Origin of the sequence: Sphingobacterium griseoflavum (assembly GCF_014653155.1) — a bacterium.
Classification (GTDB): domain Bacteria; phylum Bacteroidota; class Bacteroidia; order Sphingobacteriales; family Sphingobacteriaceae; genus Sphingobacterium; species Sphingobacterium griseoflavum.
In genome coordinates this window covers 1-57,671 of record NZ_BNAF01000002.1, presented here as the reverse complement: position 1 = coordinate 57,671, position 57,671 = coordinate 1, and the positions used below count along the sequence as shown (strand labels likewise).

Annotated in this window: 55 protein-coding genes (1 of these 55 running past the window's edge); 30 read left to right on the top strand and 25 right to left on the bottom strand. The window is 43.5% G+C overall.

Annotated features, from left to right (window positions below):
- A protein-coding gene (locus IE165_RS02330; protein ID WP_189625000.1) for a PASTA domain-containing protein crosses the window boundary here: on the bottom strand, positions 1-192 show its beginning. The gene continues 564 nt to the left of window position 1, outside the view; the window shows 192 of its 756 coding nt (coding positions 1-192); its start codon is at positions 190-192; the stop codon falls past the left edge of the window.
- Positions 193-405: 213 nt separating this feature from the next.
- Here IE165_RS02330 and IE165_RS02325 point away from each other — a divergent pair, with 213 nt between their 5' ends.
- Complete coding sequence (locus IE165_RS02325) at positions 406-1,410, top strand: D-alanine--D-alanine ligase family protein (protein ID WP_189624999.1); 1,005 nt, start codon at positions 406-408, stop codon at positions 1,408-1,410.
- Positions 1,411-1,509: 99 nt separating this feature from the next.
- On the opposite strand, the gene IE165_RS02320 is transcribed toward IE165_RS02325, so the two are convergent.
- Together IE165_RS02320 and IE165_RS02315 are read right to left on the bottom strand one after the other, a co-directional pair.
- Positions 1,510-2,007, bottom strand: a complete 498-nt coding sequence (locus tag IE165_RS02320) for a dihydrofolate reductase (protein WP_189624998.1) — start codon at positions 2,005-2,007, stop codon at positions 1,510-1,512.
- Between the two features lie 49 nt (positions 2,008-2,056).
- On the bottom strand, positions 2,057-2,878 hold the full coding sequence (locus tag IE165_RS02315) for a thymidylate synthase (RefSeq protein WP_189624997.1): 822 nt from the start codon (positions 2,876-2,878) through the stop codon (positions 2,057-2,059).
- A 113-nt stretch (positions 2,879-2,991) separates the two neighbouring features.
- On the opposite strand from IE165_RS02315, the gene mtaB reads away from it, so the two are divergent.
- A complete protein-coding gene (gene mtaB, locus IE165_RS02310; RefSeq protein WP_189624996.1) occupies positions 2,992-4,314 on the top strand; it encodes a tRNA (N(6)-L-threonylcarbamoyladenosine(37)-C(2))-methylthiotransferase MtaB in 1,323 nt (440 codons plus the stop codon).
- Positions 4,315-4,393: 79 nt separating this feature from the next.
- On the opposite strand, the gene IE165_RS02305 is transcribed toward mtaB, so the two are convergent.
- Positions 4,394-5,302, bottom strand: coding sequence for an EamA family transporter (locus tag IE165_RS02305; protein ID WP_189624995.1), 909 nt, complete (start codon positions 5,300-5,302; stop codon positions 4,394-4,396).
- 195 nt (positions 5,303-5,497) lie between these two features.
- Between IE165_RS02305 and IE165_RS02300 the strand changes: the two genes are divergently transcribed.
- The 3 genes from IE165_RS02300 to IE165_RS02290 all read left to right on the top strand — a co-directional run bounded on the left by IE165_RS02300 (position 5,498) and on the right by IE165_RS02290 (position 8,440).
- On the top strand, positions 5,498-6,103 hold the full coding sequence (locus IE165_RS02300) for a C40 family peptidase (RefSeq protein WP_189624994.1): 606 nt from the start codon (positions 5,498-5,500) through the stop codon (positions 6,101-6,103).
- Positions 6,104-6,279: 176 nt separating this feature from the next.
- Entirely contained in the window at positions 6,280-6,696 is a 417-nt protein-coding gene (locus tag IE165_RS02295) for a hypothetical protein (protein ID WP_189624993.1), read from the top strand.
- A 181-nt stretch (positions 6,697-6,877) separates the two neighbouring features.
- Positions 6,878-8,440 carry a calcineurin-like phosphoesterase C-terminal domain-containing protein gene (locus tag IE165_RS02290; RefSeq protein WP_189624992.1) on the top strand — a complete coding sequence of 521 codons (1,563 nt, stop codon included), beginning with the start codon at positions 6,878-6,880 and terminating at the stop codon, positions 8,438-8,440.
- 214 nt (positions 8,441-8,654) lie between these two features.
- Here IE165_RS02290 and IE165_RS02285 read toward each other — a convergent pair whose 3' ends face one another.
- The 5 genes from IE165_RS02285 to IE165_RS02265 form a co-directional block, all read right to left on the bottom strand.
- A complete protein-coding gene (locus tag IE165_RS02285) occupies positions 8,655-9,974 on the bottom strand; it encodes a mechanosensitive ion channel family protein (RefSeq protein ID WP_189624991.1) in 1,320 nt (439 codons plus the stop codon).
- Between the two features lie 39 nt (positions 9,975-10,013).
- On the bottom strand, positions 10,014-11,384 hold the full coding sequence (locus tag IE165_RS02280) for a nucleoside permease (protein ID WP_189624990.1): 1,371 nt from the start codon (positions 11,382-11,384) through the stop codon (positions 10,014-10,016).
- 18 nt (positions 11,385-11,402) lie between these two features.
- A complete protein-coding gene (locus IE165_RS02275; RefSeq protein ID WP_189624989.1) occupies positions 11,403-12,032 on the bottom strand; it encodes a bifunctional nuclease family protein in 630 nt (209 codons plus the stop codon).
- Positions 12,033-12,139: 107 nt separating this feature from the next.
- On the bottom strand, positions 12,140-13,114 hold the full coding sequence (locus IE165_RS02270) for an electron transfer flavoprotein subunit alpha/FixB family protein (RefSeq protein ID WP_189624988.1): 975 nt from the start codon (positions 13,112-13,114) through the stop codon (positions 12,140-12,142).
- Between the two features lie 28 nt (positions 13,115-13,142).
- Positions 13,143-13,880 (bottom strand): electron transfer flavoprotein subunit beta/FixA family protein, encoded by a 738-nt coding sequence (locus tag IE165_RS02265; protein ID WP_189624987.1) that lies wholly within the window; start codon positions 13,878-13,880, stop codon positions 13,143-13,145.
- 401 nt (positions 13,881-14,281) lie between these two features.
- Here IE165_RS02265 and IE165_RS02260 point away from each other — a divergent pair, with 401 nt between their 5' ends.
- Together IE165_RS02260 and IE165_RS02255 are read left to right on the top strand one after the other, a co-directional pair.
- Positions 14,282-14,620, top strand: coding sequence for a tetratricopeptide repeat protein (locus IE165_RS02260; RefSeq protein WP_189624986.1), 339 nt, complete (start codon positions 14,282-14,284; stop codon positions 14,618-14,620).
- Positions 14,621-14,689: 69 nt separating this feature from the next.
- Positions 14,690-15,103 (top strand): copper resistance protein NlpE, encoded by a 414-nt coding sequence (locus tag IE165_RS02255; RefSeq protein WP_189624985.1) that lies wholly within the window; start codon positions 14,690-14,692, stop codon positions 15,101-15,103.
- Between the two features lie 90 nt (positions 15,104-15,193).
- On the opposite strand, the gene IE165_RS02250 is transcribed toward IE165_RS02255, so the two are convergent.
- The 4 genes from IE165_RS02250 to rsmI all read right to left on the bottom strand — a co-directional run bounded on the left by IE165_RS02250 (position 15,194) and on the right by rsmI (position 19,487).
- Positions 15,194-16,330: a cysteine desulfurase family protein gene (locus IE165_RS02250; protein ID WP_189624984.1), complete on the bottom strand. Its 1,137-nt coding sequence runs from the start codon at positions 16,328-16,330 to the stop codon at positions 15,194-15,196.
- Positions 16,331-16,446: 116 nt separating this feature from the next.
- Positions 16,447-18,054 (bottom strand): apolipoprotein N-acyltransferase, encoded by a 1,608-nt coding sequence (lnt, locus tag IE165_RS02245; protein ID WP_189624983.1) that lies wholly within the window; start codon positions 18,052-18,054, stop codon positions 16,447-16,449.
- Positions 18,055-18,057: 3 nt separating this feature from the next.
- Entirely contained in the window at positions 18,058-18,777 is a 720-nt protein-coding gene (locus IE165_RS02240) for a PH domain-containing protein (protein WP_189624982.1), read from the bottom strand.
- 41 nt (positions 18,778-18,818) lie between these two features.
- Entirely contained in the window at positions 18,819-19,487 is a 669-nt protein-coding gene (rsmI, locus tag IE165_RS02235) for a 16S rRNA (cytidine(1402)-2'-O)-methyltransferase (protein WP_189624981.1), read from the bottom strand.
- A gap of 590 nt (positions 19,488-20,077) precedes the next feature.
- Between rsmI and serS the strand changes: the two genes are divergently transcribed.
- On the top strand, positions 20,078-21,349 hold the full coding sequence (gene serS / locus IE165_RS02230) for a serine--tRNA ligase (RefSeq protein ID WP_189624980.1): 1,272 nt from the start codon (positions 20,078-20,080) through the stop codon (positions 21,347-21,349).
- A 94-nt stretch (positions 21,350-21,443) separates the two neighbouring features.
- Here the strand turns inward: serS and IE165_RS02225 are convergent, their stop codons facing one another.
- From IE165_RS02225 to IE165_RS02215, 3 genes are all read right to left on the bottom strand, one after another.
- Complete coding sequence (locus IE165_RS02225; protein ID WP_189624979.1) at positions 21,444-22,175, bottom strand: class I SAM-dependent methyltransferase; 732 nt, start codon at positions 22,173-22,175, stop codon at positions 21,444-21,446.
- Positions 22,175-23,347 carry a nicotinate phosphoribosyltransferase gene (pncB, locus tag IE165_RS02220; protein WP_189624978.1) on the bottom strand — a complete coding sequence of 391 codons (1,173 nt, stop codon included), beginning with the start codon at positions 23,345-23,347 and terminating at the stop codon, positions 22,175-22,177. The genes IE165_RS02225 and pncB overlap by 1 nt, the downstream gene beginning before the upstream one ends.
- A gap of 314 nt (positions 23,348-23,661) precedes the next feature.
- Complete coding sequence (locus IE165_RS02215) at positions 23,662-24,996, bottom strand: DUF6600 domain-containing protein (RefSeq protein ID WP_229826295.1); 1,335 nt, start codon at positions 24,994-24,996, stop codon at positions 23,662-23,664.
- A 223-nt stretch (positions 24,997-25,219) separates the two neighbouring features.
- On the opposite strand from IE165_RS02215, the gene IE165_RS02210 reads away from it, so the two are divergent.
- The 6 genes from IE165_RS02210 to IE165_RS02185 are packed head-to-tail and all read left to right on the top strand — an operon-like array spanning position 25,220 to position 29,228.
- Positions 25,220-25,978 carry an MlaE family ABC transporter permease gene (locus IE165_RS02210; RefSeq protein WP_189624977.1) on the top strand — a complete coding sequence of 253 codons (759 nt, stop codon included), beginning with the start codon at positions 25,220-25,222 and terminating at the stop codon, positions 25,976-25,978.
- Between the two features lie 6 nt (positions 25,979-25,984).
- Positions 25,985-26,758, top strand: a complete 774-nt coding sequence (locus IE165_RS02205) for an ABC transporter ATP-binding protein (protein ID WP_189624976.1) — start codon at positions 25,985-25,987, stop codon at positions 26,756-26,758.
- A gap of 6 nt (positions 26,759-26,764) precedes the next feature.
- Positions 26,765-27,757 (top strand): MlaD family protein, encoded by a 993-nt coding sequence (locus IE165_RS02200; RefSeq protein WP_189624975.1) that lies wholly within the window; start codon positions 26,765-26,767, stop codon positions 27,755-27,757.
- A gap of 56 nt (positions 27,758-27,813) precedes the next feature.
- Positions 27,814-28,512 carry an RluA family pseudouridine synthase gene (locus tag IE165_RS02195; RefSeq protein ID WP_189624974.1) on the top strand — a complete coding sequence of 233 codons (699 nt, stop codon included), beginning with the start codon at positions 27,814-27,816 and terminating at the stop codon, positions 28,510-28,512.
- A 47-nt stretch (positions 28,513-28,559) separates the two neighbouring features.
- Positions 28,560-28,826 carry a CAMCR motif-containing small membrane protein gene (locus IE165_RS02190; RefSeq protein WP_189624973.1) on the top strand — a complete coding sequence of 89 codons (267 nt, stop codon included), beginning with the start codon at positions 28,560-28,562 and terminating at the stop codon, positions 28,824-28,826.
- Positions 28,827-28,835: 9 nt separating this feature from the next.
- The gene (locus tag IE165_RS02185) at positions 28,836-29,228 is read left to right on the top strand and encodes a DUF983 domain-containing protein (RefSeq protein ID WP_189624972.1); all 393 of its coding nucleotides are present in this window, start codon (positions 28,836-28,838) and stop codon (positions 29,226-29,228) included.
- Between the two features lie 53 nt (positions 29,229-29,281).
- Here IE165_RS02185 and IE165_RS02180 read toward each other — a convergent pair whose 3' ends face one another.
- Positions 29,282-29,572, bottom strand: a complete 291-nt coding sequence (locus IE165_RS02180) for a DUF4286 family protein (RefSeq protein ID WP_189624971.1) — start codon at positions 29,570-29,572, stop codon at positions 29,282-29,284.
- A 106-nt stretch (positions 29,573-29,678) separates the two neighbouring features.
- On the opposite strand from IE165_RS02180, the gene IE165_RS02175 reads away from it, so the two are divergent.
- The 9 genes from IE165_RS02175 (at position 29,679) to IE165_RS02135 (ending at position 38,559) form a co-directional block, all read left to right on the top strand.
- Positions 29,679-31,568, top strand: coding sequence for a S9 family peptidase (locus IE165_RS02175; RefSeq protein WP_189624970.1), 1,890 nt, complete (start codon positions 29,679-29,681; stop codon positions 31,566-31,568).
- A gap of 6 nt (positions 31,569-31,574) precedes the next feature.
- Complete coding sequence (locus IE165_RS02170; protein ID WP_189624969.1) at positions 31,575-33,248, top strand: sensor histidine kinase; 1,674 nt, start codon at positions 31,575-31,577, stop codon at positions 33,246-33,248.
- Between the two features lie 9 nt (positions 33,249-33,257).
- The gene (locus IE165_RS02165) at positions 33,258-33,956 is read left to right on the top strand and encodes a response regulator transcription factor (protein ID WP_189624968.1); all 699 of its coding nucleotides are present in this window, start codon (positions 33,258-33,260) and stop codon (positions 33,954-33,956) included.
- Positions 33,957-34,075: 119 nt separating this feature from the next.
- Positions 34,076-34,549: a transcription elongation factor GreA gene (gene greA / locus IE165_RS02160; RefSeq protein ID WP_189624967.1), complete on the top strand. Its 474-nt coding sequence runs from the start codon at positions 34,076-34,078 to the stop codon at positions 34,547-34,549.
- Positions 34,550-34,839: 290 nt separating this feature from the next.
- The gene (locus tag IE165_RS02155; RefSeq protein WP_189624966.1) at positions 34,840-35,262 is read left to right on the top strand and encodes an HIT family protein; all 423 of its coding nucleotides are present in this window, start codon (positions 34,840-34,842) and stop codon (positions 35,260-35,262) included.
- A 52-nt stretch (positions 35,263-35,314) separates the two neighbouring features.
- Positions 35,315-35,962 (top strand): DedA family protein, encoded by a 648-nt coding sequence (locus IE165_RS02150; RefSeq protein WP_189624965.1) that lies wholly within the window; start codon positions 35,315-35,317, stop codon positions 35,960-35,962.
- 6 nt (positions 35,963-35,968) lie between these two features.
- Positions 35,969-36,511: an inorganic diphosphatase gene (locus IE165_RS02145; RefSeq protein ID WP_189624964.1), complete on the top strand. Its 543-nt coding sequence runs from the start codon at positions 35,969-35,971 to the stop codon at positions 36,509-36,511.
- Between the two features lie 8 nt (positions 36,512-36,519).
- Positions 36,520-37,836: a hemolysin family protein gene (locus tag IE165_RS02140; RefSeq protein WP_189624963.1), complete on the top strand. Its 1,317-nt coding sequence runs from the start codon at positions 36,520-36,522 to the stop codon at positions 37,834-37,836.
- 3 nt (positions 37,837-37,839) lie between these two features.
- Positions 37,840-38,559, top strand: coding sequence for a 16S rRNA (uracil(1498)-N(3))-methyltransferase (locus IE165_RS02135; RefSeq protein WP_189624962.1), 720 nt, complete (start codon positions 37,840-37,842; stop codon positions 38,557-38,559).
- 35 nt (positions 38,560-38,594) lie between these two features.
- Here IE165_RS02135 and IE165_RS02130 read toward each other — a convergent pair whose 3' ends face one another.
- The 5 genes from IE165_RS02130 to IE165_RS02110 all read right to left on the bottom strand — a co-directional run bounded on the left by IE165_RS02130 (position 38,595) and on the right by IE165_RS02110 (position 43,921).
- Positions 38,595-39,077 (bottom strand): hypothetical protein, encoded by a 483-nt coding sequence (locus IE165_RS02130; RefSeq protein ID WP_189624961.1) that lies wholly within the window; start codon positions 39,075-39,077, stop codon positions 38,595-38,597.
- Position 39,078: 1 nt separating this feature from the next.
- Positions 39,079-40,449 (bottom strand): FtsX-like permease family protein, encoded by a 1,371-nt coding sequence (locus IE165_RS02125; RefSeq protein ID WP_189624960.1) that lies wholly within the window; start codon positions 40,447-40,449, stop codon positions 39,079-39,081.
- A gap of 59 nt (positions 40,450-40,508) precedes the next feature.
- Positions 40,509-41,147 carry an ABC transporter ATP-binding protein gene (locus IE165_RS02120; protein ID WP_189624959.1) on the bottom strand — a complete coding sequence of 213 codons (639 nt, stop codon included), beginning with the start codon at positions 41,145-41,147 and terminating at the stop codon, positions 40,509-40,511.
- Between the two features lie 353 nt (positions 41,148-41,500).
- Positions 41,501-42,559 carry a hypothetical protein gene (locus tag IE165_RS02115; RefSeq protein ID WP_229826294.1) on the bottom strand — a complete coding sequence of 353 codons (1,059 nt, stop codon included), beginning with the start codon at positions 42,557-42,559 and terminating at the stop codon, positions 41,501-41,503.
- Between the two features lie 531 nt (positions 42,560-43,090).
- Positions 43,091-43,921, bottom strand: a complete 831-nt coding sequence (locus tag IE165_RS02110) for an alpha/beta fold hydrolase (RefSeq protein ID WP_189624957.1) — start codon at positions 43,919-43,921, stop codon at positions 43,091-43,093.
- A 169-nt stretch (positions 43,922-44,090) separates the two neighbouring features.
- On the opposite strand from IE165_RS02110, the gene IE165_RS02105 reads away from it, so the two are divergent.
- From IE165_RS02105 to IE165_RS02090, 4 genes are all read left to right on the top strand, one after another.
- The gene (locus tag IE165_RS02105; protein WP_189624956.1) at positions 44,091-45,905 is read left to right on the top strand and encodes a DNA polymerase III subunit gamma/tau; all 1,815 of its coding nucleotides are present in this window, start codon (positions 44,091-44,093) and stop codon (positions 45,903-45,905) included.
- Between the two features lie 264 nt (positions 45,906-46,169).
- Complete coding sequence (gene rlmB / locus IE165_RS02100; RefSeq protein WP_189624955.1) at positions 46,170-46,946, top strand: 23S rRNA (guanosine(2251)-2'-O)-methyltransferase RlmB; 777 nt, start codon at positions 46,170-46,172, stop codon at positions 46,944-46,946.
- A 6-nt stretch (positions 46,947-46,952) separates the two neighbouring features.
- On the top strand, positions 46,953-47,540 hold the full coding sequence (locus IE165_RS02095; protein WP_189624954.1) for an HPP family protein: 588 nt from the start codon (positions 46,953-46,955) through the stop codon (positions 47,538-47,540).
- Between the two features lie 137 nt (positions 47,541-47,677).
- Positions 47,678-49,483: a DEAD/DEAH box helicase gene (locus tag IE165_RS02090; protein WP_189624953.1), complete on the top strand. Its 1,806-nt coding sequence runs from the start codon at positions 47,678-47,680 to the stop codon at positions 49,481-49,483.
- A 110-nt stretch (positions 49,484-49,593) separates the two neighbouring features.
- Here IE165_RS02090 and IE165_RS02085 read toward each other — a convergent pair whose 3' ends face one another.
- The 3 genes from IE165_RS02085 to IE165_RS02075 form a co-directional block, all read right to left on the bottom strand.
- Positions 49,594-50,889, bottom strand: coding sequence for an OmpA family protein (locus tag IE165_RS02085; protein WP_373297906.1), 1,296 nt, complete (start codon positions 50,887-50,889; stop codon positions 49,594-49,596).
- Positions 50,890-51,175: 286 nt separating this feature from the next.
- Complete coding sequence (locus IE165_RS02080; RefSeq protein WP_189624951.1) at positions 51,176-52,042, bottom strand: universal stress protein; 867 nt, start codon at positions 52,040-52,042, stop codon at positions 51,176-51,178.
- An 11-nt stretch (positions 52,043-52,053) separates the two neighbouring features.
- Positions 52,054-52,905 carry a universal stress protein gene (locus IE165_RS02075; protein WP_189624950.1) on the bottom strand — a complete coding sequence of 284 codons (852 nt, stop codon included), beginning with the start codon at positions 52,903-52,905 and terminating at the stop codon, positions 52,054-52,056.
- 170 nt (positions 52,906-53,075) lie between these two features.
- On the opposite strand from IE165_RS02075, the gene alaS reads away from it, so the two are divergent.
- The 3 genes from alaS to IE165_RS02060 all read left to right on the top strand — a co-directional run bounded on the left by alaS (position 53,076) and on the right by IE165_RS02060 (position 57,580).
- Entirely contained in the window at positions 53,076-55,688 is a 2,613-nt protein-coding gene (gene alaS, locus IE165_RS02070; protein ID WP_189624949.1) for an alanine--tRNA ligase, read from the top strand.
- Positions 55,689-55,700: 12 nt separating this feature from the next.
- The gene (locus IE165_RS02065) at positions 55,701-56,795 is read left to right on the top strand and encodes a TlpA disulfide reductase family protein (RefSeq protein WP_229826292.1); all 1,095 of its coding nucleotides are present in this window, start codon (positions 55,701-55,703) and stop codon (positions 56,793-56,795) included.
- A gap of 95 nt (positions 56,796-56,890) precedes the next feature.
- A complete protein-coding gene (locus IE165_RS02060; RefSeq protein WP_189624947.1) occupies positions 56,891-57,580 on the top strand; it encodes a response regulator transcription factor in 690 nt (229 codons plus the stop codon).
- Positions 57,581-57,671 lie beyond the last annotated feature (91 nt).

The following is a 57,671-nucleotide window of genomic DNA, read 5'->3' as shown; positions in this document are numbered from 1 at the left end:
TTTTTCCAAAGCTTGGATAGCTTGGTCAATCTGCATACCTTTCACCTGCGGTACTTCGATGGCCACGCCATGTTTGGTATAGGCCTTCAAGCCGAAATAGATGACCAAAAATAACAGGACAATAACAACTAATGCTGCTATAAGATTTTTTCGAAAAGCATCTGTCTTCAGATACAACAATAGTTTTGACATGAATTCTTTGATATTATGCGAGCAATAGTTGCGCCAATTTGCGTCGTTTTGCCCGCACACGTTATATTAATATAATAAGCAAAAATATTCGTTTTTCCGTGGAACGCAAATTATATTTGCCTAGGTTTGACATTATTTGTGAAACTGGGTAGGTGTGCCAGATGATTTGATCGTTAAGATACCACCCCGCCTACTATCGAAGAAAATTAATACATGAAAAGAAAAGTAGCTTTAGTGACCGGTGGATATACCGGCGAAGCAGCGGTGTCTTTCAAAAGCGCCGAATTTGTGCATTCCCAATTGGATAAGGATCGCTACGATATCTATACCATAACTATTGCGGAGGATGCGTGGTTCCACGTAGATGATGCGGGTATAAAAATTCGGGTGAATAGAGAAGATTTTTCATTAACGATCGATGGACATCTAATTAAATTTGATATCGCATGCATAATTTTGCATGGTACGCCTGGTGAGGATGGGCGCCTGCAGGGTTATTTTGACATGGTCGGTCTTCCGTATACATCCTGTAGTGCATTGACCTCGGCGCTTACGATGAACAAAGGCTATACCAAAGCAATTTTAGCCGATATTCCAGACCTTTTTCTTGCAAAATCTGTTCTGCTCTTTGACACGGATCGACATACGGGAGCTGATAAAATTAAAGAACAGTTGCAGTTGCCTTATTTCGTCAAGCCCAACGCAGGCGGGAGCAGTATAGGTATGACCAAGGTTAAGGAGCTTTCAGAATTATCAGGCGCTTTAGATAAAGCATTCCACGCGGAGAACACCGGGAAGCAGGTGTTGATCGAGGAATTTGTGACCGGTAGAGAGTTTTCGCAAGGCATCTTCCGCGACGCAACGGGTAACTTGGTCGTATTGCCGGCGACGGAGGTAAAAACAACTCGTGAATTTTTCGATTTCGAAGCTAAATATATTCCGGGACTTACAGAGGAAATCACACCTGCCGACCTTTCGGACGAACAGCAAGCGAGAGCGTCACGCATCCTGCAGGATATTTACGTCCGCCTTAACTGCCGGGGTATGGTGCGGATAGATTATTTTCTGGAACAGGAAACTGATCGCTTCTATTTTATTGAAATTAACACCATCCCAGGGCAGACGCCGCAAAGCTTTATCCCACAACAAGTAAGGGCATTCGGCATGAAAGAGGGTGATTTTTATGCAGCGCTTATTGAGGCGGCATTAAAAAATTAAGGTTACAGATACCGCTGCTTGTGGCTCTTCCAAGCCGGTAGCCAATAGAAAAGGGGATAGCTTGATTAAAATCTATCCCCTTTACCATAACGACCTTCTCTAAGAAATGCGTTTCCATGTCTCAAATGTAAACGCATACTGGTGCCGCTCATCAGACTCGTGATGCACGCTGTCTATTTTTTTCCATTCGGAGGTAGGCAATTCTGGAAAATATGCGTCTCCTTCTATTGTGGTATGCACGCGTGTCAACAGCACCTCCTGTGCATGTGGCAACCACTGCTTGTAAATATGACCACCGCCAATAATAAAAATTTCCCGTTCATCACGACAGTAGGTCAGCACCTCATTCATGGAGTTTGCTACGTCAATCTCCTCGGCAAACCATTCCTCATTCCGTGTCAATACAATATTTCTTCTGTCGGGCAAAGCCTTGCCCATCGATTCGTAGGTTTTTCTGCCCATAACAACGGAGTGGGCAATAGTTTTATTTTTAAAATACTTGAAGTCGTCCGGCAAATGCCATAACATTTGGTTGTCTTTTCCAATCGCATTGTTCTCGGCGGCGGCTACAATCAATATGATCTTCAGGTTGCTCATACTTACAAAAGAGGATAAATAATTTTTTTCTTTGTCTTATAATAGTCGGCTACACAGCTACTGGAGCTTTGATATGTGGATGAAACGTATAGTTTTCCAATTCGAAATCCGTGAAGGTAAAATCAAATATATTTTTTACGGCGGGGTTGATCTTGATCGTGGGAAGAGGCTTCGGTTCACGTGTTAATTGCAGCGCGGTCTGTTCGAAGTGGTTACTGTAGATGTGTGCATCGCCCAATGTGTGCACAAAATCTCCGGCTTCCATGTCGCACACCTGTGCGACCATCATTGTCAATAGCGCATACGAAGCGATATTGAAGGGTACGCCCAAGAAAATATCCGCACTGCGCTGATACAGTTGGCAAGACAGCCGGGGCTTTGGTAATCCGTTCTCCGGGTCGGCTGGAGCAACGTAAAACTGAAAGAAGGCGTGGCAGGGAGGTAAGGCCATGTTTTCTATTTCTGCAACATTCCAAGCAGAAACGATTATTCTCCTCGAATCTGGAGATTTTTTCAGTTGTTGAACAACTTGCGCTATCTGGTCGATATGTCGTCCATCTGGTGTAGGCCAAGAGCGCCATTGAGAACCGTAAACCGGACCGAGATTACCATCGGCATCCGCCCACTCGTCCCAAATGCTAACGCCATTTTCCTTCAGGTATTTAATATTGGTGTCACCTTTTAAAAACCAAATGAGTTCATGAATGATAGAGCGCAGGTGAAGCTTTTTTGTGGTGACAAGCGGAAAGCCCGCCTGTAGATCGAAGCGCATCTGGTAACCAAATACACTGCGTGTTCCGGTGCCTGTTCTGTCCGTTTTATTTACGCCGTTTTCGTAAACGTGTTTAAGTAAATCGAGGTATTGTTTCATCCTGAAAAGTCCCAAAGGTGTGACCACGAAGATACTTGTTTTTACATCATTACAATATCACAATTTATCAACAACTCACATTTTAGTACTTTTTATGTATTTTTGCCAAAATCATGAGTAAAAAAGTCGCATTTTATACGTTAGGTTGCAAGCTGAATTTTTCGGAAACGTCGTCTATCGGCCGAATCTTTAAAGATGCTGGTTATGAAACCACGGCATTCAATAGTCCTGCGGACGTATATGTCATCAATACCTGTTCGGTAACGGACCACGCCGATAAAAAATGCCGTAAGGTCGTTAAAGAGGCTTTAAAGCATTCCCCCAACGCTTATGTGACTATCGTGGGATGTTATGCCCAGCTCAAACCGAAGGAAATTGCTGAAATTCCAGGAGTAGATATGGTTTTGGGGGCTGCCGAGAAATTTAACATCATCGAGCATATCAATGATTTGACCAAAACAGAGAAGGCAATAATCCACAACGCACCAATCGATGAAACAAACCAGTTTGTTTCTGCTTTTTCCATTGGCGATCGCACGCGAACGTTTCTGAAAGTCCAGGATGGCTGTGATTATTCGTGTACGTTCTGCACAATTCCGTTGGCACGCGGTGCCAGCCGGTCAGGAGGAATTGAAGATATTGTACATCAGGCGACGGAGATTGCATCTTCAGGTGTTAAAGAAATTGTGCTTACCGGCGTTAATATCGGCGATTTTGGTATCCGTGATGGTAAACGTCAGGATAAATTTCTCGATTTAGTAAAAGCGTTGGACGAAGTCGACGGTATAGATCGCATTCGCATATCTTCGATTGAGCCTAATTTGCTTGCCAATGAAATTATTGAGTTTGTCGCGCAATCCAAGCGTTTTGTTCCTCATTTTCATATGCCGTTGCAAGCTGGAAACAATAAGGTATTGGCCATGATGCGTAGACGGTATAAACGCGAACTTTATGCCGAACGTGTCGCAAAGATTAAATCGTTGATGCCAGATTGTTGTATTGGTGTTGATGTAATCGTGGGATTCCCCGGCGAAACCCGCGAAGACTTCATTGATACCTACAACTTCCTGAATGACATGGATATCTCGTATTTGCATGTGTTTACCTACTCAGAGCGTGAAAACACGATCGCCGCGCAGATGGAAGGTGCAGTGCCAGGCGTCCAGCGAAGTGACCGCTCCAAGATGCTACACATCTTGTCCGAAAAGAAACGCCGTGCTTTCTATGAAGGCCAGCTAGGTAAAGTTGGCGAGGTGTTATTTGAAGGTGATGTGAAAAATGGCTATATGCATGGCTTTTCGAAAAATTATGTGAAAGTTCGAGCTCTCTATGATCCTTTGCTTGTTAACGAGATTGTTCCTGTGAAGTTTTTGTCAATAACTGAACAAGGAGAGGTTGACATCGAGGAACTTCCCGAACTTCTCGTACATCCCTAAGGTTTCTTCATTGCATACTATCCTTTTTCGTGGGCGAATGCACCACGATATCCATCGATAGGCCGGCCTTTCAATGGCGCTATCGCTGCGTAGGGCGATTAGCTCCCCGCGGCATATTCAATACGACAACCACAATTAACATACAGACCACGCCCACAAATTGTAGCGTAGATACCGATTCATGCAAGACGAAATAGGACATGCAAACAGCAACCGGCAATTCCACCGAACTTAAGATGCTACCCAATGATATGCCGACTTTTGGCATGCCATAGGCAAACATAACGGGAGGAAGTACGGTACCAAAGACGGAGAGGAGCAGGCCGTAAGGTCCGATCTGCAAGAAGGTGTCTATCTGGAACAGGCTAAAAGGTTGCAATAAGATGAAGATAAAGATGCAAGCACCGGTTACCATGAATGCGCTTTTTTGCAGGGGAGGATGATCGTTGCCGACCCGTCCATTCACAATGATGAACATAGCATAGGCACTCGCTGCAAGCATGCCATAAAAAATACCCATCATATCTAAAGCATGAAAGTCTTGTTCCAGTAAGCCCGTAGCCAATACTGTCGCCAGTAATATCATACAAATACCAACGATGTTCCGTCGCGTCGGACTTTCCTTAAACACCAAAAATTCGATCAGCTGGCCAATCCAGATGTACTGCATCAGTAAGACAATGGCTAAAGATGCGGGAACAAGCTGTACGCATTTATAATACAGCAAACTTACGGCGCCTGTCGAAATACCACTTGCAAAAACTACCCACAGATTACTTTTCTTTGTATAGTTGCGGAAATATTTCCGATAGCTGGTGTACAGGATGAGTAAGGTCATCCATAGTAGCATCATACCAAATAACGCTTGCACACCTGTAACCTCACCCAAAGTGAAGCCCCTGGCGTAGGCTTTCTTCACAAAAGTCGACAGTATGCCAAAACTCGCTGCTCCGACTAATACGGCAGTAATCCCTTTGATCTTTTCCATGTTAATTCTTGCAAGTTACGAAAAGCTTGTTGGTTATAGTTTCTGTAAGTTGATTATTGATGATAGGAAGCCATTCGCTATTTTGCGGCTAGATCTAAGCGCGGATCTTTATAGTGTCTTAATAGGCTTGTTTTTTACGTCAGTAAATTTTCGCACGTTTATTGCTACTTGCAACATGGTTGATTACATTTGTTTATGGCTTCGAACTTGCATCGGTACGTATTTCACTTCCTGTATCTTGTTTTTATTATCGCTTTTCTCACCTCCTGTGGAGCTCGTCGGAAGGGTACGTCCTCTGTTCGCCCAAGAACGGAAAGTGGCGCATATGGGAAAAAAATTCCAACGGATGCGAGCGATGCAAGAGATAGACCGCTAACGAGATCAAAAATCGAAAATTATGCAGATATTCTTGGTGTTCCGGTTAGCGAACTGGAGAACAGGGAACTCTATCAATTTATAGACAAGTGGATGGGAAGTCCGCACCGACTTGGTGGGACCCAAAAATCTGGTATTGATTGCTCCGGGTTTGTCGGAATACTGTATCAGGAAGTCTACCGGAAGAATCTGCCCCGATCGTCCCGCGAAATGGGCGAACACGTAAAACGCAAATATGAAGATAAGCTTCGGGAAGGTGATCTGATTTTTTTCTCTTTTGGAGGTAAAAATATTGATCATGTGGGTGTTTATTTGCATAACAATAAATTCGTTCATGTATCTACCCGCAAAGGCGTCATCATTTCCAATATGAAGGATAGTTGGTATTATAAGTATTTTGTGCGTTGCGGCACCCCCAAAATCTAACATTTAAATTACATATCTAACGGTTTTCTACAAGTGACGGCGATCTAAGTTCGACCTTATTGTTTATTTTTGCGACATATCTCATCAATGTCATGACTAAAAGAACAAAGGCGATTTTCCTTGGATTGTGTATTATAGGTTCATTTTTTATCTATTGCGTTTTTTATTATTCCAATATGCTCAAAAATGCTCCCTATCGGTTTTCGGATTTTGAGTATATAGAGATTGCATATGGTACCAGAGACTCTATGCTGAACCGCTACAATTCCGCCACGCAAGATTATCAGTACCTCAACCGAAGCAATCAACTGCTGAAACAAAAACTGAAACTGACTGATGACGATTTGCTTTACTTGCACCGTAAAGCTATGGAGATGGGATTTTGGAATGTCGATGATGATATGACCACGCCGCGCAACAACGAAAACGAAGGTAGGGAAGTCCCACGTTATACCTTGGAATACAAATATAAAGAGAAGCGAAAAAAAGTGACGCTAGATGCCGATTATGGGGGCAACCAAAAAATGAAAGATGCGGCAAAAACTACGATCGAAAAGGTTCTTGAGATGATCAATATCGCGAATGCACGGTAATATCTTCAGCCTGTAATTGGCCTATATCAAGAAGAGCATGCGTAAGGATGCTCTTTTGTTTTTTCTAAGCCTAGGTATAAAATCGGTTTGTTTGTTTCAGAGATAACAACAACTTAATTTTATATTTACGATTTCTTTATTTCATTAGGCTATGTTTGCGAGCAAACAAATCATTCACTTTATGAAGAATATGTGTTGGGCATTATTAGCATATGCTCTATCAGGGACAGCGTTGGCGCAGGATGTTGCCCAAGGCATAGTTTACATCGATGCGAACGCTAATGGCGTACGGGATAAAAAAGAAGTAGGCCTGTCGGGCGTGGGTGTCAGCAATGGTGTACAAGTAGTACAGACTGATGCCAAGGGATACTACCAGCTACCCATTCAGGAGGATCAAATCATTTTTGTGATCAAGCCTGCAGGTTATCGGTTGCCGTTGGATGAGACAAATCATTCCAAATTCTATTACATTCATAAACCAAAAGGATCGCCGTCATTGAAGTTTGAAGGAGTTGCGCCGACGGGGAGGCTGCCCAAGTCGGTAGACTTTGGTCTACAGACCGTCGTAGAGCCCACGAAATTTTCTGCATTTGTCTTTGGCGATCCGCAAGCTTATGACGATGCGGAAATGACCTATTTTAAAAGCGCGGTTGTCGATGAAGCGAAAAAAATAAAGGGACCTTTGTTCGGAATTAGCTTAGGTGATCTTGTCGGAAACGATCTAAGCTTGCACCCTAGTTATAAACAAACGATCGGCGAAATGGGGATTCCTTGGTATAATGTGATCGGAAATCATGATTTAAATTTTGACGTAAAGAGCGATTCCTTATCGGACGAATCTTTCGAAAAACTTTTCGGCCCCGCAAATTATGCTTTTAATGTAGGCAATACACATGTTATTGTGCTGGATAATGTACTTTATCCACATCCGACCACAGGGAAAGGTTATCAAGGTGGATTTCGTAAGGACCAACTGGACTTTGTGGCCAACGACCTCCGTTTTGTGCCCACGGAAAAACTTATTGTGTTGGCCTTCCATATTCCTCTTAACCCCGATAATGAAGCATGGTTCAGGAATGAAGACAGGCAGCGCCTTTTCGATATTTTATCAGCCTACCCGTACACCCTTTCACTTTCCGCGCACACACACTTTCAACAACAGAATTTCTATAGCGATATACATGGATGGAAAGGGGAGAAACCTCACCATGAATACAATGTGGGCACGACTTCAGGCGACTGGTATTCCGGACTATTAAATGCACAGGGAGTTCCCGTGTCGACCATGCGCGATGGTACGCCAAAGGGATATGCCATTTTGCATATCGATGGCAATCAGTATACGTTTGACTACAAAGTTGTAGGGAAAGATACTGCGCACAGTATAGGTTTGTTTGGCCCTGCGGTCGTCGCCGAAAAATATGTCAGGAGATATGCGCTTTATGCGAACTTCTATATCGGTGCGAAAGGAGATAAGCTGCGCTATCAAGTAGATGGTGGAAAATGGAAAGAGATGGAACGAGTGGACGATCACGATCCTGCCTATACCCAAGAGGTTTTAAGATTTAATGGAACATCTGAACTGGTTCAAGGTCGGAGGCCCTCAGACGTCGTACCGTCCACACACCTTTGGAAAACCTCGCTACCGAAGTTGGCGATAGGTAGACACCTTATTCGCATTGAGGCACGCGATACCTTTGGACGCCTACACCATGCAGAGAAGGATATTACGGTAGTCGAATGATAAATCGGTAGGCCACTACGTTATTTAACTAACTGTTCATGTGGAATTAATATGAAATGTCCACCTTTGAATCACAGTAATTTTTGTTCATAGTGTTATGGTTATGTTGGCCTGTTGAGAAATATGCTTAAACAAAATTTGTTTTTATACAAATGGGAAAGGTTGCTTGCGCAACCTTTTTTTTGTGAAAAAATAATACCGGTATGATAGCCGATTACGCCAGTGCAGAATGGCGTGAATCATTATGTAACATCTCCCGCAAATCGTCGGAAGCTGGCAATTCGAAAACTTCAAGATCAAAGTATTTGATCGCTGCAAAAAGATGGTCAAAGATATTGGCCATCGTGTTTTCATAAAAGGTCCATTCCGTACTCGCTGCAAACATATAAAGCTCTAAGGGGAGTCCGTGTTCTGTCGGGGCAAGTTGTCTTATCATGAGCATGCGGTCTTGATGTATGCTCGGGTTGTTTTGAGCATAACGTTCGATATATTCCCTGAACAAACCAATGTTTGTCATCCTTCTCCCATTAATAGGCATAGACGCATCCGCTTGCACATCGATGTTATATTGCGCAATTTCCTCTTGCCTTTCTTTGATATAGGGCGCGAGCAGATGGATGCGGCTTAAACTACGGATTTCATCCTCATCAAGGTACCTTATCGAAGAGATTTTAATGTTGATCGCACGTTTTATCCGTCGTCCGCCAAATTGCCGCATGCCTCGGTAATTTTTGAACGAATCCGTGAGTAGGGTATGGGTAGGAATGGAAACGATGGTCTTATCAAAATTTTGAACCTTAACATTGTTCAGGTTGATTTGTATGACGTCGCCGTCCGCGCCGTATTTGGCCATTTCTACCCAATCTCCCACCCGCACCGAGTCGTTCGCAGAAACTTGTATACTAGCAACGAAACCTAGTATAGTGTCTTTAAAGACAAGCATCAATATAGCCGATGCTGCACCAAGCGAAACCAAGAACGACCAAGGTGAATTGCCGGTCACAACGGAAAAGATGATTGTGCCACAGATAAATAGCAAGATTATCTGTGCAACCTGTAGGTAGCTATCCAACGGCTTGTCGACAAAAACCTTAGAGGTTCTTAAAATATCTCTTGTGGTTTTTAGCAGCGCGCCGAATAACTGAAAAACCAAAATAATCATGAGAATGGACAAAAACTTTATTAACGCGGCGGTGAAAGTGGGAAAACCGACAAAAATTGCTGGAAGAAGCTGCTGTGCAAGGAAAACGGGGACTAAATGACTGAGGTGATTCAATACATTATTCTCCAGGAGTTTATCATCCCATGTGGCCGAAGTTTTGTGAATGAGTTTAACAAATAAACTTTTGAAAATCTTGCGGACAATAAAATCTGTCAGGAGTAATACAATAAGTGTGGCAATGAGTAATGAAATGGAGGTCATCAGGTGGCCAACTTGCTCTGGGAGACCTATGCTCACCATCATGCTGTATGTCCAATCGTAAATAAAGCTTTTCTGTAGGGTGGAAATGTCAATAAAATTTGTATTCTTCATATCAATGGACAAAGATACGAAAAATGAAAAAGATGGTTTTTAGGCCATCTCTTTATGTTGTGTTTCATGTCTATGCTTGAAAAGTACGGCAAATAAGATGGCTATAACAAAGGTGTATGCTGCAAATGCAAGCCAGATATGCTGCCAATCCTTCAAAAGAAGATTCTTACTCAAAGTGCCATCCTGAAGCACGGAGATACCTCGCCCCTTGACAAATCCAATTAAGTTTTCGTTCGACATCTCCGTTTTGAGGTAGCTGGCTAATCTAGACAGATCAGAAAAGTGTAAGGTAAAATAGTTGTCAATAATCCATCCAGATAGCAGGCTCCCCAATACGGCACCAAAGCCATTTGTCATCATCATAAACAAACCCTGCGCAGAGCTTCGTATGCGCGCAGTTGTTGATGTTTCTACAAACAGCGAACCAGAGATGTTAAAAAAGTCAAAAGCCATCCCATAAACAATACAGGATAGTACGATCATCCATAGTCCCGCGGACGGATCACCGTACGCAAATAGCCCAAAGCGCAGTACCCAGGCGAACATAGACAATAGCATGACTTTTTTAATACCAAACCGTTTTAAAAAAAAGGGGATCGCCAATATAAACAAGGTTTCTGACACTTGGGAGATGGACATGATGATGGTAGAATACTCCACGACAAAAGAATCCGCGTATTTTGGATAAAATTTAAATTCATCGAGGAACACGTCTCCATAAGCATTCGTTAATTGCAGCGCCCCGCCTAAAAACATAGAAAAAATAAAGAAAAGCGCCATTTTGTAATTGCCAAAAAGTTTAAATGCCTCTAAACCGAATGTCTGTATTAACGATTGATTCTCGCCCTTTACATTTCTTGGTGGACACTTGGGAAGGCTCCAAGCAAATAAACTCAATCCGAATGCAGCAGCACCTGCAATATGGAACTGGTGGGCAGTGGCCTTGTTGCCCGTCAAGTTGACTAACCACATCGCACCGATGAAACCCACAGTACCCCAGACTCTAATGGGTGGGAAAGCTTTAACGAGATCATATTTTCCGGTGGTTAATGCTGTGTAGGAGATGGAATTGGATAAGGCAAGTGTCGGCATATAAAAGCACATCGCCAACAGCATGATATAAAAAAATAACTGCGGATCGTCAACCTGTGGTAAGTAAAATAAGGTAGCAGCATACAGAAAATGCATGAGGCTATAAAGCCTTTCCGCATGAACCCATCGGTCGGCAATAATCCCCATTAGCGTTGGCATAAAAAGGGATGCGATACCCATCGTGGCAAATATGGCCCCAAACTGGGTGCCATCCCATTGTTTGGTGCCAAACCAATAGTTAGCGATTGTAATTAACCAAGCTCCCCACACAAAAAATTGAAAGAAGCTCATGATGGTTAATCGTAATTTAATGGACATAGTGTGGTTTTAGGATAATTATGATTTTCTACGTTCAATCTCGTCCCGTATTTTCGCAGCTGTTTCGTACTGTTCGGCTTCAATTGCTTTGCTCAACGTAGCTTCGAGTTGTTCGTCGTTTAGGTTGGCGTAAGGAGAGGCTGCCTGATTGCTCTTCTCGGATGTTGTCTCCTCTTTTTGGAGTGTATTCTCCTTAGGGGGGATATTTTCAATGTTTTCTAAGAAAGCGAAATCGTTGCTCTCGATAATGATGCCGGCAGCATCCATAATAAAATCATAGGTGTATATAGGGGATCCAAAACGTACGGCCAAGGCTACCGCGTCGGACGTACGGGAATCAAGTTCCACGGCTTTTCCCCCATTGGAGCAAATGAGCTTGGCAAAAAAAATACCATCTATCAAATTATAGATCAGGATTTCCTGGATTTTAATGTCGAAGTTGTCGGCGAATGATTTGAAAAGATCATGGGTAAGTGGCCGCGATGGCTGCATTTTTTCAATTTCGACAGCAATTGCCTGAGCTTCAAAACCACCAATAATAATAGGTAACCGGCGATTGCCGCCAATCTCGCCAAGTACCAATGCATATGCTCCTGATTGTGTCTGACTGTAGGATAACCCAACTATATCTAATTTGATTTTCTTCATTCTTAAAGCCTTACCTTGCTACAAAGATGTAAATATTCACGTCAAAATAAAAATGGCCAAACACAATTTCTTGATGTCTAGCCACTTACTTTGTTTCAATATGTTGTTTAGTTATTTTTATACGCTTTAATCGCTTCGATTAGCTGGGGTATCACTTCAAATGCGTCGCCCACAATGCCGTAGTCAGCAACTTTAAAAAAGGGAGCTTCTGGATCCTTATTGATCACGACAATCGTTTTCGAAGCACTGACCCCTGCCAGATGCTGAATGGCACCCGAAATCCCAATCGCTATGTACAGATTGGGTGTTACGGCCAAGCCTGTTTGGCCAACGTGCTCCTCATGCGGGCGCCAACCCGCATCCGAAACAGGTTTGGAGCAAGCCGTCGCCGCTCCCAAAACCTGCGCCAGTTCCTCGATCATAGCCCAATTTTCAGGTCCCTTCATTCCACGTCCCGCAGAAACAACAATATCTGCCTCCGGTAGCGATATTTTATCCGTCGCCCGCACGATATCCTTGATGATCGTAGATAAATCTGCAGGCAGCACCTGTGGCTCATACTTTTCCACAGTAACCTCGACAGGGGACACTTTTGCCTCTAAGCTATTTGGCGTTATGGCGATGACCTTTTTCTGCTCATGTAGCTCCTCCGTTGCAATGGCTTTGTTCGAAAACACCGCCTTTTTGATTGTCCAAGCCGCTCCAGAAATCTCCGGAAGGGAAATCGCGCCATCCGCTAAGGCTGCGCTCAGTTTTGCGGCCACCCGAGGGGCAAGGCCTTTTCCACTGAAAGAGTTGGCCAGCACCACCGTATTCGTATGCAGATTTTTCGCGACCTCCGAAATAACCGAAGCATAGGCTTGGTTAAGGAAGTGGCTCAGATCTTTTGTATTGACTTCAATGACCTTTTTTACCCCGTATTTGCCAACTTTTTCGAGTTGTTCCCCTGAAACATTTCCTATACTCAACGCCGTAACTTCCTCGCCTGTCATATCGCCAAGCGCTTTGCCATAAGATAACGTCTCATATGCTGATTTCTTTAGCTCGCCTTCAACGTTTTCTATATATACTAATATGGACATAATTATTTTTTCAAAAACATGGTTAACATTAAATTACTTTCGCTTCGCTATGTAGCAGTTGTACAAGCTGCTCGACATTGGCTTTATCAATAAGTTTGACCTCGCCACGCGGCGCAGGGGTATCGTAATGCGTAATCTTGGAAAGTACCGGAACAGCAATAGGATCTAAAACCTGTAAAGACTTCGTTCTCGCTGTCATGATGCCACGCATGTTCGGTATCTTAGGCTCCGCTACGCCCTCCGCTGTTCCAACAACGATGGGCAACGAAACGATCATCACCTCTTTTCCGCCTTCAATTTCTCTTTCTACACTTGCTTCCATACTGTTGATGTCCAGTTTTTTTGCAATGGAAATCGAAGGTATTTCCAATAGTTCACCCAGAAAACCCTGTACTTGCGCGCCGTTGTAGTCAATGGATTCGCGACCTGTCAAAATAAGATCAAAGGCATGTGCTTTCGCATAGTGGGCAATCTGGTTCGCCACAAACCAAGCGTCACGGGCAACCGAATCGATGCGAACAGCATCATCGGCTCCAACAGCCAAAGCTTTTCTAATCGTTGCGTCTGACGATGATTCGCCGACATGAATAACGGTTACAGTTCCTTGCGCCTCCGCTGCAAGCTCGACCGCTCTCGAAAGCGCAATCTCATCGTAAGGGTTGATTATGTATTGAACACCCGCGCTGTTGAACGAGGTATTATTATCTGTAAAGGTAATTTTGGATGTGGTATCCGGAACGTTACTGAGGCATACAAGTATTTTCATCAATTTATAAGTTTATTATTTTAAAAAGATCGAGGAGCGGGTAGTAGCCTTCTGTCTTCAAGCATAAAAACACGCCCTGTTACTAGCTGTCTTCACAAACCTATTGATTTTTGACACGAAAACCAAGCAATGCTATGCAAAGAAAATATCAATTAACAACGCTCTGATTTTATGAATATTTTAGTAAATCTGTGTTTGTATTAATATATTTATAAATATTATCGCGTTAACACATGCATAATTTTAATTTTTTTAAAATAAAGATTCATTGTTGTTATCGTCAATCAATTGTCATTTTTATATGCTAGCATAGTATTTTTTCTATTAAAATGTCAAGCCGTGTTCGGGATTAAACGCTACTATTTTATTAATTTTGTATTTTAAACAAGCCATAACGATCTATGTCGAACAGAATCGAAGAACTACAGGCATTTCTTGCGGAAACACCAAACGATCCCTTCTTAAAATATGCATTGACGCTAGAGTATAAAAAGCTGGGCGATCAAGATAAAACTTTATCTGGATTTAAAGATTTAGTCATGCACCATCCAGATTATGTAGGAACCTATTACCACTATGCAAAATACTTGGAGGAAATACAAGATAGAGAGCAGGCTTTCTTAATCTATCAGAACGGTCTTCAGGTAGCACAACGTGTAAAAAATAGGCATGCCTATAGTGAACTGCTTGCCGCATATAATCTCGCTCGTGGCATTGAGGAAGACGATTGGGATAATTAGACGGGGAGAACTTGCATAGTTAACATTTTGTGGTATCCTTTTTGTTGTTGATACCCAAAATCTTATGTGATGCGCTTCTTTGTATATTTAACTGGACTTGTAATTGTAGTTTTAACGACCTTTGGTTGCATAAACACTCGTACAAATGCGAGCATAGACAATAATAAGTTTGGAAAGATTACAGAGGGCAGGCTTGTCGGAACATATGGTGGCGATTTGCCCTGCACGGATTGCGAGGCTATTGCTACGGTGCTAACGATAGCAAGCGATAAGGCGTATACATTAGAATATGTATACGTTGGCAAAAGCACAGAGGCGTTTTCAAAAACTGGTAAGTGGGAACTGCAAGAGGGCGAGCTCAACTTGGAAGGCCTTGATTTTAAGTATAAGGTCGAACCAAACCAGTTGCGTCAACTGGATTTGTCTGGTAATGAAATTACAGGCGATTTAGCGGAGCGTTATATTTTACGCTCCTTAGAATAACCGGACGGCTGACTTGCAGCGTGATTGATCACCAATTATATCGATTAAGATTTTGCAATCCGCTTACTCGTAAAAAGTGCTGACTGTTCGTCAATGGTGGTTCTCTGTAAGATCTTTTAGCGTTTTCACTACAAAGTCTACCTCTTCCACAGTGTTGTACTTGCTGAAAGAGAAGCGAACGGAAGGACGTTCGCGATCACAATTCAGCGCCTGTAATACGTGGCTTCCGATTTCAGAACCCGAGCTGCAAGCGCTACCACCCGACGCGGAAATGCCCGCGATGTCCAAACTAAATAGTAACATATCCGCTATTTCGGTCTTTGGGAGTGCAATGTTCAATACGGTATAAAGTGATCTTGAAGCTTCTTCATTCCCATTTATGGTAATGCCCGGTAAAGCTTTCGCAAGTTCGCGTCGCATATAGTCTTTAAGGCCTTGGATATACTGCTGGTGATCCGCCATTTCCCGATAACTGATCTCAAGCGCTTTGGCCAACCCCACAATGCCGTAAACGTTTTCCGTACCACCACGCATGTTACGCTCCTGTGCACCGCCGTAAATGAGAGGTTTGATTTTGTTACGTCCATTGATGTAGAGAAAGCCTACTCCCTTGGGGCCATGAAACTTATGTGCTGCACCAGTTAGGAAGTCGATATGCAAGTCGGAGAGGTCGTGTGCATAATGCCCCATAGTTTGCACGGTATCGGAATGAAAAATGGCATTAAATTCTTGACATAGTTCGGATACCGCTTTGATGTCAGTCAAATTCCCAATTTCATTGTTCGCATGCATCAAAGAAACAAATGTCTTCGGATTGTTCGACAATAGTTCTCGCAAATGTGTAAGATCTACGTTCCCATGATCGTCAATGCGGACAAAATCCAACCGGATGTTTCCCCTTTTTTCTTGTTCTTCTAAGGTATGTAGAACAGCATGGTGTTCTAAGGGTGATGTCACGGCGTGCGTGATGCCTAGATCTACAATGGAACGAACGATCGCCATATTATCGGCTTCCGTTCCACCGGAGGTAAAAAATATTTCGGAGGGTGAAGCCTTTAATAAGCTCGCAATTGTTTTTCTAGCCTTTTCAACAATGGTTTTAACTTGTCTGCCATGTGCGTGGATGGAAGATGGGTTGCCGAAATTCTCGTGCATCGTTGTTGTCATCACCTCGATCACTTCAGGGTCTAGCGGGGTCGTTGCGGCATTATCGAAATATACTTGCATACTGCAAAAGTAATCAAAGGAAATGTAATTAAGAACAATAAATTCGTTAAGGAGTTAACAAATCTTTCGTTAAAAGCATAGGATAGCTTCTTTCTTCAGTCGATTCGGCTGTTTACTCATCCTTTTTTTTGAAAAAATGTATAGATAGAAAACAGTCCGCCGAATAAAGCTAAGTATAATATGAGGTCACCGTTACGCGTATAAAACGTCAGCTCTTCATTTAGGTTTATTTCTTGCGTCAGCGCACTAGGAACCCACCATTTTGTTTTTTGGACAATATCCCCGCGTTGATTGATAAAGCCGGAAATACCTGTATTTGCCGACCGAGCTACCCAACGCCGGTTCTCGATAGCGCGAAGTTTCGCGTATTGAAGATGCTGGTCTTTCCCAGAGGTGTCGCCCCACCAACCGTCATTGGTTACGATGGCTATAAACTGTGCACCTTGCTTGATATATTCGGCCACGTAGTTTCCCCAAATCGACTCGTAGCAGATTACGGGAGCTACGCCGATACCGCTTTGAGCATACAAGACCGAAGGTTCGGTTTGGCTGCCATAGCCGCCTGTAGAACCGCCGAAGTGCGCAAACAGTGGTTTCATAAACGCCAATACCCCTCCGAAAGGCAGCTGTTCTACGCCAGGTACGAGTTTGGACTTGTGGTAAAATTGTAGCTTGCTCGATTGGTCCACCAAAACAGCCGCATTAAATGGATCCAAAAAAACATGGTCGCCATATGGACGCGCTGTCATCGTTTTTTGGTAGTTATAGATTTGGTAACTCTCGATTCCGGAAAGGATGCTCCCGTTTTTGTAGCGATCAAGAAATACTTGAAGGCTATCAAATGCCGGCTGCCTCCTGAATTCTTCTTCATTTATGCCGCGGGTCGACGAGATGGCGGTTTCTGGCCAGATGAAAAATTCGGTATTTGGCTTCCCAACTGTGGCGGAAAGCTGTAGGAGGTTCCGCAGCTGTGCTTCCGGCGTAACCACATTAAACTTTTCGTAGGGATCGATATTAGGCTGTACAACAACAACCTCCGATGGACTGACATGCTCCTCGTAGTTCGTATACTGTAAAACTGATAGCCCAGCCGGGAACACAATCAGCGCTGCCAAAGTCAAAGCTATTTTTGTATTGTTTAGAACCGCTACGCGCTCAATCTTTTGCCAAATGAACAGAAAAATAAGTGCATTGCAAAGCCAGATCCAAAGTGTACCGCCATACACTCCCGTGATACTGTACCATTGCACTAGCTGATGGAAATTGGCAAAACCATTTCCTAAAGTCATCCAAGGAAAAGCCAAATCCCACCATTGGTGCAAGAATTCATAGCCCATCCATAACGATATAAGGCCGATAAAACCGAGGCCTATGCCCAGCTTCTTGCGCAATTCATAATACAGACGAAATGCCGTAGCCATCAGCAGTGGCGCAAGGCCGAAGGGTATCAGTGAAATCGGTAGCGCTACATAGCTGGGTAAGTAGGCACTCATGGCGTTGTATACCCAATAGATGGAGGCCGTATTCCAGACGAATCCTGTGAGGAAAGCTAGGGAGAATACCTTTCTGCCTTTGTTCGCTCTATCGCTACGGATAGTTCGCTCGATCGCAATGAGCAATGGAACAAATGCAAACAGTAACAGCGGACTGCTGTATGGGATAGGGGGCCATGCCAACCACAGTAGCATAGCGCTGGAAAGCGCAAGTAGATAATTGTTTTTCACGTGCTACAATTGTGATAAAAGCTCTGTCTTCTTTGTTTCGTACTCTGCCTGCGTAATCAACTGCCTATCGTATAGCGTTTTGAGTTTCTTTAGCTTCTGCGTCAGCTCATCATCTTCTTCCGAATGGAGGGTGGAAGATTCATCCCGCTCGCCAGAAAAAACTGCGGGTACAGGTAGTTGCCCGTCCAGCTCATCTATTTTTCGTGTGTGGGTATCCCCAATTTGCTGCTGGCTACTTGCCGCTTGATGATCTTTCTCGGGTTCGACGTTTGTCGCTGCAGGTTCTGTTTCTATGTGTTGGAAACTGCGGTCTACCGGAGGCCTTTCAACAGGTGCTTTTGTGCCTTCTAAAGCTTCTTTGATCAGTTGGTAGAGTTTTCGAGCCTGAACTTTAGGAATGTAATCAATTGTTAGATTTTCGCCAGCTTGTGGGATTACCGTCACTTTAGAGCCAAATATCTCTTCTTTGAATGCAATGTCTTTGATGTCATTCCAAGAAAATATCTCGAAATTGGTAGCCAAACCAAGCTTCGTGAATTCACATAGGAAAATTCGTTTGTTGCTGACCGTGATGCTATCGGGTAGCAACGTGACAGCAGGTTTCTTTTGCAGGGATATATATTGGATAAATTCGCCTGCCGTAAGCATGTCGATAATTTTATCGTGAATCTTTTCGACCACCTTAGGATCCTGTCCATCTTGAAGAAACTTTTCTATAGCCATTTTAAAATTTAATTAATGTTAATGCGCAAGGAACTAAACCATTACTGTGCAGCGCCGGCTACACAAAATACGAATTCTCCCTTTATGGGATTGTTCTCAAAATGTAATTTTAACATCGCTAAGGTTCCACGTGCGGTTTCCTCGTAAAGCTTGCTCAGCTCCCGGGAGATTGATGCCTCGCGTTCCTCGCCAAAATAGTGAATAAATTCATCGATCGTTTTTAAGATGCGGTGAGGAGATTCATAAAAAATCATCGTGCGTGTTTCTGCCACAAGTTGCTTCATACGTGTCTGTCTGCCTTTTTTAACCGGTAAAAAACCCTCAAAACAAAACCGATCGTTCGGAAGCCCCGAGTTGACCAGCGCAGGCACAAATGCCGTAGCACCGGGTAAACACTGTACTTCTAGACCTTCCTTGATAGCTTCGCGCACTAAAAGAAATCCAGGATCGGAAATGGCAGGGGTGCCAGCATCGGATATTAACGCTATTTGTTTTCCTTCTTTCAAAAATTTGAGGATTTCTGATACGGCTTTGTGTTCATTGTGCTGATGGTGAGCAAATACCCTTTTTTCAATACCGAAATGCTTGAGAAGCGGTGCACTGGTGCGCGTGTCTTCCGCCAGAATTAAATCCGCCTCCTTTAATAGGCGAATAGCCCTAAAGGTCATATCTTCCAAATTGCCTATTGGCGTGGGTACTAAATATAGCATAAACAAAGTTAAGAAAAATTACAGCTTATTTGCGTATGCGGGATCGTGCTATGTAGGGCCAAGCAACTGATGATACCTAAAATACGATGTGATGAACAATGTACAGGTATCTTAACCTAATCATTATAGTTGCTGTATGAAATCTAGGGAAAGCACGCTCAATAATTGTCGGGGCAATGACTATTTTTCCGCGAACCGTCTAAAACTACCGACAGGGGCTTGTCGATAGGAACGGAAGAGATAGCGAGCTAGTCTTCCAAATCAACAAAATCATCGCCATCGTAGGCAAATTCCTGAAGTTCAATGGAAGCTTCCTGTTCGAAAATATCTAAATCTTTCAACATAATCTAATTCTTTTTAATCAAGTATACACAAAGGTATCATCCTTAGGTAAATCGGAAGTTACCTTTAAATCAATTAATTGTTAATTCCTTTGTGATGCAATCAAATTTATGATATTTCTTTAAGACGAGCAAAGTTTTGATGTGAAATTTATAACAAATATGTCGTAGATTTGGAATATTGGCGATTCTGGGGGGAATTCGTTCTCACTTCTTATCTTTGTCCAAGTAAAAACGTTATTCTACATTATGCTACAAATAAATTTTATCCGTGAGAACAGGGATACGGTGATCGAGCGATTGGCCGTCAAGAATTTTAAAGACATCGATTTGATTGATCAATTGATTGAGCTGGATGAATCGCGTCGTAAAATTCAAAACGAGTCCGATTCCATCGCTGCGGAAGCCAATACTGCAGCAAAGCAGATTGGAGATTTGATGCGCCAAGGTAAGCGAGAGGAAGCTGAAGCGATCAAGTCCAAATCCTCCGGGTATAAGGAACAGGTGAAGCAACTCGCGGATAAGTTGGCAGAAGTGGAAAAAGAATTGCACGATAAGCTGGTGCAATTGCCTAATTTGCCGCATGCTTCAGTGCCGAATGGACATTCGGCAGAGGATAATGAGGTGGTTTTGGAACACGGGGAGGTCCCCGCATTATCTGCATCTGCCCAAGCACACTGGGAACTGCTAACGAAATATAATATTGTGGACCTAGAGCTGGGGGTGAAGGTAACGGGTGCTGGTTTTCCCGTATATAAAGATAAGGGAGCACGCTTGCAGCGAGCGCTGATCAATTTTTTCTTGGACCAAGCCGCCGAGGCTGGTTATAGCGAAGTCCAGGTTCCGATTTTCGTCAACGAAGCTTCTGCTTTCGCAACGGGGCAACTTCCGGATAAGGAAGGGCAGATGTACCATGTCACCGGAGACGACTTTTATTTGATTCCAACGGCAGAGGTGCCTGTAACAAATCTTTATCGGGACGTTATCGTCAAGGAAGAAGAGTTTCCGATCAAACACGCAGCATATACGCCGTGTTTTCGCCGTGAAGCGGGGTCCTACGGCGCACACGTACGCGGACTGAACAGATTGCACCAGTTTGATAAAGTAGAGACTGTTCAGATTGTGCACCCTGATCAATCTTATGCCGTTATTGAAGAGATGAGCCTATATATCCAAGGTTTGTTGCAAAAATTGGAACTGCCTTATCGTGTGTTGCGTCTCTGTGGTGGAGATATGAGCTTCACGTCTGCGTTGACCTATGACATGGAGGTTTTCAGTGCCGCACAACAGCGTTGGCTAGAAGTGTCTTCGGTTTCCAACTTTGAAACGTATCAATCTAACCGCCTGAAAGTGCGTTTTAAAAACGCAGAGGGAAAAATGCAGCTCGCCCATACATTGAACGGATCTGCATTGGCCTTGCCACGCATCGTTGCATCTATATTAGAGAATAATCAATCTGAAAAAGGAATTCGTATTCCAGCAGTACTGGTGCCGTATACAGGTTTTGAATGGATCGACTAAACACCCGTTTTGGGTGTCCTAAAGAAGCGTAGACGGTTATTTTCGTCTACGCTTTTTTTGCACAGCAACACGGTTTTATATCGCAGAAGGTCATTTACGGGGCTGATTCTTGCTCTGTTTGCTGCGGAGTTCTTGGTTCCATCCTGACCAAATATTGGTCATTGTCATCTTCAAAGAGTATTTGTACAACCCAGTTTTCTTCCCGAGCGATTTTGATCAGCTCGTCTTGGTCTATGTATAGCCAAGCAAATGGCTGTCCCGTATGACCTTTGTAGGCGTATTGAAATCGAATCTCTCCAAAGTAATGTTTTGGTTTTTCGATCTTGTACTCATCATACAAATAAGCAATGTTTGAAGAGTCAAATAGCAGCTGCCCATTTTTTCGAAGTAGTGTTTTTGCATGGCGTAAAAATGATCGAAAACCTTCCAGTGTCCCTGCTAAGCCAATGCCGTTCATGAGAAGGAGAAGGGTGTCGTACTGCTTGTTTTCCAATTTAAAGAAGTCGCCTTCCAAGATGGTTTGCACTCCGCGTTGGGCCATGATGCTGCAGGCGATGGCCGATTGCTCTATCGCATCCACTAGAAAGCCCTTTTGTTGCAGGTGTAAGGCATGGCCGCCGACACCTGCACCTACATCCAAAACATGCCCGTCACACAAAGCTAAAGCAATGTGTTCCAGCTCCGGAAAATCTTCTTCATCCCGGAAGAAAACCTCAATAGGCATCTCCTCGATGTCGCCGTAACTACTGTGCAAAAATAGTGGTTCTTTAAGCTCTCCCAGTGTATGGAAGTCATTTAGTGCTTCACCGTAAACATCTCTCTCCATTACACGCTTATCTTTAAAATTTCTTTTGCAATCGCTATTTCCTGCTGCGTGCCGGTATGTTTATTGGGCTCATCTGATAGTTTAATTACTTGCGTCCATTCACCATCCTCGGGCTTAGCCTCGGTCATTTTTAGAACAATATTCATGCGAGGAACACCTACATCGTTGGTAAAATCCGTTCCTATACCAAAAGAATGTCCGATTTTACCCTTGCAGAATGCCGCTATGCTTTCTACCTTGTCATAGTCCAAGCCGTCCGAGAAAATGATCGTTTTCGATCTAGGGTCTATACCTTTTTGCTGATAATGCGCTATCGTCATTTGGGCAAATTTCAAGGGGTCGCCACTGTCATGTCGTACGCCGTCGAAAAGTTTAGTCAGCTTCTTATCAAATTGGGTGAAAAACACTTTTGTGGTGTATGTGTCGGAGAGGGCAATGCCTAAATCCCCGCGATACACATCCGACCAATGTTCGAGACCGAGCAGGTTGGCCATTTTGTAGCCATACTTCGCAGCATGAAACATAAACCATTCGTGTGCATGCGTGCCGATTGGCGTCGTCTCGTACTTCATGGCCAAATGTACATTAGATGTGCCGATGAAGGTGTTGGACGGATGTCTTTTTAATGTGCGGATCACAAGGTCATGCACGGAATAGGAATGCCGGCGACGGGTTCCAAAGTCTGCCAAGGTAACGGGCAGCTTGTCGTACTTCAGCATTTTGCTGTATGCAATGTCGCAAACTTCTTCATCAGAAACTCTACTTAGGCCGGTTACTTCGTAGTAAAGCTCACATATCAAAGACATTATAGGGACTTCCCATAAAATCGTACGGTACCAATACCCTTCGATACCCACGGTTAATTCGCCGCCCCGCTGCTCGATATGAACCTCTTCTGGATCGTAGCGATACCCTTGTAGGAAGTCGAGATATGTAGGGTCTATGTAAGGACACTTTTCTCGTAAAAACTGCTTCTCTAATTTGGTCAGCCGTAGTTGTGCCATTTCGCTGATCGCCTCTCGCAGCTTTTTGTCAAAACCGTCTGGAAATTGATGATTCCCGCGATTGATGAATTGATAGCGTGCCCTCGCCCTGGGGAACAATTTGCTAACTGCAAATTGCATGGTGAATTTATAGAAGTCGTTATCGAGTATCGATGATAATGCCGCCATGAAAGGAACTTAAAATTTAAAACACGTGAAGTTAACAATAAAAACACGAAACTTACTTTGTATGCTTTTAAGCTTTTGTCTATAAGTTGTTTATTTATTAAGGTAGCATGCAGCCGTCTGGCTTCCATCGGCCAAGGAGGGTATGAGCACTAGACTACATCGATGGGTTACCTTGTGCTTGCTTGGGGAGCAAGGTGGTGTTAGCGTTGCATTTGTGGGGTACAGGACACGATTCGGTTATAACGTGGTCACGAAACAAGAACGGAGGGCATAAAACCCTCCGAACTAAGTGTTCAATTAAAATAGTTCTTTATCTAACGTGTACTGCGGCCACTGGAACGCTCGCTATTGCTACTTTTCGAGGCTCGGCTGCTCCCTCCTGCACTACTCCGTTCTGTTCGGGATGAGGCGGAGCGGCTTGCCTGTGCATTGGAAGTGCTGCTACGTTGACTTGCCTGCTGCACCGGCGCGCTTTGGCGTTGCGGTGCACGGCTCTCGCTGCGATTTGGTGCGCTCCGTTGCTGAGGAGCCGCTTGCGGGCGCTCAGTCGCGCTGCTTCGGCTTGGTCCCTGTGCAGGTGTCCTACTACTGTTTTCCGCGCGCCCTCCCCGAACCGTGGCACTCGAGCTGCGTCCACCATTTTGTAAGCCTGTGTTATTCGCAGCTGAACGCCCAGCGTCGCGGGATGCACGGCTTTCGGTCTGTGTAGCACGACCGGCAGTGGTCGTCCGCGTATTGCTGCGAGGGGTGGTGGGGGCTGTGCCTACGTTACCACGCGACGTTCGTGACTCATTTGTTGTTGCAGCGCTTCTTGATGTGTTACGTGAATTTCCTGCCGAACGCTCATTTCGACTAGAATTGACCGTACTGCGGTTCGCCATTCCTGTATTTGCACGAGAAGTGTTGTTGCTTGAAGAACGCACGGTATTACGATCGGGTCTGTATAAAGATACAGAACGGCTGTCTACCCGTGAGCGTCCGGGGCGATCGATCGTACGAATCTCTCGCACATTCACCCGGCGTCCTATGTTGCGTTCGATATCACGACGCCCAGGGCCACCATAATAGTGATGGTTGTTTACCACATAGGTATTGTTGATGATAGTGGTGCGATTATAGATGCTACGCTGCCCATAGCTCCAGTGACGCGAAATATAAGGATCGTAGATGCGACGTACGGGAAGAAATACCCAAAGATTTAGCGGCATTGCGACCGCTACCTGCACCCGGCTGCGTGGAGCCATTGGCGCCCAACCGTAGTATCCGCCACCAGTTCTCCAATCGACCCAAGCCGGGCCCCATTCGTAATCGGGGATCCATCCCCAGCCATTATAGTTTGTGTACACCCAGCGTCCATAGTGAAACGGCGCCCAACCCCAATCATAGTTGGAGACCCACGTATTGCCATATTCGGTCATCGTCCAATAACCATTGGTTCCGTACGGACGAAAATTACGATCTACATGTGGAAACCAAATATCACCATAGTTCGCATCGCGATCCCAATCACCATAAGGCGATAATTCGTCGTAGAAAAGGTCAAATGAAACCTCTCCGTAAGGCTGCGCATATACCGCCTTAGTTAGAAAAACGGAAAAAAAGATCGCGACGATGGCCAAGTATGTGGGGAGTGTGTTCATGCGTTTCATAGTCTTGTCGTTTAAAGGTGAAACTAATTTTGTTTGGTAGTAGGACTGGTGCGTATATCGGAAGGTTTAATCTTTGCTAAGAAACTGTAAACAAATGGCAATTATTTTGGTTATGTAATTATTGACAAGGGACAGCATAGCAGTAGAAACAAAAAGTTTGTACATTTGTCGCGTATTTTTTTAAGCACATCAGTTTGTGCTTCAGTGTTAACTTCATATGTAAATGGGAAGTAAAATAGAAAAACTACTTATCGAGTTCGCTCGGATCCACCGTTTTATGGTGAGTTTTTTGCGAGAAGCGGTATCTCCACCTTACGAGTTCAAAGAGATAATTCGCCAATGTTATGAAATTGGATGGAAATCTTTCCCATTGATCAGCTTGACAGGCTTTATCGTAGGCTTTGTTTTTACCAAGCAATCTAGGCCATCGTTGGAAGAATTTGGCGCGACATCTTGGTTGCCGGCGTTGATTTCCATAGCTATTGTGCGGGCTTTAGCACCCCTGGTAACCGCACTGATTGCCTCCGGGAAAGTGGGATCGCAGATTGGTGCTGAGCTTAGTTCCATGAACGTAACCGAGCAGATTGACGCTATGGAGGTTTCGGGAACAAATCCCACCAAGTTCTTGGTTTCTACACGTATTATAGCAACTACCTTTATGATTCCGGTTCTTTGTTTCTACGTGGCGGGGATCGGTTTGTTTGGCGGTTACTTGAGTATCATTGGTAAAGACGATCTCAGTATGCTGGCTTTTTTTACCCAAGTGTTCGAATCTATCGCTGCGAAGGATATTTTTGCCATGGTGATCCGAGCGGTCGTATTTGGTTTTACGATAGGCTTCGCCAGTTCATACGTGGGTTACTACTCTACCAAAGGCACCGAAGGTGTAGGAAAGGCTGCAAACAGTGCAGTCGTTTCGTCTATGTTTTTGGTGTTCGTCGAAGAGTTGCTTATAGTTCAATTATTGGCACTGATCAATTGATAAAAGATGGAGAAGAATAAAGTGAATATCGATCAGAATGAAACGGTCATCCATGTAGATGATGTTAGTAAATCATTCGGTGACCTGCACGTTCTTCGTAATGTGGATGTCAGGCTTTATAAAGGTGAAAATTTAGTGGTGCTAGGGCGATCTGGAACCGGTAAATCGGTGCTTATCAAGCTGATATCGGGATTATTAAGTCCTGATACGGGAAATGTTCGGGTGTTGGGTGAGACCGTGAATGAACTGGACGACCGCGAACTGCGCGCACTACGGCAACGTATCGGTTTCTCTTTTCAGAACAGTGCGTTATATGATAGTATGACCGTGCGCGAGAACTTGGAATTTCCGCTTGTTCGGAACAAACGCAACTTGACAAGAGCGGAGATAGATAAGGAGGTAGAGGAAGTGCTGGAAGGTGTAGGTCTATCGCAAGCCATTAATCAAATGCCATCTGAACTATCTGGTGGACAACGAAAACGGATAGGTATTGCCCGGACATTGATCCTTCGTCCTGATATTATGCTTTATGATGAGCCTACTGCCGGGCTTGATCCGATAACCTGTTTAGATATCAACTCTTTGATCAACGAGGTGCAAGAACGTTACAATACCTCTTCTATCATTATCACGCACGACTTGGCTTGTGCAAAGATGGTGGGCGATCGTATGGTCATGCTATTAGATGGCAAATTTGAGCGCCAGGGTACATTCCAAGAGATTTTTGATACGGAGGACAAACGTGTCAAACCATTTTATGATTATAATTTTATTGTTTAAAGATATATGAGTACAAACGAGAGAAAGCGTACGCTTACAGTTGGATTATTTGTTTTAATCGGATTGATTATTTTGGTGGCCGGGATTTTGGTACTGGGGACGCAACAAAATAAATTTAGTAAAAACTTGGTGGTAACTACCTATTTCCATGACGTAAAAGGCCTAAAAGTTGGTAACAATGTTTGGTTTTCGGGTGTAAAGGTTGGTATTGTCAAGGAGATCAAGTTTCAAAGTATAGATGATGTGAAGGTTGTGATGCACATCGAAGAGAAGTCGAGCGAATTCATTCGCGAAGACGTGGTCGCAAAACTTGGGTCGGACGGTTTGATAGGTAACGCTATTGTCAGCTTGATCGGCGGATCAGACCAGGCAGCCGCGATTAAAAATGGAGATGTAGTGAAGTCTGTCGGAGGTACCGATACGGACGCCATGTTCGCTACGTTACAAACCAACAATGAAAATTTGGTAGAAATCACCAAGAATTTTGCACTGTTATCGAAACAGATGGTGGAAGGCAAGGGAACTGTTGGAGCCTTGATGACGGATTCGACCATCGCCCTATCGCTGAAGGGGTCTGTCAACTCCCTAAATAAAGTAATGAGCGATGCCAACAAAGCGTCGGCAAATTTGGCGGTGCTGATGACGAAGTTAAACAGTGACCAAGGATTGATCCATGATCTTACTACAGATACAGCAGTCTTTGCCAGTTTACGGCAATCTGCTGCACAGCTGCAAGGTGTAACGCAGACAGCATCAGCCCTGATGGAAAACTTGAACACGACGTCTGCTCGCTTGAACGACAAAGATAATGCTATCGGTGTATTAACAAATGACCCGGAAGCAGCTGCGGAAATTAAGCAAATTTTGAGAAACCTTAACCTGAGCACGGAGAAGTTGGACGATAACATGAAGGCGTTGCAAAGCAACTTTCTTTTTAGGGGCTATTTCAAAAAGCAGAATAAAGAGAAGGACAATGTTTCAGCGGACACTTTGAAATAGTATATGCAGGAAAGGCAAGCTGTACATCGTTGTCACCTTCCTGCTAAAAACAGACCATGAATATAACAGATAGGGATGTCATTTATGAAGACAACCATTATATAGCAATAAACAAAAGAGCCGGGGACATTGTGCAGGTAGATGACAGTGGCGATCTATCGATGGAGGAGATGGTCAAGGAATATTTGGCTACAAAATACGAAAAGCCCAATGGTGCATTTTTGGGGGTAATTCACCGATTGGACCGGCCTGTGAGCGGCATGATCCTCTTTGCCAAAACCAGCAAGGGGCTTGATCGGATGAATCGCTTGTTTCACGATAGAAAAGTAGCAAAGTCTTACTTGGCAGTGGTACGAAATAGGCCTGAGAAAGATACGGACAGCCTCAAGAATTGGCTGCTTCGCGATCGGAAGAAGATGGTCACGAAAGCCTATGATAGGGAAGTCAAGGGAGGTAGTTTTGCCGAGTTGAGTTACGAAGTGCTAGGAGAGTTGGATGGCTACTATCTCTTGAAAGTAACTCCGGTCACAGGCCGGACACACCAGATCCGTTGCCAGTTGGCATACATGGGATGTCCAATAGTTGGCGACAACAAGTATGGTTACCCCCGTGGAAGCCTTCGTCGTTCTATTTGCTTGCATTCGAGGTCATTAAGTTTTATTCACCCTATTAAAGATGAGGCTGTGCAGATCACAGCGGATCTGCCCGTTGATGGTTTTTGGGAAAAGTTCAACCTGCTTTTAGAGCGCAACTAAATTGGAAGCACGGGGTAACTTAATGAAAAATTAAGTACTTTTGTGCTATGAAATCAAGAAATCCGAGTATTTTACTGTTGGTGTTGCTTGTTATCGGGATAATGGTTTGTGCCGATGTGGCCGCCCAGTGCGCGATGTGCTCACTAAACGCGGAAAATAGTGCGGCAAATGGCAATACGCAAGGGAAGGGTCTGAATGACGGTATTCTATTTTTGTTGGCTATTCCGTATCTGATCGCTGTGGGTGTCGGTGTTTTGTGGTACAAAAAGTACCGCAAAAGTCAACCTAAAGGTGTCTCTCCGTTTGAACAATAAACTTGCTGCATGTCGACAACAAGATTTAAAGCTTTGCTGCAGTCCAAATGTCCGCGATGCCGGGTTGGTAAAATGTTTGAAGGCCCTATCTACGGCTTTAAGAAGCAGCATATGTACGAGCAATGTCCACATTGTGGATTAAAATTTGAGATTGAGCCCGGCTATTTTTATGCAGCTATGTATGTGAGCTACGCTTTTTCCGTGGCAGAAGTGGTGAGCTTAGGATTGGCTACGGCATTTTTCACGCGGAGTGAGTCGCCATGGATGTATATTGCGGTGTTATTCCTAGCAATTATTATATTCGCACCGTTTAATTTACGTTATTCCCGTCTAGTCTTGCTACATTATTTATCACCTAAAGTAGTATACAATCCTCGTTTCGAAAGCGAATTGGAAAAGTAGCTTTTCATAGGATAGCAAACAAGCCTATTTTTTACTGATCACGCAAATACTGTTTAATCGATTGATATATATTGCATTTTACTGTCGAAAATAAACGCTTTTTCTGAATGCTTGGTAACAATGTATTGCTGCAAAGTAGGAAGGATTTCTGCTTGGAGCAAGCCAATTGCGGCATCGTCTTCTGCAGTAATCTGTAGACAATAAGTAGTTCCGTCATGCGGAGAGTCCAGCATTTTTAACAGATGGATGCCTGTTGGTAGCTGCGGGATTTGTTTTTTGATCCAGCCCAGCAGATCGTCGTGGCTACTATCGTCGACGATTATGGAAATATTGTACAAAATCATGCGCAAATGTATCAAAAAAGCGGCATAACTCGTCTGTAAAAATAAGGTTGCACATGCACCATTATGGTAAAAATTGACAATATTTGAATTGGAATTGGATTGAAATATGTATAGATGTTTGCTTTGGGGTTTTGCTTTTGGGATGATGGCGCTATTGCTGTGTTGTGGAGATAGGCAGAATACCGATCGACTTATCCCTGTTGAAGATTTTTTTGTGAAGCCCGAGAAAAGCAACTTTCGGCTCTCGCCCGACGGAAAGCGAATAGCGTACTTGGGCGTGGATGACCATTGCCGGAATATTTTTGTGCTGGATCTGCATGATAAAAGTAAATCTAAACAGCTGACCTACCAGTCGGACATGAACGTACAGTATTTCTTTTGGGTATCTGATTCGGCTATCGTTTATTCAAACAGCCATACCCCCAATGATAGTTTACGCGTCTTTGGCATAGCGGTCAATGACGAGCAGAGCAAACCCCTGTTGGCCGTAAAGAAAGCTAAACTACGATGGCTGCAGCCCCAAAAATTGTATGGCAATTATTTGTTGGCAGCCATCAACGACCGAGATTCCACTATCTTTGATATCTATAAAATATTCCTCGACGGAAGCAAGCCTCAGCTTGTCACAAGAAATCCTGGTAACATCTTAAACTGGTTCCCATCACCTGATGGTAAAGTTCGCTTGGCGGTTACAAGTGACAGCGTACAAGAAAGTATGCTCTACCGACCCGATGAAAATGTTGCTTTTAAGCAGGTTGCGACGACAGACTATCAGACACTTATCCAACCGCTTGGATTTGTGAAAGGTGAAACGAAAATCATCTATGCGCTTTCAAATCATGGGCGCGATAAATTGGCTTTGGTGGAATACAACATTGAGCGCGGCGAGGAAGAGCGATTGATTTATAGCAACGCCGAGGTAGATCTTGAACCCGTAGGCTATTCGGACAACTTGCAGGAGATGGTGTTCAGCCAATATACCGCCGATAAGACAGAAAAGCAGTTTTTCAACAAGGCATTCCGCGACAACTTTGAGAAGCTTTCTTCACAGTTTAAGGGTCAAAGCATTGAGATTGTAGATACGGATAGTAGCCTGCAAAATTGGATTGTCAAAATATCCACCGATGTGAATGCAGGGGCTATCTATTATTTCAACGTCAAAAAGCAGCAGGCAGATCTGTTGGTCGATATGAATCAAAAGTTGGTCAATGCTACCCTATCGCCCAAGCAGGCCATTCGTTACCAAAGTCGGGATGGCTTGACGATCCACGGCTTCTTAACTTATCCGGAAACAGGAAAACGGAAGGATCTGCCCGTGGTGGTACTCGTTCATGACGGGCCAAATCGGCGGGAGAGTGTGGATTTTGACGCCGAGGTTCAGTTTTTAGCAAATCGGGGATATTTAGTGTTCCAACTCAATTACCGAGGTTCTATTGGTTATGGGCGGAAGTTTTGGGCTGCAGGCTTTAAGGAGTGGGGCGGCAAAATACAAAGCGACATTATCGATGGAGTGACTACCTTGATTCATCAGGGTATTGTCGATAAAAAAAGGGTCGCCATTATGGGGACGGGATTCGGTGGGTATTCCGCATTGCATGCTGCGACTTATAATTCATCTTTCTATCGCTGTGCTTTGGCAATGTCCGGTTACACCAATCTTTTTACCTATTTTAAAGAGATTCCACCTTACCAACAGCAGTACGTGCGTTTATTTTACAATATCATAGGCAATCCCAGTAAAGAATACGAGATGTTCAAAGCTATTTCTCCAGTCTTTCACGCCGACCGCGTAAAGATCCCCGTGCTGTTTGCACAAGGAGGAAGCGATCGTTATAGTTCCTTAACCGATGCAAATCAATTCGTGCAGAAACTGAAAAATAACAAGGTCCCTGTCAAATATATTTATCGCGAAGAAGAGGGACGTCGATTTAAAAGCGAGGAAAATATTATCAATTACTATCAAGAAGTTGAAGCATTTCTAAAAATGTACTTGTAACGATTCATGGCCTATAACCAATTAAGATACCGGAAAAACTTTGGATTGCTGATTGCTTTCGTGGTATTGGTTACCATACTCTTTATCGTTGCGATGCTGTCTGCGCGCTCGATGATAGCAAATTTTATAGAAACAGAATTTAATAACCGAAAAGTTGAGGTCTTCGATCAATCGGTGCAGCCTTTCCAAGAATTTTTTAATGACAAGATTCCTGAAATTTCTTACTACCAAGGATATTTGGACTCTGTGAAAGCGGCAGCTTATGTCAATGACGTTATCCGGAAGAATGCATTTGTTGAAAGTGTGCTTTTTTATGATATCACCGTGACCAATTCGGATTCCATCGAGGCCGGTATTAAATATAACCATTTACTGGTGTACCCAAAAAATGTGATATCTTTCAGGTTGGATACACAGAATAGATTAGTTGCCCAACGTAAGGAAAGCACCGAAACCCGAGCCTATACAGAGGATTTCAATAGTATGGTGTTAAAATTTGTCGGTTTTTTAGATCGTGTGAATGACTCAACCCGGATGTCAGATAATGATATTTACAAGGTCTTTTATACGTTGAATGCCGGCAAGGTGTCTTATATGAATATCCCGCGAATTTCAGACCTGCTTGCCTACAAACAAATGATGTCATCACCGGACAATCCCGTGGTTTCTTACGATCAGGATATGTTCCTATTTTTGATCAATCCAAGTAAAATTCAAATTAAAAACGTCGCACCCAATCTCTACGAAAAGATTGAGATTTTGCCGATTGTGTCCGGAAGAGTGACTGACCAACGGTATTATTTCCAGACCGAATTGTCCTTGCCAGGAGCGCTATCAGACTACAAATTGCAGTACACCAGCTCAGAAAGCTTTTTGAATAAGGAAATCAATCGGCGATTTTTACCCGTTAGTGTGGGAGTTTCAGTGATTTATCTCATTTTGATATTTATCGCGTACTTGATTTATCGGAATGTGACCATCAACAGCAAACTTTTTCAGCTACAATATGATTTTATCAACAATTTGACACATGAGTTTAAAACGCCGGTCAGTGTGATCAAAATAGCGGGGAATAACATACAAAGCTCTGATAAACTGTCGACAGAGGAGCAGCGGATGTATGGAAAAATCTTGGATCAGGAAGCAGATAAGTTAAACAGTTTGATGAATAAACTGCTCTCTTTCGCACAGATCGAAAACAAATCGATCAAGGCACATAAGGAGGAAGTAGGGGTTGAAGAATTCTGCGAACCGATTTTTGATGCAGTAAAATTGAAATATCCTGATTTAAACTTTTCCTATCAAATCGAAGTCCAAAACAATATGATGATCGATACGACTTTGCTACTGAGTGTTTTTCAAAACCTGATTGATAATGCATACAAGTATTCAGAGTCAAAGCGAAAGTTTTTAAATATAGATGTACAACAAAATAAAAAGAATTTTGTTATTAGGTTCAAGGATCAGGGCATCGGTATAAGTAAAAAAGAATTTAACAGTATCTTCAAGAAGTTTTACCGAGTTAAAAACCAGTTCAATCAACAAGGCAGTATTGGTTTAGGCTTGGCATTTTGCAAAGAGATTGTTGATTTTATGGGTGGGGAGATCCGGGTGGATAGTGTGCTGAATCAGGGGACCACATTTACCTTACTGTTGCCCCTTGGTCCAAAAATGAATTAAGTAATCATTATGAGTAAAGATATCACTATAGCGGTAGTCGAGGACGATGAAAATCTTCGTTTTTTAGTTGCCCATCGTTTGCAAACGGAAGGTTATAAAGTTATCCAAACCGGAAACGGTACGGAAGCCGAAGAGCTTATTACACAGCAGAAACCTGCTGTCGTACTACTGGACTGGATGCTCCCTGGTAAAGAAGGGATCGAAGTTTGTGAGTCCGTCCGGAATTCGGGCTTTGACAACATCATTATTATGATGACCGCAAAGTCACAAGATGTCGATAAGATCGACGCGTATAGTTACGGTGTCACCGATTACATTACGAAGCCATTCAATATGGATGTGCTGGTGGCTATGATCGAAAACAAGGTGCGGTTCTTCTTGCCGAAGAACAACGATATCTATTCGTTCGGGAATACCGAACATCACCCGAATATCCATTCTTTGGTGCGGGACGGTCGTAAGATTGAATTAACCATCTTGGAGAATAGAATTCTGCTGTATTTTTTGCAAAATGTAGGGCAGGAGATTACCCGAGAACAATTGATGGAGGTTGTTTGGGGTTACAGCTCCAATGTAAATACGCGTACCTTGGATATGCATGTCGTACGGTTGCGCAAAAAAATCGAAACAAACCCTGATAAGCCGCACTATTTGCAAACCGTGCGTGGTTTAGGGTATAAATTTGTCGATAGCGAAGAGGAAGAATAAAAAGAATTTGCTTTTATGATTGTTGCTTGCTATCTTAGCAAACAAGGTACAAGACCATGTTGTCCTGACGAAGGATGGTATGGTCTTGTCTTTTTTTTTGATTTTTTGATACATATAAAATGGCAGAAGTAACGTATTACACCCAAGATGGATTGGACAAGCTGAAACAAGAGTTGCAGCAGTTGAAAACAGAAGGTAGAGCGAATATTGCTAAAGCGATAGCCGAAGCGCGGGATAAGGGAGATTTATCCGAAAATGCAGAGTATGACGCGGCTAAGGAGGCGCAAGGTCTACATGAAACTAGGATTGCGAAATTGGAGGAAGTGTTGGCGAGTGCGCGTCTGATAGACGAGTCAACCTTGGACACTTCCAAGGTACTAGCTTTGTCTTACGTCAAGATCAAGAACAAGAAGAATAACGCTGTCATGACCTATCAGTTGGTTTCGGAGACCGAAGCGGATCTGAAATCAGGTAAGATATCTGTCAAGTCGCCAATTGCGCAGGGACTTTTAGGTAAATCGGTTGGAGAAGTTGCCCAGGTAGAAGCGCCAGCAGGGGTGATGGAATTCGAAATACTCGAGATATCGCGGTAAAACAGATGTAAAGGTTATGTGCGGTATTGCCATAGCCGCACATACTGTACAAATATTGCAAAGACGGTTGTAGATGTACAGCCGTCTTTTTGTTTCTTTTGGATACGTATCGAGGAGCTATTGATCTCGAGGCCTTCCAATAGTAAATAGTAAAAGTTCTTTATGTTTTGGTTTTGTACGTCGAAACAGCCTTAGTGGGCGATACGTACAGCGATATTCGGCGCGATTATAATTGCATATGATTGCAAATTTATCTAAGTTTGTTTGTGATTCTTAAATGAAGATAAGATATGTCAACGATTTTTTCAAAGATAGTTTCCGGTGAGATTCCAGCGTACAAAGTAGCTGAAAGCAACGATTATCTAGCTTTTTTGGACGTACGTCCTTTAACCCACGGCCATGTGTTGGTCATTCCAAAAAAGGAAACAGATTACATTTTTGATATTCACGACGATGAGTATATGGGCATGTGGGTATTTGCGAAGATCGTTGCGCAAGGTATAAAGCGTGTTTTCCCATGTCGGAAAGTTGGAGTAGCTGTCGTGGGTTTGGAGGTGGCACATGCGCATATTCACTTGATACCTTTAAATCAGGTCGACGATATGAATTTTGGCCGTCCTAAGTTGGAACTGGTCGAGGAAGAGATGACACAAATTGCCGAGCAGATACGCGAGGCTATTTCTGAAGTGACGAATGCTGGTAAAAATCAATAACGGGTATAAGAATGATAAGAGCGGTCTCTCGGCCGCTCCTTAACTATAACGTATGCAAGATTTGTGGCTGTCCTTTCAGCAATTGATGGATCCCGAGTATCTATTGAGCCATGGTGGGTTCTACATTGTTGTATTGATTGTCTTTGCGGAAACGGGACTTTTCTTTGGCTTTTTTCTGCCCGGCGATTACCTGTTGTTTTTGGCCGGTCTATTTTGTGCGCTTGGGAAGATAGATGTCGATATCACCACGATGTACTTGGGCATTCTTGCCGCAGGTATTCTTGGTAATTTCGCAGGATATTGGTTCGGGTATCGAACAGGTCCGATGCTTTTCAAACGAAAGGATTCCTTCCTGTTCAAACGCAAATATGTAATTATGGCCGAAGAATTTTATCAGAAATATGGGGGAACAGCGCTTGTTATTGGACGCTTTGTTCCTATTATTCGTACATTTGCACCTATATTTGCCGGAGTAGTTAAACTAAACTTTAGGAAATTTGTCCTCTACAATATTATTGGAGCGTTTTTATGGGCTTCTTTGTTGACCCTTACGGGTTATTTTCTCGGAGTCAAATTTCCATCGATAATAAACTACGTCGAATATATCATCGTCGGTTTAATTGTTATAGCATTTTTACCTATAGCTATTGCATTGCTGAAAAGATGGTTGAAAAGTAGAAAACAAACAAAACAGTCATAATAATTAATGAGTAAAACACATCCTTGGCATCAGATAGCTCCCGGTAGCGACTTGCCAAATTCCGTCAATGCGGTTATTGAAATTACAAATGGTTCTAAAGGAAAGTACGAGTTAGATAAAGATACCGGATTACTTTTGTTGGATCGCGTGTTAAGTTCTTCGGTCGTATATCCAGCAAATTACGGATTTATTCCGCAAACCTATTGCGATGATAAAGATCCACTGGATATTTTGGTCATCTGTTCGGTTGATATTTTGCCATTGACATTGGTCGAAGCGAAGGTCATCGGCGTGATGAACATGGTGGATGGTGGCGAACAAGATGACAAGATCATCGCGGTTGCAAAAAATGATCCCATTTATAGCTATATCACAGACATTGAGCAATTGGCACCACACGTTATGAAAGAAATCGTACAGTTTTTTGAGAGCTACAAGGCGTTGGAGAAAAAGTCTGTGCAGGTAGAGGGATTGCATGGTCGCGAACGGGCTCAGGAAATCTTGTTGGAAAGTATCGCGTTGTACAACAAAGAATTTGGTAATAAATAGATTCTAGCATGGCCGTCGACGTTTTCTGGACAATATTTTTGGTATTAGCTAATGGCTTTTTTGTAGCAGCAGAATTCGCCATTGTGAAGGTAAGAGCTTCGCAAATTGAACTGCAGGCAAAATCCGGTAGCAAAGTGGCAAAGATTGCCAAAAATATTACGGAACATCTCGATGGTTACCTTGCAGCGACACAACTGGGAATTACTTTGGCTTCTCTTGCGCTAGGATGGGTAGGAGAAGCGGTAATGACCGAGATCGTCCATAAGATATTTGGTATTTTCAATGTCGAGCTGAGTGGACCTATTGCCAAAAACCTAGGCCATGTGTTAGCATTCAGTATCATCACCTTCTTACATATTGTATTCGGCGAGCTGGCACCTAAATCCATAGCGATACAGCGTCCTGTCGCTACAACCATGCGTATCGCGGCTCCTTTACAATTTTTCTATTTTATCTTCCGCCCTATCATATGGTTGCTGAATGGATTTGCCAATTTCCTATTGCGCCTGATTGGTGTAGACGTGCACGGACATGAAGCTAGCCACTCCTCGGAAGAACTGCAGTATTTGTTGGAAAAAGGGAAAGAGAGCGGAGCCCTGAACAACGCCGAGCATGAGTTGATTAAAAACGTGTTCGATTTTAACGAAAGGATTGTGAAGAATATCATGGTTCCACGTACGAAGATCGTAGCGGTCGATATGCTCGATTCTGCAGATGAATTTATTGCTACCGTAACAGAGGAAGGGTATTCCCGTATCCCGATCTACGATGATAACATAGATCAGATTGTCGGCATCGTCCATACGAAAGACATCTTGCCCATTATCGTTAAGGGGAAAGAAGTCGTATTAAAAAATATTATGCGTAAGCCCTACTTCATTCCAGAAACAAAGAAGATTAACGATTTGATGACTGAATTTCAACTGAAGCGGATTCAAATTGCCATCGTGCTGGATGAATTTGGTGGTACAGCAGGCATGGTGACGTTGGAAGACATTGTGGAAGAGCTGGTAGGCGAAATACAGGATGAGTATGATGAAGAAACGCCCGTTGTAGAGCGTATTTCAGAAACAGAATATATGGTTGATGCTGGCGCAAATGTGCATGATGCTAATGGCTATTTGCCATTGGAACTGCCAGAGAGTTCTGACTACGATACTATCGCGGGTCTCGTTAGCCATTTCTTCGAAAAAATTCCCGATGTCGGCGAAGTAAAAGAAGTGGAGGGTTATGCAATCACCATTATTAAAAAGACACAGCAAAACATTGAATTTGTGAAACTTGATCTTGTCGAAACGCCGAACGACGACATCGACGAAGACTAGCATATGCATTTGTTTTATACACCATCATTAGCGCCTCAACATCTAAACTTTGTATTGAACGAAGAGGAAAGCAAACATGCTGTTCGTGTGCTGCGACTTCAGGAAGGTGACACCGTATATCTGGTGGATGGTTTGGGAGGCTGGTATACAGCAAAGATCCTAGAACCACATCCTAAAAGAACCACGCTCGTGATCGAACAGGTGGTGCAGTCGTATGAGAAACCTTCCTATCATTTACATGTCGCTATTGCACCGACCAAGAACAACGATCGGACGGAGTGGTTTTTGGAGAAAGCTACGGAAGTAGGAGTTCAAGAGATCACACCAATCATCTGCGACCATTCCGAACGAAAAGAAGTAAAGCTTGATCGATTGGGGAAAGTCACTGTTTCGGCGATGAAACAATCTTTAAAAGCATATTTACCCGCCATAAATCCAGCGGTATCCTTTACCCAGTTTTTGAAGGAACAACGTGGCCGTCCAGACGTGGTAACTTGCATCGCGCATTGCGCAGATGGCGAGAAAATGTATTTAAATGATGTATGCAGGCCTGCGGGAAACTATTTGGTATTGATCGGCCCGGAAGGTGATTTTTCCGAAAAGGAGATCAATCAGGCTATTGAACATGGCTTTCAACCGGTGTCACTTGGTCGTAGCCGCCTGCGGACAGAGACAGCAGCACTAAGTAGCTGTATAGAGATAGCCTTGCTGAACAGGTCCTAAACAATTAGCGCTACGTGAATGTGCTATACCCCCGCTTACTTGATCACGACCGCATCCACAATTTGTATTTCAGCATTTCCTTTTAAAGGCTCTGGATTGAACTTCATTTTACCCTTAATTTTGATCGGTTCTTCCGTAAACAAGACCGAGCCATCTTTCAAAAAGATCTCGACCATCGGTGGGATTCCATTGGATCCGCAGAACATACACTGCATCACGGGAAGCACAGAAAGCATGAATTTTTTATGCGAACGGCCGCTGGTCAACGGGACCAAATAACCAGGTAATTCAACCGTTTTGTGTTCCAACGCCTTCAATGCTGGCGGATAGGTGGGTGTATATACCTTTTTGTTACCTTCGTAAGTTACTTTGTACATCATCTTATCAATGGCCTCCCATGTGCTATTCATCATAGGCGTATGGTCGGGTACGTTCATTTCAGGAAATTGACCGACTTGTGCTTGTGCAAAAGGTAGGCTTGAAAAACTGACGAGTAGAAATATGATTAACTGTTTCATGTTATTTATCTGATAGAATAGTTGAAATAGATGTATTATAAGCGCGTACTGCCGGAATCAGTGCTGCCAAAAATCCGATAATACAGGCAGCCAAAATTAAGAATAATTCTTTGCTATTCACGCGAAAAGCCTCGATGAAACCAGCGCTCTCGCTAGCCTGCTGATTGATTAGATAGAGCGAAAAGTGACCAAACAGCAAGCCAACTAGTCCACCAATGCAGGTGATCACTAGTCCTTCGACTAATACCAAGCCGAATAGTTTAGTTTGGGAAGCCCCCATAGAGCGCATAACTGCTAAATCATACTTTCTTTCTTTTAAGGCGTTATATAAGCTAATAAATACGCTAAGTCCTGCAATAACCATGATCACATAGGCCAAAATGGCCAGTGAGTCGAGCCCGACGCCTAAGAGTGAAAATAACCGTGTGCTTTCAATAGCCGGTGATGCGGCCTGCATGTCGGTAGACTGATTGACCAAGCGGGGGATAATACCCATGGCAGCCGGAGAGGCATATTTTACCAAAAGCGCGGTTACCTCCTCACCACGGTGATTCAACATATCTTCACCAATACTTTTAATAAACACATCGCTGGGCTTCTCTGCGACAATTTCACCGTCCCCGCCATGCACATGACTATGACTTTCATCGTCGTGATCCTGTGCTTCCACAGTTCCCTCATGATCCTGATGAGCGTGGCGGTCGTGTTCGTGCGCATGATCCTGTTTATCATGATCATGGCTCTCCTCCCCATGAGCAATGCCATGCACGTCCCATACGCTTTCGAGATTGCAGAGGATAAGGTTATCCACAACGGAGTTGGATTTTTCCAAGATGCCGACCACGTGAAACGGATGCTCGTCATGAACATGCCCATCCGCTGAAAGGCCATGTGCTGTATTGAATGTATCGCCAATCCTTAGCCCTCGCTTACTCGCCACATCGCTTCCTATCAAAGCTTCAAATGCTTTACTCCATACCTTACCTTCTCCCACTTTTAATTCGTATAGGTCTAGATAGCTGGGTTCCGTTCCGATTAAGCGATGTCCCTTAAAATTATCGCCTAGGGATATAGGCACTGCAAATTCGATAAAAGGATTGCTGCCGAGCTTACGTGCCTCGTCTAGGGCTATGTTGCCCGTAGGGTTGTCGACATGGTAAAGCGAACTTAAAATCAATTGTAAAGGACTGCCTTTTGCACCAACGACGAGGTCAATATTTTTGCTGTTGTTGGTCAATTGTTTTTCAAATGCATCACCGGTAATGTAAATCACACAAAGGATGGCTACGCCAAATGCTGTTAGCAATATACTGAGCAACGTCGATCCCAGCTGTTGTGTTATGTTTTTCCAAACGAGTTGTAGCGTATTCATAAATATGTCATTGTTGGCGCCTAGCGCGTGTTACAGTCTAAAGTCATTCCGTATTTGCGCTACAGCTGGTAGGCCTGGGCAAAGTGATCCTTAATTCTTTTGTCATGGGTTGCTATGAGGAGGGTAGAACCGTGCGTAGTGGCTGCTTCAAGTAACAGTTTGAGTACCTTTTCGGTATTCGTATCGTCCAACGAGGCTGTGGGCTCATCAGCCAATAACAGCGCCGGACGGTTGATGATCGCGCGCGCAATCGCCACGCGTTGTTTTTGGCCACGGCTGAGTTGGTTCGGTAAAGCCTCCGCCTTATCGGCGAGCTGCAGCTGATCAAGAACTGCGGAGATCGCTTGTTCATCGACCGGCCGCTTCGCCAGATGCTGAGCCAGCTTAATGTTTTGCGCAACCGTAAGATTTTTCAATAAATGTGCTTCCTGGAAAATAAATCCGAGATGTTTGGCGCGATAGGCATCCAATGAAGAGCCCGAAAAGCTATGTAGATCTGTCCCCATCAGTTTTACTATTCCCTTTGTTGGTTCAGAAAAACCACCGAGCAAATGTAACAGTGTGGTCTTTCCTTTACCTGAATCACCTAGCAAAAGGCTATGCTGGTTGCGTGTTATCACGATATCAGGGAATGTGAGTAGCACCCCTTGCGGGTATTGGTAGCTTAGTTCCGAAGAGGATAATACAATATCTGCCATACATCATCGTTTTATGCTGCAAATTACAAACAATTCCATAGAAGTGCGAATGAAATTGGGTTGCATCTAGGCAACTAACGAAAAAAATACAATAGGGATTATCACATGACACGCTGTGGTGCCGGCGAAGCCTAAAGGCTAATAATTGATCGTGTACTTTGTCCCCGAACGGCAACACTGCACGAATTATAACATCCGTATGTAAAATCGGCGCATACTGGCACATACGGAATCTAATGCGGAACAGAGACGACGTCCCGTAAATATGGTTGTGCTTTTAACATGGTTGCACCTTGGATTACCGGAGGTACTTACGACGGTATGCAAGTTGGCGAGCAACTTCCTGATAAAGTTTACCGTGGGGAATAATGATATACAATTTCATAGTGTTCAGCAGCGTGCCTTGCCGATACTTCACCAAGGTTAAGATCTGTCTCTTGAGGAGTGGGCTCGCATATCGTGTAATATTCCCCTTTGTAAAGTATTCCTTTGCCAATTGTTTTGTCAAATTGGACAGCCACCGTTACATGAGTGGGATAACGGATGGCGATCATCGGGAGATTATAGATTTCTTTTACGAGATAAAAAAAGAGTGCAGCTCTGTCATCACAGTCACTTGCTTCGTTAATCAAGGTTTGCTCCGGAGACAAACGCTTTTCTTTGCCATATAGGATACGGTCGTCCTCGTACATAAACGAGTAACGGGTAAAGCGCATCAAATAATCGATACCCTTTTCAACCTTCATCCTCTTGGTGTAATTCCGTAGTGCAGGAATCAAAGAATCGTAGGTTTCCGTGCTGATCGGTATGTTGAAATACGAACTGTAGTCGACGATGGGGTAATTGTTGAAAATATCGTTTATCTCTTCATTAATGCGTAGTTTGAAATTGTAAACCTTACCCCTATACGTAAAAGCAACGTCCTTTCTCCTATAGTTTTCGGATTTAAGCGATGGAAGTTTGGTGACCCGATAGCTGAAGTTTTTTTTTAATGAGGAATCGTAAATGTCTGCCAAGATGTAGGGCACATCAATCTTGAACGATGTGCCATAATCATGATAGTTTAAACAAATGTAACTGCTGTTATCAAGTCTGAAATAAGGTAAATCAGAAATATCGTCTTCACTTCTCACATATAAAATCAGTTGGTTGTCACGCGTTGCCAAACGTGCATCATAGCCTGATTTTATAAGATAAAACCATTTTAATAGGGTGTACTGGTTATAATTTTCAAATTTAGAAATTTGAGATTGGGCAAGTTTTCGAATCAATTGGTAATAAAACCAATCATTTAAATCCTGCTGTTTTTTAAAAGCTTGTAGGGCATTTACTGTAGGCTGATAGTTGCTTAGGCTCATTTCTTGGTAGAAGGCATTGATCGCCGTCGTTTTGACGTCAGCAGAAAAAGGCATATGTTTGATGGTATCTGATGGGAATGTGAATGGTACTCCAAAAAAATCAAATGAGCTTTCCTGTCCATTGCAAAAATTGGAATAGACTAAAAAACTCAAAAAGAAAAGTTTTTCCAAGAAGCTATGTGGCACTACCCATCTCAACCTGCAATTAGTTAACGTAATGATTATATAAATTTAACAATAAATTTGCTAATGGCAATTCCTGCAGGTATGATTTTTCCAAAAGCTTGATTTCTTTCTATCAGGAGGCGATCGAATGGATCATAAAATTGCTTTTGGTACAGCCGGCCTCTTCGCGATAAAAGGTCGACGTTTTATCGCGGGATCATTTGTATGTGTTAGCGGTCTCTCATCACAAAGAGGGCGATTGTTGAGTTTTACAATCGATACCAGTGGGGGAAAGAGGTGAATTAGCTTTTATGAACGATTTGGGAAAAAGGTGCTTCCCCTCGTACATTGACGTACATTTAGGGGAATCACCTTTTCGATAATGGTAGCAAAGCATGCTATGGTATACGTGTTAAAAAATTAAGCGCGAAGGAATGCGATTAAATCTTCGTTCAGGCGGTCGGCATGGGTTATATTTAATCCATGCGCTGCGTCGTCGTAATTGATAAATATACTATTGGCAATAAGCTTATGAGCTTGTTGTCCTGCCGTTTCAAAAGGCACTGTCGCATCTTTCTTTCCGTGAATGATCAACGTGGGTATACGTACGTTAGCACATTCGGCGCGGAAGTCGGTATTGGCCCAGGCATCGGCTGCTTTTATAGTCGCCTGAGGGGCTGCATGGGACGCTATGCTGAAGTCGTAGTCCAATTGGCCTTGCGATACAGCTGTTGCATCTTTATCTGCACCATAGAACTGTTTATGGAAATCTTGTAGAAAACCGACGCGATCTTCCTGTAGCGCTTGCGCTATTTCTTCAAGTTTTTCTGCAGGAACACCATCCGGGTTGTCTGCATGCTGCTTTACCACAGGGATAATGGAGGAAATCAATACTGCTTTAGCAATCTTCGCGTCTCCATAATTTGTTAGGTAGCGCACCACTTCACCGCCGCCCATGGAGAAGCCCGCCAAGATAACTTGACTCAGTTTCAATTCTTCGATAATGCTGTGCAGATCACTTGCTAGGCTGTCGTAATCGTAGCCATCCCAAGGTTTGCACGACGCTCCGAACCCTCGTCTATCGTATGCGATGACGCGATAGCCAGCCTTCACGAGTGCTGGGATCTGTCGTTCCCAAGACTTATGACTTAATGGCCATCCGTGAATCAATATGATGGGTTGTCCCGTGCCGTAATCTACCACATGGAGCTTAATCTCTTCCGATCCTGTTTTGTTTATAATTGTTGACATATGCTTTGTATTGTTTTATAAGAGAACTGCTAAAGAGAGAATAAGTTTCCGGTGAAGCTGTTTTTGCTTGCTGAAAAGTGGGGTGACTTTACTGATAAAAGCAGCCGACGCTACCGCTACGCATCGCATTTAGTTTCTGTTTTTGGTTTTTACTTCCTATCTTCGTGCAATGGATAATTTTATTGTTTCGGCACGTAAGTATCGCCCCATAACCTTCGATTCAGTCGTTGGGCAAGGGCATATTACGGGCACGCTCAAAAACGCCATTCACAATAACCAATTGGCTCAAGCTTTTCTCTTTTGCGGGCCTCGTGGTGTGGGAAAGACGACCTGCGCGCGTATCTTAGCCAAAACAATAAACTGTGAACGCATGACCGAAAGGGTGGAAGCTTGTGGGACATGTGACAGTTGTAAATCATTCCAAAATGGAAATTCGTTTAGTATCCATGAGCTCGATGCCGCATCCAACAATTCGGTAGATGATATACGTAGTCTTATCGAACAGGTTCGCATACCACCGCAATCTGGGAAATACAAAATCTACATCATTGATGAAGTCCATATGCTATCGCAAGCTGCATTCAACGCCTTTTTAAAGACCTTGGAGGAGCCACCATCCTACGCGATTTTTATTTTGGCAACGACAGAGAAACATAAAATCCTTCCTACCATATTGTCTCGGTGTCAAATTTTTGACTTTAACCGAATAAAGGTGGAAGATATGGCGCAGCATCTTGCAGCAATAGCGCAAAAGGAAGGCATATCGTACGAAAACGATGGGTTGCATATCATCGCGCAGAAAGCGGACGGTGGTTTGCGGGATGCCTTGTCCATGTTCGATCAAATTGTGAGTTTTTCGAATAAGAATATTTCTTATCAGTCCGTAATCGACAATTTGAATATTCTGGATTATGACTATTATTTCCAATTGTTGGACCGTATTGCAGCAGAAGATGCGGCACAGGCGTTGCTGATTTTTGATAAGGTCCTTAATAATGGTTTTGATGGAGGTCATTTTATCAGTGGATTAGCCTCACATATTCGAAACCTTCTTGTTTCGAAGGAACCGGCTACGTTAAAACTATTGGAGGTAAGCGATAATATAAAACGTAAGTACTTGGAACAATCGCAAGCGTTGGGTTCCGGGCTACTGCTTTCTGCATTAAACATCGCCAATCAATGCGAAATCAATTACAAGATTAGCAAAAATCAACGTCTGCAAGTGGAACTGGCTTTGTTGAAAATGTGCCATGTATCGGCTGCTATATTACTGAGTCAACAAGGCAACTTTGTTCCCTCAGCGTCGACTGAGCAAAAAAAAAAACGCCCTGAAGAATCCCTAGTATCTGCGGAACCGTCATCAGCTAATGTTGCGGTTGCTAAAGCGGCCATGCCAATCATAAGCGCTCCTACTGTTGTCTCGGAAAAACTGAGGGCCACTCCGTTGCCTGTTGGGCCCAACATAGCAAACGAAGTTGGAGAAGCGCCGCAAACCAACACCGCAAAAAGGGGATGGGGCAAGGTATCATCATCTATTGATGTCCCGAACCTGAATACCATTTTTGAGGAGAAAGCTCGTGAGGAGTCGGAAGAAAACGATTTGGTGCAGGGAAATGCCTACAATGAAGTGACACTCAATACATTTTTATCGAAGTGGAACAGCTACGCTGAAGGATTGAAGAAAACCACGCGTGTAACGCTCTATACAATTATGACCTCCAGTACGCCCAGATTGAACGGCACAACCATAGAAGTAGATGTTGAAAATGCCGTGCAGATGGACGAACTCAAAGTCGGGAAGATTGATATCCTGAATTACTTGCGGGTGGAACTGAATAATTTTGCAATCGATCTGCAAGGGGTGCAGGTAGAAATGACGAAGGTACGTAAGCCTTATACATCTCAGGAAAAATATCAAGCCATGCTGTCCAAGAATCCCGCTTTGGAGACACTCCGTAAAGCCTTTAACCTTGGTTTAAGTTAAGGCAATTCATTCCATTTATTTGTATACCAGTTGTCGTCAAATGCAGCTATCGGTTCATTTGACTGGCTAAATTATAAAAAAATGTGAAATGTAACTTTGAATATATAACGTTATAGATTTCCGTCGCCTGAAGGCTTGATCTCTATATTCTGTTAAGAAAAACTCTTAACACTTTTTCATATCTTTGCAGACTGGTATGGTCCAACGGGGCGGGGATGTCCCGCTAATGGCAATCCACTTATTTTTACGTTTTAATTTTCGACAATGCAAAATTTTCAACAGCGCGACAGAGGCGAGCGACGAGAGACAAATCAAATGGTTTTTGGTATTCGTGCGGTTATAGAGGCGATTGATAGCGGCAAAGAGATCGAGTCGTTGTTTGTGCAGCGCGGTTTGAGTGGAAGCTTGTTTTTGGAGCTTAAAGCGCTATTGAAAGAACGTAACATTGGTTTTCAACAGGTTCCTGTCGAGAAGCTTAACCGCATTACGAGGAAAAACCATCAAGGCGTCATCGCGGTGATTTCGCCCATTGTTTATCAAGATATTGAGGATTTGCTTCCTGCAATTTATGAGAAAGGAGAGGTTCCGTTTTTATTGATGCTGGATGGTGTGACAGACGTGCGGAATATGGGCGCTATCGCACGTACTGCCGAGTGTGCAGGGATACACGCTATCATTGTTCCAAAGAAGGGATCGGCGGAGATCAATCCGGACGCCATCAAAACGTCAGCAGGAGCATTGTATAAAATTCCCGTATGTCGACAAGATTCGCTTGGAAAAACAGGACGCTTTTTGATCGAATCGGGCGTGCAGTTGGTGGTAAGTACTGAAAAAACAGATGATTCCATTTACGAGGTCAATTATACGGTGCCGACTTGTGTGGTGATGGGAGCTGAAGATGTGGGCGTTTCTGACGACCTGATTCGGATATCCGATAAATTAGCGAAAATACCCATGTTTGGTGAAATAGGCTCGTTAAACGTATCTGTATCGGCAGCTGTGGTCATCTACGAAGCAATTCGTCAACGCAGTCTAAAATAAACAAAGGTGGGAAAACGTTTGCGGCGACAATTAAGGGTTTACCGATATGTTTTTTACAAGGAGACCCTTGTTGATCCAAAGGAACATTTTTGGTCTTTTGCGGGCGCTTTTGTAGGAATATTCTTAATTGCTTTTCTGCAGTCGTTGAATCTTCCGGTTTCTGAAAACGTGTTCCTTATAGGCTCTTTTGGAGCCTCTTCGGTTTTGGTTTATGGCGCTATACAAAGTCCATTGGCGCAACCGCGAAATCTGATTGGTGGACATATCGTATCCGCTATTGTCGGCGTTACCGTGGCGCAGGTATTGCCGGACGTTATCTGGATAACGGCCCCGTCTGCTGTTGCATTAGCTATCGTAGTGATGCAAATGACACGTACGTTACACCCGCCTGGTGGAGCGACAGCGCTTATAGCGGTAAGTAGCGGAACAAAAATAGCATCGATGGGGTACTGGTACGTTTTGAGTCCTGTATTATCCGGCTGCTTGATCTTGCTTGCCGTAGCGCTTGTCTTCAATAATATGACAGCGCAACGTCGCTATCCTGTCAGGCAGTCGCGCTTGCACCGTGTTATCCGTAGACGAGTTAAGGCGTAAAGGAGCTAAATTCATGAGGATGAAGGCATTTGTGTGCTGCATTATGACATATAAATGATTCTTCCTTTCGTTTTGTCGATAATTTTCCTTATCTTTGCACCGCCTTAGGCAATAGAGCCTATTGTATATTTTATTTCATGAACCCATTTTTAGACTTGGGAATCCGTCATGAAGTTGTTAATGCCATCGCTGAGATCGGTTTTGAAAAACCCTCTCCCATCCAGGAAAAAGCCATTCCTGTATTACTGACTGGTAACGACGATTTTGTCGGATTAGCCCAAACCGGCACAGGAAAGACCGCGGCATTTGGTCTTCCATTATTAGAGTTAATTGACTTTACTCAAAAACACCCACAGGCACTTGTATTGTGTCCTACTCGTGAGTTGTGTTTACAAATTGCAAAAGATTTAGAGAAATTCGCAAAGTACATTGATAATGTACATGTGGTCGCTGTTTATGGTGGCGCAAACATTTCGGATCAATTGCGTCAAATCCGTCGTGGAGTGCAGATTGTCGTTGCTACTCCCGGCCGTATGTTAGACATCATCGGCCGTAAGGCCATCGATTTTTCCGACGTCAAATATGTGGTGTTGGATGAAGCGGATGAAATGTTGAACATGGGATTCCAGGAGGATATCAACAATATTCTTTCGGAAACGCCTGACACGAAGAAAACCTGGTTGTTCTCCGCTACTATGCCAAAAGAGGTACGTCGTATCGCACAAAACTATATGCATAGTCCTTTTGAGCTTACAGTTGGGACGAAAAACACAGGAAATGCAAACATTGAACACCATTACTATTTAATTAGGGCTAAAGATAAATATGCGGCGTTCAAACGTATTGTGGACTTTTATCCGGAGATTTTCGGTATTGTTTTTTGCCGTACAAAGATTGAAACCCAAGAGATTGCTGAAGCTTTGGTAAAAGATGGTTACAATGCTGATTCCTTGCATGGTGACTTATCGCAGCAACAACGCGACAAGGTAATGAAGCGCTATCGCGAGCGCAGCCTTCAATTATTGATCGCAACAGATGTTGCAGCTCGTGGTATTGATGTGAATGATGTAACACACGTCATCAACTTCTCTTTGCCCGATGAAGTGGAAAATTATACACACCGCTCTGGTCGTACAGCACGTGCTGGTAAAACCGGTATTTCTCTTTCATTGGTAAATATCAAAGAGCAGAGTAAAATCCGTCATATTGAAAAGATCATCGGCAAACCTTTCGAAAAGAAAGAAGTTCCTCAAGGAGCCGAGGTATGTGAGAAGCAGCTTTTCAAAATGATCAACAAAGTGCACAACGTTGATATCAATGAAGAACAGATTGCACCATTCATGTCCAAAATTATGGAAAGCATGGAGGATCTTTCGAAAGAAGATATCATTAAACGTTTCGCTTCATTGGAATTCAATAGATTTTTGGAGTACTATCAAAATGCACCTGATTTAAATATCGATGCTCGCGATAGCAGAAGAGACGGTGATCGCGGTGATCGTGGCGAACGTTCGATGCGTTCCTCGAGAGGGTATACCCGTTTATTCATGAATCTAGGTTCGGTAGATGAATTCACTCGTGGAGATATATTGGGCTTCATATGCAACACGGCTAAGATCTCCGGTAAGTCCATTGGTAAAATCGATTTGAAAGGCGTGTTTACGTTCTTCGAGGTGGAAGACGCCGAAGTGAACAAAGTGTTTGAAGGATTCAAAGGTGTCGACTTTAACGGTCGTCAGGTACGTATCGAGGTTTCTGGTGAAGCTGGTGGTGGTCGTTCTGAAGGCCGCAGTGGACGTTCACGTGGTGGCGATAGAAGTCGTGGCGGCGATCGTGATCGCAACCGTGGCGGAGGCGACAGAAGAGGTTCTCGAGATCGGAGAGATTCAGGTGGCTTCCGAGATTTCTCCGGAAAGAAGCAAGCTTCGCGGTCTAAATATTAGTCAATTTTATTGATAAAAGCCAGATGTTCTTCAAGATGTCTGGCTTTTTTGTGCACAAAAAAAGGCTTCCCGAACGAATTTCGAGAAGCCTTTCTTCGCTTCTTACTTAATTAATATAAGGTAAACTCTACGCGACGATTGGCTTGGCGTCCTTCAGCAGTTGCGTTGGTAGCTATTGGCTGATTTGGTCCGTAACCAGTTGCTTCGATACGCGATGCATTAGCTCCCTTAGAAACCAAATATGCTTTTACCGCTTCGGCACGTTCCTTGGACAAACGCATGTTAATTTGCATAGAACCCGTGTTATCCGTGTGTCCCGCTAATTTAAGACTGAAATTTTTCTCAATTAGCAAAGATGCTACACGGTTTAGTGACGGGAACGAACCTGAACGTATAGTCGATTTGCTAAGGTCGAACTCTAAGTTCTTGATGGCCTCGTCAACTACTTTTCTGTCTTCTTCTGTTACCACGATCTTTTCAATAACCTTGGTTTCATTTTTCATTTCCGGAAGTGGACAGCCAGATCCGTCGACTTTGACGCCCGCAGGGGTATTGGGACATTTGTCGTAACGATTTGCAACACCGTCTCCGTCGTCATCTTGCAGCTCTTGGTTTAATGTTTCCATCTGCGATTTTAACGCATTGTTGGCCGCAACAAGTTCATCACGCTCGGCTTTTAGATCATCATATTTTGCCGTGTAGTCATTTACCAGTGTTGCAACAGGGTTAGAATTGTTTAGTGCCGGTTTTGCACCATTTCCTAAAGCAATCTCAATGCCCGCGTGGGCGTAAGAGAACAAATCGTTCTTATATTGTCCACCGGTTTTACCATCGAAATCTTGGTTTGCCCAGTTCAGCTGGTAGCCAAGGTCCAAGTTGATGCCTTTTGCGACAGCGAACTTGAAGCCGAAGTCTGCTGGCACATACAGTTTGGTTTGGCTAGGTGCGGTGTTTGTCTGATCGCCTATGGTAGTCATCGTTTCGAAATTCAAAGCACCTAAACCAATAGCCGCGTACGGCTTCACGAAGCTGTTAAAAAAGCGCCAGTTGGTGTTGGCCATTGTCCATTCTCCCGAGAGGGCAGCAGACCATGGCATTCTGGTTTCGAATGATGCAACCTCGCCCGTGCTTGGGTTTTCGTTTACCCCGGCCACTTTTCCACCAAGGTATTGCGCTTTGATCCCAAAAGAAGGGGAAATTTGTTTTTTAATGTAAGCACTATATCCTACGTTGTGCTCTAGTTTTGTGAAGCCATCTTGGTTGAAGCCGAAAATATTACTTTGGTTTAATAAACCTGCATTTATTCCTACAGACCAAGTGCGGTACTGCGTTTCTGGACCTAGCGGTGTGGTCCCCTCAATCGAAGTTTTGTTTTGTGCCTGCGCAACTGCCAAACTTCCAAGCATAAACGACAAACCTAAAAAGGCAACGTTCGTTCTAAAGTTAAAGTTTCCCATGTAAAAAATGTTAAATGTTGTTAAATCTCTACAAGGTACTATGCAATTGTTTTGCCAAAAAAACTGCGAAAGATAAATTTTTTTGTGAAGGTCAAATTTTGTAGTTGGTATGTGACAAAAAAATATGGCTGAAAAATCGGTCGAACAGGTATCGAAGTACTGCATTTTAACATTGCCGCCAGGCCTACATGACAATCATCACAACCTCCTTGGGAGGAGTCGTTGTTTAGGAAAATTAACTTTTTGCGTGCACCCTGGCAAATAACGTTGGAACCGGCATTTGATAGGCCAGTTTCCTGACAATGTTTTCGCCCACAATCTGTCGGAAAAAGCTCTTTCTGCTTTTTGTTACAAGCATAATATCGATTTGCTCATCCATCAATGCATGGTTTATAGCTTGGGCGATGTTCTCGGCTACATGATTGTAGAGCATCTGCGATTTTACGGTGTAAGAAATGTCTTCTACTCCCGTTTGCGCTATAATTTCGTCGATCCAACTTTTGAACTGCTTGTCAATCGTTTTGATATCCCTGTCGTTTTTATTGACGTGGATGAGAATCAGCTCAAACCCCTTACCAAAAATTTTTATAGCTTGCTGTAGTGCTTCCAGTTCTGCAGCTTTGAAATTACAGAGCAGGCCCACGCGGTTTTTCTTAAAGGTGTCGACATTTTTAGGAATGCCTAATACGGGTGTTTTGGTGTTCAGAATTACATCGTAGGTATTGCTGCCCAAAAAGATGGCTTCCAATCCAGAGGTTCCTTTCGTACCCATGATGACCGCATCGTATGCGAAGGCCGCAGTTACCTTGCTGACTTCTTCAAAGAGATTGCCAGATTTGAAAATTTCGTGACAGATCACGCTTGGATAACGCATACGAATTACTTCCCGGAGCTTTTTCATTTCTTTTTCTGATATCGCTATTTGGGGATCGACCAAATCAGCGCGCAGTTGTCGGTTGACATAGAGGTTCGACTGGTTGGTGAAGACATGTACCAAATCCAGCGCTTGTTCGTTATTTTTTGCTATAATAAGTTGGCAGGCGTAGTCTACCGCACATTGCGAATATTCAGAGAAGTCAACAGGGATCAATATTTTCTTCATAACGAAACGTGTTAAATAGTTTTACCAAAAAAAGCGGGTTTTTGTAAATCCAAAGCAATAGCCTTGGATACCGAGCTCGTAAACAGACGCTCGATAAAAGTCTTTCGGCTTTTGGAGACCAATATAATGTCGATATGATTGTCTTGGATAAGTTTTGTCACGACTTCAGGTATCGTATCTTGATCCTTATCGTCTTTGACGATTGGCGCTATCAGCTTGTCGATCCGGCGCACGGCAGAAAATTCTTGCACATTGAACGCCCAAGAATCTAATCTGTCCAAAATCGAAGACGCGGATTCGTTTTCTTTAAACACGTGGATCAGACTTAAATCGAAATCATCTTTGAAGGTATGCACAAATTCATGAAGCGTCATTAATTCTTCTTGATTGAAATCAGTGAGTAAACCAACTTTCTCAACGGCCACATCTAATGGTTTATTAGGCACGGCAATGACGGGGATAGGAGACTTTCTAGTCATCAATGCCGTATTGCTGCCCCAAAAGATATTCTTGTCGTCCGTTGCTCCAGTTGTTCCCATTACGATTGCTGCGTAGTCACCTTTGTTCGCTTCTTTGGTAAGGGCCTCATCCAATAGGCCGCGCTCGTTATGGAAGGATATCGTAATTTCGGGGAATTGATTGGATAACTTTTCCGCCAATTCCCTAATTGTCAAATCTGCTTTCAAAATATCGGATTGCTCTGTCAATGTGTTGATTTCGCTGTCCGAGAATGCCGAGGAATTGGCCGTGTAGAAATGTATGATGTGCAAACTATATTTCTGTTTTTTACACAGCTCCGCAGCATACTGAGCGGCTAAGTAGGCATTGTCAGAAAAATCGGTTGGAACGAGAAGTTTCTTCATAGAAAAAGTTGTGGATTACTGTCTAAATGTACACAAAATATGTGAAGATTGTGCGGTCGCTATCGGCTAATTGTCAGAATTGAATGGAATCCATTTCTCTTTCAAGAACGTGGATTGGAAGAGCAACCAATTTTCAGTAACTTCGCACAAATAAAATTTTTTAAGAGTCCATGACGAGTAAAGAGATACGTGAAGCTTATTTAAGTTTTTTCCAAAGCAAGTCCCATCAAATTGTGCCTTCGGCACCGGTTGTTGTAAAAAATGATCCGACCTTAATGTTTACTAACGCGGGCATGAACCAATTTAAGGAATTTTTTCTAGGCGAAGCGCAACCAAAATTTAGCCGCGTGGCGGATACGCAACGCTGTCTTCGGGTGTCGGGAAAGCACAATGATTTGGAAGAAGTTGGCATCGACACGTATCACCATACTTTATTTGAAATGCTGGGCAACTGGTCATTTGGTGATTATTTTAAGAAGGAAGCCATTACGTGGGCATGGGAGCTCTTGACAACAGTTTACAAACTGGATAAGGACCGCTTATATGTCACTATTTTTGAGGGGGATGAGCGTGAAGGTTTGGCACGCGATGCGGAAGCCTTTGAATTTTGGAAAGCCTTGATCGCCGAAGATCGTATCCTCTTGGGGAATAAAAAGGACAACTTCTGGGAGATGGGAGAAACAGGCCCCTGTGGTCCTTGTTCGGAGATTCATTTTGATATGCGCCAAGACAGTGATCGTTCGCAGCAGTCTGGGCAAGAATTAGTGAATGCCGACCATCCGCAAGTGATAGAAATATGGAATTTGGTATTTATGCAATACAATCGCTTAAAGAACGGTACGCTGGAGGCATTGCCTGCTCGCCATATAGACACAGGGATGGGGTTTGAGCGTTTGGTGCGGGCGATACAGGGGAAAACTTCCAATTATGATACCGATGTTTTTCAGCCACTCATTCAATATATTGCCGGACGTTCTCAAATTGCTTACGGTGCTGCTGAAAAAACTGATATTGCTATGCGTGTACTATCCGACCACATACGCGCCGTAAGTTTTGCCATTGCTGACGGACAACTGCCCTCCAACAATAAAGCGGGGTATGTTATTCGCCGTATCCTGCGCCGTGCGGTACGTTATGCCTACACGTTCTTGGGCTTTAAAACGCCCTTCCTGAATGAACTTGTACCGCTGCTCGCAGCACAGTTCGAAGGCGTTTTTGACGAATTGATTCAACAAAAAGATTTCGTGCAAAAGGTTGTGCTGGAAGAAGAGGTTTCTTTTCTGCGTACGCTGACTACGGGGATACAGCGTTTTGAAAACTATGCTACAGAACACCTTAGTGTGGATGGTGATTTCGCTTTCGAACTTTTCGATACTTTCGGTTTTCCAATTGACCTAACGGACCTACTGTCACGGGAAAAAGGCTTGGTGGTGGATATGGAAGGATTCCAACGGGCGCTGCAACAGCAGAAAGAACGCTCACGTGCAGCTACGGCTGTCGATACAGGGGATTGGGTTGTGTTGGTGGATGATGAAGAAGGGGTTTTTGTCGGATACGATCAGTTAGAAGCTACGACACAGCTCCTTCGATATCGTAAAGTGACGACTAAAGGAAAAGAGCAGTATCAGTTAGTGCTGTCGACAACACCATTTTATGCCGAAGGAGGTGGGCAAATTGGTGATTCGGGTGTGCTGATTTCCGACAATAACGAGAAAACGTATGTCGTCGATACAAAAAAAGAAAATGGTTTGATCGTACATTTCGTTCATGCCTTGCCAGCTAGTCTAGAAGGTAACTTCAGAGCGGTGGTCGATCAGGCAAAACGGCAGGACACAGAAAACAACCACTCGGCGACACACCTGCTGCATGCTGCATTAAAGAGCGTTTTAGGTGACCACGTCAATCAGAAGGGGTCGCTTGTTACGCCAGATCTGTTGCGTTTCGATGTTTCGCATTTCGCGAAAATTACAGCTGATGAGATCAAACAAGTGGAAGATATCGTCAACCAGAAAATCAGGGAAAATATCGCTTTAAAGGAGGACCGCTTGGTCCCGTTTCAGGAGGCTTTGGATGCGGGGGTGACAGCATTATTTGGTGAAAAATACGGCGATTATGTACGGGTGATCTCCTTTGATGATACGTTCTCGAAAGAGCTTTGTGGCGGGACACATGTTAACGCTACCGGGCAGATCGGTTTTTTCAAAATCACTTCTGAATCGGCTGTGGCAGCTGGAGTGCGACGGATTGAGGCTATTACGGGCACAAAGGCCTATGCGGTGATTCGAGAGCAGTTTGAACTTGTTGCTAAAATGCGCGACCTGTTGAACAATCCAAAAGATTTTGTTAACGCCCTGTCGAAATTAATAGAGGATAACGGTGCGCTCAAAAAAGAGATAGAAAATAACATACGCGAACGCTCCTTAGCATTGAAAAAAGATTTGGAATCTAAGATTCAAAATATTGATGGTGTAAATTTTTTAGCGGTTAAGGTCGATTTGCCCAATGCAGATGCTGTTAAGACCTTAGCTTACGCATTAAAGGGGCAGATCGAGAATCTGTTTTTGGTGATCGGCGCCGATTTTGATGGTAAGCCGAGCCTCACGGTAGCAATTTCCGACGAACTGGCGAAAACCCGCGGTTGGAATGCTGGCGCCATCGTAAAGGATTTGGCAAAGGATATCCAGGGCGGTGGTGGCGGGCAGCCTTTTTTTGCTACAGCTGGCGGCAAACTAAGTGCGGGTCTTCCGATAGCTATCGACAGGGCCAAACATTTTATACAATAAAAATTGATATTGATGAAAGGAGTTTTCACAACGCTAGTTGCAGGCATGATGTTCCTTACAGGATGTGGAAATAAAGACCTGATCCATGTTTCCGGACATATCGATAATCCCGGGAACGTAAAGGTCGTAACCTTCTACGAGGGAGACAGGAAATTGGATTCTGTTTTTCTAGCCGATGGGAATAGATTTACATTTGAACGCAACGCAACGCAACCTCGCCTCCTTTCGTTGGGGGTGGGCAACAACAAATATCCTATTATATTAACCCCAGGCGAGAAGTTGACCTTTGTAGCAGACATGCATCAGCCTGAGGCATATACCGTGGAAGGATCCAAGCTGTCCACCGCATTAAAAGATTTCGCACCTTACAAGCGCCGTAAAGAGTTTGTGCAAGATTCCTTGCAAGCTGCTTTTGCAAAAGCAACGCTGAACAAATCGGCCGAAGAAATTGAGAGGCTTCGTTTCGACTATCTCACCGAGTTCAAGTCTAAATTGGCTCTGTACACTAGGCAGGCGGTGGATTTCGCTCGAAAGCAACCAAATCTCGCAGGATTTTATGCCATCAGTACACTTGATCCAGAAGTTGCAGAAGCAGAAATTGTCGCTTATGCGGAAGAAATTAAGGATAAGTTTCAAGATAGTCGATATGTTTCGCAATTTAAGGATGAGGCTAAAAAGCTAAAACGTTTGGCGGTCGGTCAACCGGCGCCCGAAATAGCCTCATTTACGCCCAATAACAGAGCTGTCAGCTTATCCGATTTTAGAGGGAAGTATGTGTTGGTTGATTTTTGGGCTTCTTGGTGCGCTCCGTGCAGACAGGAGAATCCCAACATCGTACAGCAGTATCATGCCTTCAAAAACAAGAATTTTACAGTACTTGGTGTTTCATTAGATAACAATCCCGGAAGTTGGATGCGGGCTATCCAAGATGATAAATTGGAGTGGACCCAGGTGGCCGATTTACAGGCATGGAACTCAGCGGTGATCGCCGACTACCGTATAAAGGCTATTCCTACCTCTTACCTTTTGGATCCAAGGGGGATTATTATTGCTAAAAACCTTCGTGGGAAGGCGTTGGAGCTTTTCCTAGAAAAAACATTAAACTAAATTTTATGTTTAACTAGTGTTAAGTATTAACAATTTAATAACGTTGCTTTAACTTTATTTTACCATTTAGTACATAATTTAGCAAAAAAACAAGCATGAGCGCCAACCAAAAAATACTAGTGGTAGATGATGAACACGATATCGTCGATTTAATAGCGTATAATCTCACCAAAGAGGGATACCAAGTCTACCAGGCCCATAATGGCAAAGAGGGTATAGAGATGGCCAAACAGGTCAATCCAGATCTGATTATTTTGGACGTTATGATGCCGGAAATGGATGGTATTGAAGCTTGCCGTCTAATGCGTTCTATGCCGGAATTTAAGCACACGTTTATGGTTTTTCTAACAGCTCGTAGCGAAGAATATTCCGAGATAGCTGGTTTCAATGTGGGAGCAGACGATTATATCGCCAAACCTATTAAACCACGTGCACTGATGAGTCGTATTAATGCGATCTTACGTCGGAATACGGCAGAGGCAGAAATCGGTAGCGGCGATAAATTGGAAATCATGGATTTGGTGATTGATCGGGACTCTTTTTTGGTTTATCGCGATACGGATCGCATCACCTTAGCAAAGAAAGAATTTGAATTGCTTTATTTGCTGGCTTCCAAGCCCAATAAGGTATTTACCCGCGAACAAATATTAAAAGCTATCTGGGAGGATTCAGTCGTGGTTACCAATCGAACCATTGATGTGCATATCCGGAAATTGCGTGAAAAGATTGGTGAAAATTACGTAGCAACCGTGAAAGGGGTAGGCTACAAATTTGAATTGAATTAACACCTAGTAACTATAATTGAAGAGGCCGTCTCATAAGGATAGCCTCTTTTTTTATTTGGTTGAATTTTCGTACTTTAAAGTCATGGGAAAG

Bases quoted from the DNA above. Each gene is read 5' to 3' on its own strand.
- IE165_RS02140 (WP_189624963.1), top strand. From the start codon at position 36,520: ATGGCCGTCGACGTTTTCTGGACAATATTTTTGGTATTAGCTAATGGC.
- IE165_RS02250 (WP_189624984.1), bottom strand. From the start codon at position 16,330: ATGCAAGTATATTTCGATAATGCCGCAACGACCCCGCTAGACCCTGAA.
- IE165_RS02195 (WP_189624974.1), top strand. From the start codon at position 27,814: ATGAATATAACAGATAGGGATGTCATTTATGAAGACAACCATTATATA.
- IE165_RS02255 (WP_189624985.1), top strand. From the start codon at position 14,690: ATGCGCTTCTTTGTATATTTAACTGGACTTGTAATTGTAGTTTTAACG.
- rlmB (WP_189624955.1), top strand. From the start codon at position 46,170: ATGCAAAATTTTCAACAGCGCGACAGAGGCGAGCGACGAGAGACAAAT.
- IE165_RS02120 (WP_189624959.1), bottom strand. From the start codon at position 41,147: ATGGCAGATATTGTATTATCCTCTTCGGAACTAAGCTACCAATACCCG.
- IE165_RS02115 (WP_229826294.1), bottom strand. From the start codon at position 42,559: ATGCCTTTTTCTGCTGACGTCAAAACGACGGCGATCAATGCCTTCTAC.
- IE165_RS02065 (WP_229826292.1), top strand. From the start codon at position 55,701: ATGAAAGGAGTTTTCACAACGCTAGTTGCAGGCATGATGTTCCTTACA.
- IE165_RS02260 (WP_189624986.1), top strand. From the start codon at position 14,282: ATGTCGAACAGAATCGAAGAACTACAGGCATTTCTTGCGGAAACACCA.
- IE165_RS02090 (WP_189624953.1), top strand. From the start codon at position 47,678: ATGAACCCATTTTTAGACTTGGGAATCCGTCATGAAGTTGTTAATGCC.
- IE165_RS02290 (WP_189624992.1), top strand. From the start codon at position 6,878: ATGAAGAATATGTGTTGGGCATTATTAGCATATGCTCTATCAGGGACA.
- IE165_RS02205 (WP_189624976.1), top strand. From the start codon at position 25,985: ATGGAGAAGAATAAAGTGAATATCGATCAGAATGAAACGGTCATCCAT.
- IE165_RS02265 (WP_189624987.1), bottom strand. From the start codon at position 13,880: ATGAAAATACTTGTATGCCTCAGTAACGTTCCGGATACCACATCCAAA.
- IE165_RS02145 (WP_189624964.1), top strand. From the start codon at position 35,969: ATGAGTAAAACACATCCTTGGCATCAGATAGCTCCCGGTAGCGACTTG.
- IE165_RS02060 (WP_189624947.1), top strand. From the start codon at position 56,891: ATGAGCGCCAACCAAAAAATACTAGTGGTAGATGATGAACACGATATC.
- IE165_RS02130 (WP_189624961.1), bottom strand. From the start codon at position 39,077: ATGAAACAGTTAATCATATTTCTACTCGTCAGTTTTTCAAGCCTACCT.
- IE165_RS02210 (WP_189624977.1), top strand. From the start codon at position 25,220: ATGGGAAGTAAAATAGAAAAACTACTTATCGAGTTCGCTCGGATCCAC.
- IE165_RS02110 (WP_189624957.1), bottom strand. From the start codon at position 43,921: ATGTCAACAATTATAAACAAAACAGGATCGGAAGAGATTAAGCTCCAT.
- IE165_RS02200 (WP_189624975.1), top strand. From the start codon at position 26,765: ATGAGTACAAACGAGAGAAAGCGTACGCTTACAGTTGGATTATTTGTT.
- IE165_RS02285 (WP_189624991.1), bottom strand. From the start codon at position 9,974: ATGAAGAATACAAATTTTATTGACATTTCCACCCTACAGAAAAGCTTT.
- IE165_RS02240 (WP_189624982.1), bottom strand. From the start codon at position 18,777: ATGGCTATAGAAAAGTTTCTTCAAGATGGACAGGATCCTAAGGTGGTC.
- serS (WP_189624980.1), top strand. From the start codon at position 20,078: ATGCTACAAATAAATTTTATCCGTGAGAACAGGGATACGGTGATCGAG.
- IE165_RS02295 (WP_189624993.1), top strand. From the start codon at position 6,280: ATGCTCAAAAATGCTCCCTATCGGTTTTCGGATTTTGAGTATATAGAG.
- IE165_RS02225 (WP_189624979.1), bottom strand. From the start codon at position 22,175: ATGGAGAGAGATGTTTACGGTGAAGCACTAAATGACTTCCATACACTG.
- IE165_RS02275 (WP_189624989.1), bottom strand. From the start codon at position 12,032: ATGAAGAAAATCAAATTAGATATAGTTGGGTTATCCTACAGTCAGACA.
- IE165_RS02125 (WP_189624960.1), bottom strand. From the start codon at position 40,449: ATGAATACGCTACAACTCGTTTGGAAAAACATAACACAACAGCTGGGA.
- alaS (WP_189624949.1), top strand. From the start codon at position 53,076: ATGACGAGTAAAGAGATACGTGAAGCTTATTTAAGTTTTTTCCAAAGC.
- IE165_RS02270 (WP_189624988.1), bottom strand. From the start codon at position 13,114: ATGTCCATATTAGTATATATAGAAAACGTTGAAGGCGAGCTAAAGAAA.
- IE165_RS02325 (WP_189624999.1), top strand. From the start codon at position 406: ATGAAAAGAAAAGTAGCTTTAGTGACCGGTGGATATACCGGCGAAGCA.
- greA (WP_189624967.1), top strand. From the start codon at position 34,076: ATGGCAGAAGTAACGTATTACACCCAAGATGGATTGGACAAGCTGAAA.
- IE165_RS02190 (WP_189624973.1), top strand. From the start codon at position 28,560: ATGAAATCAAGAAATCCGAGTATTTTACTGTTGGTGTTGCTTGTTATC.
- IE165_RS02150 (WP_189624965.1), top strand. From the start codon at position 35,315: ATGCAAGATTTGTGGCTGTCCTTTCAGCAATTGATGGATCCCGAGTAT.
- IE165_RS02300 (WP_189624994.1), top strand. From the start codon at position 5,498: ATGGCTTCGAACTTGCATCGGTACGTATTTCACTTCCTGTATCTTGTT.
- pncB (WP_189624978.1), bottom strand. From the start codon at position 23,347: ATGGCGGCATTATCATCGATACTCGATAACGACTTCTATAAATTCACC.
- IE165_RS02105 (WP_189624956.1), top strand. From the start codon at position 44,091: ATGGATAATTTTATTGTTTCGGCACGTAAGTATCGCCCCATAACCTTC.
- IE165_RS02215 (WP_229826295.1), bottom strand. From the start codon at position 24,996: ATGAAACGCATGAACACACTCCCCACATACTTGGCCATCGTCGCGATC.
- IE165_RS02165 (WP_189624968.1), top strand. From the start codon at position 33,258: ATGAGTAAAGATATCACTATAGCGGTAGTCGAGGACGATGAAAATCTT.
- IE165_RS02075 (WP_189624950.1), bottom strand. From the start codon at position 52,905: ATGAAGAAACTTCTCGTTCCAACCGATTTTTCTGACAATGCCTACTTA.
- IE165_RS02185 (WP_189624972.1), top strand. From the start codon at position 28,836: ATGTCGACAACAAGATTTAAAGCTTTGCTGCAGTCCAAATGTCCGCGA.
- IE165_RS02155 (WP_189624966.1), top strand. From the start codon at position 34,840: ATGTCAACGATTTTTTCAAAGATAGTTTCCGGTGAGATTCCAGCGTAC.
- IE165_RS02080 (WP_189624951.1), bottom strand. From the start codon at position 52,042: ATGAAGAAAATATTGATCCCTGTTGACTTCTCTGAATATTCGCAATGT.
- rsmI (WP_189624981.1), bottom strand. From the start codon at position 19,487: ATGCTATATTTAGTACCCACGCCAATAGGCAATTTGGAAGATATGACC.
- IE165_RS02305 (WP_189624995.1), bottom strand. From the start codon at position 5,302: ATGGAAAAGATCAAAGGGATTACTGCCGTATTAGTCGGAGCAGCGAGT.
- IE165_RS02085 (WP_373297906.1), bottom strand. From the start codon at position 50,889: ATGCTTGGAAGTTTGGCAGTTGCGCAGGCACAAAACAAAACTTCGATT.
- IE165_RS02175 (WP_189624970.1), top strand. From the start codon at position 29,679: ATGTATAGATGTTTGCTTTGGGGTTTTGCTTTTGGGATGATGGCGCTA.
- IE165_RS02320 (WP_189624998.1), bottom strand. From the start codon at position 2,007: ATGAGCAACCTGAAGATCATATTGATTGTAGCCGCCGCCGAGAACAAT.
- mtaB (WP_189624996.1), top strand. From the start codon at position 2,992: ATGAGTAAAAAAGTCGCATTTTATACGTTAGGTTGCAAGCTGAATTTT.
- IE165_RS02280 (WP_189624990.1), bottom strand. From the start codon at position 11,384: ATGTCCATTAAATTACGATTAACCATCATGAGCTTCTTTCAATTTTTT.
- IE165_RS02170 (WP_189624969.1), top strand. From the start codon at position 31,575: ATGGCCTATAACCAATTAAGATACCGGAAAAACTTTGGATTGCTGATT.
- IE165_RS02315 (WP_189624997.1), bottom strand. From the start codon at position 2,878: ATGAAACAATACCTCGATTTACTTAAACACGTTTACGAAAACGGCGTA.
- IE165_RS02180 (WP_189624971.1), bottom strand. From the start codon at position 29,572: ATGATTTTGTACAATATTTCCATAATCGTCGACGATAGTAGCCACGAC.
- IE165_RS02135 (WP_189624962.1), top strand. From the start codon at position 37,840: ATGCATTTGTTTTATACACCATCATTAGCGCCTCAACATCTAAACTTT.